This is a genomic window from Streptomyces sp. NPDC093018, assembly GCF_040684035.1.
In the GTDB taxonomy this organism is placed as follows: Bacteria; Actinomycetota; Actinomycetes; order Streptomycetales; family Streptomycetaceae; genus Streptomyces; species Streptomyces murinus.
Genome location: NZ_JBFBFF010000018.1, coordinates 115034 through 172032, shown reverse-complemented (window position 1 = coordinate 172032; position 56999 = coordinate 115034). Strand labels below are relative to the sequence as shown.

Here is a 56999-nt window from a genome sequence, read left to right as displayed (position 1 = left end):
GGCGACGGGCAGGGCCAGTCTGGTGCGCATGGCGAGGGGTTCCTTCGGAAATCGGGGTAATCGGGGAGATCAGAAGATCGGGGAGATCAGGAGATCGGCGAGGCCGGCCGAGGAGGTCGGCGCCGGGGTTCAGACGCCGTGGCAGGCGTGCTGGTGGCCGGGGACTCCGGGCGTGGCGGTGAGCGCGGGGGGCCGGGTACGGCAGCGGTGCCGCAGTTCCTCGTCGGCGAGGCGGTACAGCGGGCAGCGGTCGACGAAGACGCACCCCTCGGGCAGGCGGGCGGCGCTGGGCTGTTCGCCCTCCAGGACGACGCGTTCGCGGGCGCGTTCCCGCTCCGGGTCGGGTATCGGAATCGCCGACAGCAGTGCCCGGGTGTAGGGGTGCTTCGGGTCGGCGAAGATCGCCTCGGTGTCCCCGGTCTCCACGATGTGCCCCAGGTACATCACGGCGATGCGATCGGAGATGTACCGGATCACGGCCAGATCGTGGGCGACCACGAGGTAGGCGAGGCCGAGTTCCCGCTTGAGCCGGGCCAGCAGGTTGATCACTCCGGCCTGTACCGAGACGTCCAGCGCGGACAGCGGTTCGTCGAGCGCGAGCAGCCTGGGCTCCGTGGCCAACGCGCGGGCGATGCCGACCCGTTGGCGCTGGCCGCCGGAGAGCGCGGCCGGGAAGCGGTCGCCCACCGAGTCGTCCAGGCCCACCAGGGCCAGCAGTTCGCGGACGCGCGCCCGGATCGACTCGCGATCGCGGCCGATCGCCCGCAGGGGCTCGGCCAGCAGGTGGAAGACGGGCAGCCGGGGGTCCAGCGCGCCCAGCGGGTCCTGCATGACGATCTGTACGTCCTGCCGCAGCTCGCGTGCCCGCGCGCCGGAGGTGACCGTGCCGACGTCGATGCCGGAGACCTCGATCCGGCCGCCTTCGGGCCGGGTGAGCCGCAGTATCTCCATCAGCGTGGTGGTCTTGCCGCTGCCGGACTCGCCCACCAGGCCGAGCGTTTCACCGGCGCGCAGTTCGAAGCCGACCCCGTTGACGGCGCGCAGCGTGCCGACCCGGCGCTTGAGGAGGGCGCCCTTGGTGACCGGGAACGTCTTGACGAGGTCGGTCACACGGAGCACCACCTCGCCGGCTTCGGCGGGGCGCGCGGGCGCCGGTGGGTCGACGGGCACGGCATCGCCCGCCGGGTCAAGGGATCCGTCGGCGATCTCGGCGGCGCGCAGGCAGGCCACGTCCCCGTGCCCGGTGACATGGCTCAGCTCGGGTTCGCCGGAGCGGCACGCGTCGAGGGCGACGGCGCAGCGGGGCGCGAAGGGGCAGCCGTCCGGGAGGCCCACCAGGGCGGGCGGTTCGCCGCCGATCGGGACCAGGGGGCGCCGGGCGCCGCCGTCCACGGTCGGTACGGCGGCCAGCAGCCGGGCGGTGTACGGCATCGTCGGCCGGTGGAAGAGTTCCCGGACGCCCGCGTGTTCCACGAACCGGCCCGCGTACATGACGGCGACATCGTCCGCGTGGCCGGCGACGACTCCGAGATCGTGGGTGATCAGGACGAGTCCGGCGCCGGTCTCCCGCTGCGCGAGCCGCAGTACGTCGAGGATCTGGGCCTGCACGGTGACATCGAGCGCGGTGGTGGGTTCGTCGGCCACCAGCACGGCCGGGCGGTTGGCGATGGCCATGGCGATGACCACGCGCTGGCGCATGCCGCCGGAGAATTCGTGCGGGAAGGCGGTGGCCCGGCCGCGTGGGTCGGGGATTCCCACGAGGTCGAGCAGTTGTACGGCTTGTTCCCAGGCGTCCCGCTTCGTCAGGTCCTGGTGGACCCGCAGGGCGTCGGAGAGCAGCCTGCCCACCGAGAAGATCGGGGTGAGGGCGGACAGGGGGTCCTGGAAGACCATGCCGATGGAGTTGCCGCGGATCTTCGACAGGGCACGGTCGTCGAGTCCGATCAGGTCCTGTCCGCCGAGCAGCACCTGGCCGCGCAGGTCGGCGGTGGGCGGCAGCAGCCCCATGATGCCCATCGCGGTGGCGGACTTGCCCGAGCCGGACTCGCCGACGATGCACAGGGTGCGGCCGGGCAGCAGGTCGAAGTCCACCCCGCGCACCGCCTCGACGGTGCCCGCCTCGGAGGGGAAGGAGATCCGCAGATCCCGCACGGACAGGACGGGGTCCGGGCCGATGGCCGGGGCCGGGGTGGGCAGCGGGGTCGTGAGGGTCATCGTCGGCCTCCCGCCGAGGTCACCGACGTGGGGTCGAGGGCGTCGCGCAGGCCGTCGCCGATGAGGGTCATGGACACGGTGAGCAGCACGACCAGTCCGGCGGGGAAGGCGAAGAGCCAGGGGGCGCTGGTGATGGTGCTCGCGCCGTCCGCGAGCATCGTGCCGAGCGACACGTCCGGGGTCTGGACGCCGAACCCCAGGAACGAGAGGGCGGTTTCGCTGAGCACGGTGGCCACGACGCCGAGCGTCAGATTGACGATCAGCAGGGAGCCGAGGTTGGGGATGATGTGGCGCAGGATGATCCGCAGCGGCCCGACGCCCATGAACTCGGCCGCCTTCACATAGTCCCGTTCGCGCAGCGAGGTCGAGACGGACCAGATCACCCGCGCGGTGGACATCCAGCCGAACACGGTGAGCACGACGATCAGGACGCGCCAGTCGCCGGCCAGCCGGTGGGAGACCAGGGCGAGGATGAGGAACGAGGGGACGATCAGCAGGAAGTGGATGACGGCGAGGGTCACCCGCTCCACGCGGCCCCCGAAGTAGGCGGCGCCGGAGCCGATGATCGCGGCGAGGACGATGGTCAGTGCCGACACGCTCACGGCGATCGTCAGGGAGCGCTGGAGCCCGTGCACGGCGCAGGCGTAGATGTCGTTGCCGCCCTGGTTGGTGCCGAACCAGTGCAGGCCGCTCGGGGGCTGGGTGAGGGCGGTGAAGTCGGTGTCGGTGTACGTGTAGGAGGTGAGCCGGTCGCCGAGGGCCGCGAACAGCACCAGCAGGACGAGGATCACCACTCCGGCGACGGCGAGGCGGTTGCGCAGGAAGCGCCGCAGATAGAGCCGGCCGAGGCCGAGGTTCGGCTGCTTGCGCGCGGTGGCCGCCGGTTCGGGGCTCAGCTCCGCGGGCGGGTGGGCGGGTGTGTCGATGGTCATGTCAGCTCACCCGCACCCGCGGGTCGAGGAACACCGTGGCGATGTCCGCGAGGATCGCGCCGATCGCGGTGAGCGCGGCGGCGAAGGCGGCCGTCGCGACCGCGCCGTGTACGTCGTTCTTGCTGATGGTCTGGATGAAGTAGCGGCCCATGCCGTTCCAGCCGAAGATCGTCTCCGTGATGACGGCGCCGGTGAAGACGGCCGGGACGCTGAACGCCACGGAGGCCGCCGTCGGGATGAGCGCGGCCCGCAGGGCATGCCTGCGGATGGCCTGGGCACGGGTGAGCCCGGTGGCCTGGGCGGTGCGCACGAAGTCGGAGTTGAGCGTGTCGAGCAGCAGCGAACGCTGGGTCAGGTGGTAGCCGACATATCCCATCAGGGTGAGTGTCAGGGTCGGCAGGATCAGGTGCAGGAGGCGGTCGAGGATCGTGGGGAACAGCCCGTCGACGCCCGGGGAGTTCTCGCCGGCGACGTAGAGGAAGTGCAGTCCGGCGTGCTGGTTCAGCCAGATGGCGACGAAGACCACGGCGAGGGCGGCGACGGACGTGGGGATGTTGAACACCACGATGGACACCGCCTGCGAGACCCGGTCGGCCCAGCCGTACTGCCGTGCGGCGGTGTAGACGCCGAGTGCGACGCCGACCACCACGGAGAGCACGGTGGCGATGACGACCAACTCCGCGCTGACCAGGGCCCGGTAGCCCACTTCCCCGTTGACGGAGACGCCGGTGGGGGACTTTCCCCAGTCGAAGTGCAGGATCACCGAGGTCAGCCAGTCCCACCAGCGGTGCACCAGCGGCACCCGGGGGTCCAGGTCGTACGGCGCGAGGGCCCGGTCGATCTGCGCCTCGCTGCGCACGGGCCGCAGCTCCTTGAAGTTCGACCGCGGGTCCAGGAACCAACTGGCGAGGAAATAGGTGGCGTTGGTCGCCACCACGATCATCAGGAGCCAGCCGGCCGCCTTGCGCATCACATAGCGCACCATGTGCGGCACCTCCTCACCACACACGGAACGCGTGCTGCTGGAGCACCGGGGAGACAGGGCGAATGCATGCGTGGTGACGCTTTCTGGGGGCACGGATGGGGTGCGGGGATACGCACACGTCAGCTTGGTCCCGTGCGTCACCGTGGCACCAGGCTTTGGCCGTTGGTGCCATGAGGTCGACATGTTGCCGTTGCACACGGCACGCACCACGAAACAATTCCGCTGGTACGTCTCGGTTTTCGACGACCACGGCCCGGGTGCCGGAGGGACACCGGATCCGGGCACGAGGTCGGTCGCGGTCGGCCGGGGCCCGGTTCAGCAGCCGGAGTCGGCGATGACGAAGTAACCCGCGGGGGCCTCCTTCAGGGTGTGCGTGATGGCGACGTTGTAGAGGCCCATGTTCTGGTTCGAGCCGTTGGCGTAGGTGTAGCCGCCGCTCTGGTGGGCGCGTCCGGCCCGCACCTGGTTGTAGTTGTCGGCGGTGTAGCACTTGGGCGCGGACCCGGTCGTCGTGGCGGTGACCGAGGCGGCCGACGCGCCGGCGGCGCCCGAGGAGTCGATCGCGGCGACGGTGTAGTGGTAGGCGGTGGCGGGGCTCAGACCGGTGTCGGTGTACGTGGTGCCGGTCGTGGAGCCGGTCTTCGTGCCGTCGCGGTAGATGTCGTACGACGCGGCGCCGCTGACGGCGTTCCAGGTCAGCGAGGCGCTGGTGTCGGTGGTGCCGGTCACCGTGAGACCGGTCGGCGCGGGCAGCGAGCCGGTGCCGCCGCCCTGGCCCGCGCCGCCGTCCAGGCCCCAGAACGTGGCGGTGTAGTAGCTGGAGCAGATGGCGGCGAGGTAGTACGCGCCCGTGCTGCCGCACTGGTCGGCGCCGGAGCCGGGGTCCACGGCGAGGCCATGGGTCATGCCGGGGACGGAGAACAGGGCGACCGCGGGTTTGCCGGTGCCGTCGTCGTAGCGGCTCTCGGTGGTGCCCCCGGGCAGGCTCCGGGTGCTGGAGGCGGTCTGCCCGATGCCCCAGACGTCGGTCCACTGGTCGCGCAGCTCGGTGCCGTTGACCGGGGTGACGGTGGTGTCGGCGGTCCCCTGCCAGACGGCGACCCGGGGCCACGGCCCCGAGTGACCCGGAGCGGAATTGCGCACCTTGTCGCCCCACTGCTTCGGGGTGAGGTTCTGGCTCCCGTACTGGCACCCGGAGGCGGCGGTCAGGGTGGTGGCGCACTGCGCGGGCAGGCCGGAGTCCACGGAGCCGCCCGCGAACACGTCCGGATAGTCGGCGAGCAGATCCGCGGTCATGCCGCCGCCCGCGGACAGCCCGGTGACGAAGACACGGCCGCGGTCCGAGCCGTACTGCGCTACGGCGGTGTCGACCATCTGGACGACCGAGGCCGCCTCGCCCTTGCCCCGCGTGTCCTTGGTCGAGTCGAACCAACTGAAGCAGGACAGGCTGTTGTTGGCCGTGCCGGTCTGCGGGTAGACCACGGCGAAACCCCATTGGTCGGCGAACTTCTGCCAGCCGGAGTGCGTGTGGTAGTCGCTCGCCGACTGGCTGCACCCGTGCAGGGCCACGACCAGGGGGGCGCCCGCGGGCAGGCCGGACGGCGCGTACTCGTACATCGCCAGGTTGCCGGGGTTCGAGCCGAAGCCGGTGACCTGCTGGAGGGTGCCGGCGGCCGCCGCGCCGGCGGTGAGAGGGGTGAGGGCGGTCAGACCCGCGGCGAGCAGGCCCAGTACGGCGGCCTGTGCGGTGCGCCGGAAGAATCCTTGCCGGGTGGTGTGTGGCATGGTGCGACTCCGATGGCTGGTGGGCGGGGAGGCGGCGGCGCCGGGCGCGGCGCGCCGCCCGGCGGTCCCGTCTCGCCCGGCGTGCCCCGTGCCCGTGCCTTCGGCCGGCCGGGCGCGGACCGGACCCGCGTCCGGCGCGTCGTCGTACCGGATTGCTGGAAGCGGAACGTACGACCGCCGCTCCCGGCGCGCCATGTGGGGGGCAGCCAGGGCGGCGGCGCCCGGCGTGGTGCACGCGGCCATGGTGCGGGCGGGGGCGCCGTGCGACACGGCGGACCGCGCGGGGCCGTCCCGCGGACCCGCTCGGCGGCTTCCCAGAGGGTGCGCCCGCGGGTGGGCGGGCGGGGCTGTCCTCGCCGTCGTCCGGCCGTCGGCGCATGGTGGCGGCGCCCATCCCGAGGTGCGGAAATGTGTCGGTGATCCACGTGTCTCGCCCCGGGGTTCCTGCCTACGGTGTTCGACCATGGACAGTGCCAAGACGCCCCAGCATCCCGGGCCCGGTGCCGCCGTCGCGGCCGGACCGGCCTCGAACCGGTTCCTCGCCGGCCGCAAGGCCCTGGTCACCGGCGCGGCCAGCGGGATCGGCCGGGCCTGCGCGGAGGGCTTCGCCGCGGCCGGTGCCGAGGTCTATGTGGTGGACCGGGCCGCCGAGGCGGCCGAGGAGGTGGCCGGGGCGATCGGCGGCATCGCCGTGGTGGCCGACCTCTCCGAGGCCGAGGCCGTCGACGCGTTGCCAAACGACGCGGACATCGTGGTCAACAACGCGGGTCTGCAACACATTGCGCCGGTCCACGAGTTCCCCCCGGACCGCTTCACGCTGATCCAACGGGTCATGGTGGAGGCGCCGTTCCGCATCCTGCGCCGCACGCTGCCCCATATGTACGCGGGGGCGTGGGGCCGGGTGGTGAACATCTCCTCGGTGCACGGACTGCGGGCCAGCGCCTACAAATCGGCGTACGTCACGGCGAAGCACGCGCTGGAGGGGCTGAGCAAGGTGGTCGCCCTGGAGGGCGCCGCGCACGGTGTGACCAGCAACTGCCTCAACCCCGGATATGTCCGCACGCCCCTGGTGGAGCGGCAGATCGCCGACCAGGCGCGCGCCCACGGCATTGCGGCGGCGGACGTGCTGGACCAGGTGTTCCTGGAACGCACCGCGATCAAGCGGCTGATCGAGCCGGTGGAGGTCGCCGAGGCGGCCCTGTGGCTGTGCGCGGAGCGAAGCGCCCATCTGACCGGCAGCTCGATCCCCCTGGACGGCGGCTGGACCGCGCGCTGACGTCCGTCAACACCTCGGCGCCCTTCACCGGTTCAAGCCATTGGCCTGCCGGAACCGTGCAAGACGGACGTTCGGGGGTATCCGCAGCCGAGATCGGGACGCGGCACCGCGCTCGTCCCCCCGTCGGCGAAAGGAGACATGGCGCATGGCCACCGACGCGAACTCAGCGAGGATCACGGGGAAGGTCCAGGGCCGGGACATCACCCTGGAAGGGGGCCTGTCGAAGGACGAGATCAGGAGCCGGGTGTGGTGGTGGCGGACGTCCGGCTCCGGGACCGCCGGGCAACGGGACGACCATGGCCATGAGTACGACGACTCGCAGGCGGACGTGATCGCCACCCTGGGCGGCTACTACAGGGTCTCCGGCGATCCCCGCACGCATGAGGCCGAGGAACTGGTGGAGTTGGTGTACACGGAACTCAACCCCACTGACTGACATACCCGTTGAAGCCGGGCGGCTCGGGTGCATGGGCCGCGGCGGCGGGGGCAATCGGTGATCACGTCTCGACATGACGAGAAGGAGATCACCGTGAACAAGGGACAGTGGATCACAGGCGGCGCGCGCGAGGAGCTGGCCGACGCCTTCGCCGGGGAGTACCGGCAGGGGCGGTCGATCCGTGCCATCGCCGAGGCGCACGGCCGGTCGTACGGCTTCGTGCATCGCCTGCTCGGCGAGGCGGGCGTGCCGCTGCGCGCCCGGGGCGGCGATGTGCGCACGGAAGCCGGCCGAACGGCGCGATGACGTGCGGAAAGTCGCCGGAGCGGGGCATGTGGTGACACGGCGGGGGCAGCCGGGATGCCGGGGGAGGAAGGTCCCCTGTCCACCGTCAGGTCAGGAAGGACTCCGCCGTGCCGCTGCCCGCCGGGAAGGAAGTGCGCGCGCTGCTCGCCCGGTTCGCCGAGGCCCGCTTCCGCCCTGATCTCCAGCCCACCGGCCGTTCGAGCCGCGAGCTGGATACAAGCCCGAGAGCCGTAGAGCCGTAGAGCCGTGGAGCCGTGGAGCCGTCAGCGCTCCGGGGCATCCGTATGTCTTCGATCTTCGTTCCCTGCCCGAAAGAGAGCCACATGACCATACCGGTGCGCCCGCTGCGACCTGTCCGCCGAGACCGGCGGTTCGATCTGCGGACGACCACCTGGTTCTTCGTCCTGCTGGCGATCGTGCTCTGCCTGCTGGCGCTGGTGGTGCGCCTGGCGGCGGGTGTCGTCGAGCGTCGCCCGCTGTGGGCCGCCGTGCTGGCCGTGCTCGCCGTCGCCGGGGTCCTGCTCTGGCGGCCGGGTCGGGGGCGGCTGTCCGCCGGGAGGTACGCCCGGCGGGCCGCCCGCGCGCTGGAGGCGGGGGCCGAGACGGCGTCCGGCAGTCTCCACCTCACACCGGTGGACATCGCCGTGCCCGGCGCGGACGGTGAGGAGCCCACACTTCTGCTCGACTCCCCCGACGCCTATGCCGAGTTGGACCCCGACGGATTCGAGCAGGCCATCGCCGAGCTGTGCGTCCGGGAGGGCTGCGGCGAGGTGGAGGTGGTGGGCGGGGCCGGCGATCTGGGGGCGGACGTCGTCGCGGTCACGTCGGAGGGGCTGCGCGTGGTCATCCAGTGCAAGCAGTACGGCGACACCAACAAGGTGGGCTCGCAGGACATGCAGCGCTTCGGCGGCACCTGCTTCACCATTCACCGGGCCGATGTCGCTGCGCTCGTCACCACCAGCGAGTTCACCACACCCGCCCTCGACTACGCGCGGCAGTGCGGCATCGTCTGCGTGGACGGAGTGGAACTGGAGGCGTGGCGCGAGGGAACGGGCCCGAGCCCCTGGGATCCGCGCCGATAGGACGGGATTTGGTGCCGACGGCCCGCCAACTCCTCAGCCGAGCAGGTGCCGTTGCAGCCAGTCGGCGGCGGCGCGGCGGAAGAGCCGGCGGTTGTCGGCGCGGAGGAAATCGTGTCCTTCCTCGCGCAGGGTGAGGAGTTCGGCGGGCACTCCGCGCTCGCGTGCCGCTCGTACGAACTGCTCCGACTCCCTGGGCGGCACATTGGTGTCGTGCTCCCCGTGCACCGCGAACACCGGTGCCCGCAGCGCGTCGATACGGGTCATCGGGGACAGCTCCCGCAGCAGTTCCCGATCGCGTTCGGGATGGCCGTACTTGTGGGCCGCCGACTGGGCGATCCAGGGCTCGGTGCCCTCGAAGAACGTCGCCAGGTCCGACATCCCGCACACCGCGACGCCGGTGCGGAAGAGGTCCGGATGCCAGACCAGGGAGGCGAAGGTGAGGTAGCCGCCGTACGAACGGCCCATCACCGCGAGCCGGGACGGGTCGGCCGGACCTGCCAGTACGGCGTGTGCGGTGCAGTCCGCCACGTCGTCGAGGGCGGCGAACCGGCCCCTTCCCAGGTCGGCGTCGACGAACGACCGGCCGTAGCCGGAGGAGCCGCGCACATCGGGCGCGAAGATGTCCAGTCCCCGTCCGAGGATCTCGTGGTACAGCGGGTCGAGGACGGGGCGTTCCTGGTCCTCGGGGCCGCCGTGCAGATGGATGACGCAGGGCGCCGGTTCGCCGGGCGCGCGCCCCGGTGCGCGGTAGTACCAGCCGTTCAACGCCAGCCCGTCCCGGGCGGTGGGGCGCAGCGGAACCGGTCGTACGGGCGGGCGGCCGGGCGGGACGGCGTCCTCGTCCCGGGAGGACCAGGGGGTGCGGACCGGGGTGGCGCCGTCGGGCAGCCACCAGATGCCGGGGCGACGGCGGGATCCCGAAAGGGCCAGCGCGAGACGGGAGTCGGCGTCCGTGACACGGGTGACGACCTCGTGGGGCAGGGAGACGTGCCGGGACGCGGAGCCGGACCCCTCTTCCCGCCGGGCCTCCGTGTCCGTGTCCGTACCCGTGTCCAGGATCTCCACGTCGCTCATGCCCCGGACGTTCCAGGCGAGCACGGCGGTGGCGCCGTCGCGGGTGTACCGCAGCAGTTCCAGGTCGCTGCCCTCGCGTGCGGCGACGGTCGACCAGCCGAGCGGTCGGCCGTCCGGGTCGAGTTCGGCCGTGAGCAGGACCGCGAACTCCCGGTGGGCGTTGCTGCGCAGCCGCAGGGCGTCCGCTCGGGGGGAGAAGCTGCCGATCCAGGGGTCCCCGTCGGCCACCGGCATCACACAGGTCGTCACATGGTCGGCGGTGCGCAGCACGACCGCCTCGCGCCGGCCGCGCGGTCCCCGGCGCAGCAGCGCGAGCGCCCCGTCGCGGCTGAGGTCGCACACGCGCAGTGTCGCCGCGTCCTGCACGGCGGCGATCAGGACGGGGGCGGCGACCGCGTCGGGGTCGACCAGATACGCCGACAGCCCGTCGCCGAAGCCGGTGCCGCCCGGGAGGGCGCCACCCGGGGCGCCGATGGGCGTCGTCCCCAGTGTGACGGCGGGCGACGGCAGGGCCGCCGGGCCGCGGTCCGTGTGGGGGGCCGGGCCGAGGAGTTCCGTCTCGCCCGTCCGGCCCCGCCAGTGGTCCGGCAGACGGCCGTCGAAGAGGCCGGAGCCGAGGTCGATGTCGAGGCCGAAGCCACGACCGGTGCCGGTGCCGGGGCCGGACGGGCCGTCGCCGGCCGTGGTGTCCGCACCGGGCGGGGACGGCGGGGCGGGCGGCCCGGTGGGGACCGCGACGGTGACCGTGACCGCCGATCCGTCGTGCGCCCAGCAGCCCAGGTGGGCGGAGCTGCCCGGTTCGGCTCCGGCCAGGATCTGCCGGTCGCTGCCGTCGGGGCGGACGCACAGCACCCGGGTGTGCTCACCGCCGCCGGGCGCCGTGGTGTAGGCGATCCAGCGGCCGTCGGGCGACCAGGACACCTCCCGTACGGGGTCCGGGCCGTCGTCGAGCAGTCGTACCGGCTCCCCGTCGGCGGGGCCCGTCCACAGCTGCGGTACGCCGCCCCGGTCGCAGATGAAGGCGAGCCGGGTGCCGGCCGGGTCGGCCGAGGGGTACCAGCAGCCGTGCGCGATGAGCCGCGTCGGCGCGTCGCGGGGCCCGGCGGCGTCCGGCAGCGGGATGCGGGCGGGCGCGGCGAAGGCTGCGGTCAGGCCGTCGGAGCCCGCCGGGGGCGGGCCGCCGGTGCCGTCCGGGCGCTCGGCGGGGCGCTCCTGCGGGCCTGCGGTGGCAGGCCGTCCGGCGTCGGCCGTGCCGCTGCCGCGCGGGCGCTCCGCGACGGGCTCCGCGGCCGGATCCGGTGCGGTCGCGTCCCCTGCGGTCAGATTCCGTGCGTTTGAAGCCATATCTCCAGCAAAGCCACTTGCCACAGCGCGTTCGCTCCGCGCTTGGTGCGGTGGCGGTCGGGGGCGGCGAGGAGTGCGGTGACGTAGGAGTCCTGGAAGACGCCGCGCCGCTTCGCCTCGGGGGCGCTCAGCGCGTCGCGCACCTTTTCCAGCACGGGTCCGGCCATATGGGTGATCGCCGGGACGGGGAAGTAGCCCTTGGGGCGGTCGACCACCTCGGGCGGCAGGAGTTTGCGGCCGGCCTCCTTCAGAACACCCTTGCCGCCGTCGGCCAGCTTCAGCTCCGGGGGGCACGCGGCCGCCAGTTCCACCAGTTCGTGATCGAGGAACGGCACCCGGGCCTCCAGGCCCCAGTCCATGGTCATGTTGTCGACCCGCTTGACCGGGTCGTCGGCCAGCATGACGTGGGTGTCCAGGCGCAGGGCGGCGTCGAGTGCCGTCTCGGCCCCGGGCACCGCCATGTGCTCCCGCACGAACCGGCCGGACACGTCGTCCTCGGTCAGCATGTCCGGGCGCAGGATGGCGGAGAGGTCCTGGTGCGGCCGGTCGAAGTAGGTCTCGGCGTACCGCTGCGGCTCCTCCTCGCGGGCCGCGTCGGCCAGGCGCGGGTACCAGTGGTAGCCGGCGAAGACCTCGTCGGCGCCCTGCCCGCTCTGGACGACCTTGACGCTTCGCGAGACCTGCTCGGACAGCAGATGGAAGGCGACCACGTCATGGCTCATCATGGGCTCGCTCATCGCCGCGACCGCCCCGTCCAGGGCCGTCGACACGCGTCGCGAGGGGATCAGCAGCTGATGGTGATCGGTGGCGAACTCCCGGGCCACCAGGTCGGAGTACCAGAACTCGTCCCCCTCGTCACCTGCCTCCGCCTCGAAGCCCACGCTGAACGTCGCCAGGTCCCGCTGCCCCTCGTCGGCCAGCAGGGCCACGATCAGGCTGGAGTCCAGTCCGCCGGACAGCAGGACGCCGACCGGGACGTCCGCGACCATGCGCCGCTGGACGGCGGTGCGCAGCGCGTCCAGTACCGCGTCCCGCCACTCGGCGGCGTCCATGCCGAGGTGCTCGGGGCGGCGGGTGTACGACGGCTGCCAGTAGCGGTGGTCTTGGTGGGTGCCGTCCGGCTCGACGACCCGCACGGTGGCCGGGGGGAGCTTGCGCACCCCCGCCAGCACGGTGCGGGGCGCGGCCACGGTCGCGTGCCAGCTGAGGTACTGGTGCAGGGCGGCCGGGTCCAGCGAGGTGTCGACGTCGCCGGCCGCGAGCAGCGCGGGCAGCGAGGAGGCGAAGCGCAGCCGCCCGGCGGTCCGCGCCAGGTAGAGGGGCTTGATGCCGAGCCGGTCGCGGATCAGGATCAGGCGGCCGGTCCGGTGTTCGACCAGGGCGATGGCGAACATGCCGTGGAAGTGGTCGACGCAGGCGGTGCCCCACTGCCGGTACGCCGCGAGGACGACCTCGGTGTCGGAGGTGGACCGGAACCGGTGCCCGAGGGCGACCAGCTCCGCCCGCAGCTCCCGGTAGTTGTAGATGCAACCGTTGAAGACGCCGGTGACCTCTCCTGCGATGTCGGTCAGGGGCTGGGCCCCGCGCTCGGAGAGGTCGATGATCTTCAGCCGGCGGTGCCCCAGGGCCACGGCGTCCCGCGTCCAGACCCCCTGCCCGTCGGGGCCGCGGGGGGCGAGCCGGTCACTCATCCGCTCCACGGCCGCCAGATCGGGCCGGGTGCCGTCGAAGCGCATCTCCCCGCTCAGGCCGCACATCCGCGACCACCTCCCCGGTGCGCGTACGGATCGCGCGGGGAGCGCGGCGGATGCGGCGGGTACGGCAAGTGCGGCGGTGAGGTGCGCGGGAGGCCGCGCACCGGCATGTGGCCGGGACGGGTCGACACGGGGATGCTTCTCCTTCGCGACGGGGGGCGGCTACGCGGCGGCCTGCCCCGGGGAGGCGACGCGGCGGGCGGGGGCGGTGCGCCGTGGGCGCGGGCGCTCCTCGCCCCGGGTCTCCGCGATCGCCAGATCCGTGCAGGCCAGCAGGTCGTCGTGGTGGGCCGTACGGCGGATGCGGTGGGCGGCGCTGCCGTCCGCGAGCGCGCGTTCGGCCAGGCCCCGGACCGTGGGCCAGTCCCCGGCGGCCTCCAGTGCCGGGCGCACCCGCCCCAGCAGACCCCGGACGACCTGGGCCGCGGGTGCCTCGCGCCGGGTCGCGGGGTCGATCAGGGCGCCCTCCAGGCCCGACCGCGCGGCCCGCCAGGCGGCGGCGCGCAGCCATTCGTGCGGGCCCGGACAGGTGGGCGGCTCGGCCGCCGCCAGTCGCGCACGGGCGTCGGTCACCAGGGCGCGGAAGAGCCCGGCGATCAGTACGACCGTCTCGGCGCGGGGACAGGCGTCGCAGATGCGCAGTTCCAGGGTCTGCTGATGGGCGGAGGGCCGGATGTCGTAGTAGATCATTCCCACGTCGCTGATGACGCCGGAACGGACCAGGCCCTGCACCACCGCGTCGTACTCGGCGGCATTGGCGAAACAGCCGGGCGGACCCGCGGTGGGCCAGCGCTGCCAGACCATGGTCCGCCAGCTGGCGTACCCGGTGTCGGCGTTCGCCCAGAAGGGGGAACTGGCGGAGAGGGCCAGCAGCGCGTGCAGCCACGGGGACACCTCGCACATGACGCGTACGGCCAGGTCCCGGTCGGGGACGTCGACGTGCACATGGGTCCCGCAGATCAGCTGCTCGTCGGCGACCAGGCGGTAGTCGTCGACCATACGGCGATATCGGCGCCCGGGGGTGGGGCGGGTGTCGTCGGCGCGGGCCAGCGGCACGGTACCGGAGGCCACGACGGCCAGTCCGTGTGCGTTCGCCGCGGCATCGAGCCGGCGCCTGGCGCCGGTCACATCGTCGTACAGGTCGGCGAGAGTCTCATGCACACCACTGTTCGTCTCCACGGCCGCCTGCTGCAACTCGGTCGTGAAGGTGTGTTCGGGGAGACCCTTCAGCACGGCATCGGCCCGCGGGGCGAGTCGGCCCGTCTCCACCTCGACGATGTGGAATTCCTCTTCCACTCCGATACGAACGGTCACGCGCACTCCTAGGTGACGGCCGAACGCCGGCAACCGCGCCCGGAAACCGCCCCGCCCCATCAGTTTCCCGGAGGCGAGTTGTGCCCCCCGACTTCCCACGAGGCCCATTGCTAAGCGTCCGGCCCGGCGGCGGGCGCCGCAGCGGCGGTCCGACGCCCGCCGGGTTGCCCGTACGGGCCGCTCATACTGCCCCTTCGTACCTGGCGCCGACGCTCTCGAACACGTATCCAGAAAGAAGTTGATCAACACATTCTGGAGGAGAGACCCCTTGCGTGATCACGAGGACGCCAAAGCCACCGGGATCGGCAGGGACCGTACCTCTTCCCGCAGAGCGGACCCCGCCCCGGCCGCGCAGCCGGCCGGGCTGCTCGGGCTCCAGGCCGCGGTCGGCAACGCGGCGGTCGTACAGATGCTCCGGCGGGCCGGTGGGGCCGAGGCCGAGGTGCAGAGGTCCGCCGTCCACGACGTGCTGCGCGCCGGGGGCCGGCCGCTGGACGAGGGCGTGCGGACCGACATGGAGGCGCGGCTGGGCGCGGACTTCTCCGACGTCCGCGTGCACAGTGACGCCCGGGCCCGGGCGTCCGCGGCGGCCATCGGGGCGCGTGCCTACACCTCGGGCAACCACATCGTGATCGGCGACGGCGGCGGGGACCGCCACACCCTCGCGCACGAGCTGACCCATGTCATCCAGCAGCGTCGGGGGCCGGTCGCGGGCACGGAGACGGGCGACGGGCTGCGGGTGTCCGATCCCTCGGACCGCTTCGAACGGGAGGCGGAGGCGACCGCGCACCGGGTCCTGCGCGGCTCACCGGCCGGCGCGGCGGCGCAGGCACCGGCGGACGCGTCCGGGGCGACCCCGGCGGGTCGGCCGTCGGTCCAGCGGCTGCTGGTCCTCGGGCAGAAGGGCGAGGCGAAGGCGGCCGAGCCCGCGTACGCGGAGATACGGGCGGAGCTCACGGACCCGGAGCTGATCGGCGCCTGGGAGGACACGAAGAACAAGCCGGCGATCATGAAGGTGCTCGACGAGTGGATCACGGCGCCGAAGCAGTCCACGCCCCAGGCCACCGCGAAGAGCAGGCGCGGCCCCCGGGACGCGCTCGCGCGCTCCTACGCGACGATGGACGAGGCGGCCTCCGCCGTGCTGGACCGGGTCAACGCCCTGCCGGTCGCCGAGGTGGAGAAGGCGATCTCCGATGACGTGGCCGTCGACGCGAAGATCAAGGAGGTACTGGCCCAATTCGTGGCGAACGCCCTGCGGCCGTGGCTCGCAGAGCAGCGGACGCAGGTGACGAAACTGGAGGACATGCTCTCGAAGACCGTGGCGGAACTGGCGTCGGTGCGTCGGCTCTATCTGCCGTACATCGAGTTCGGCGAGAAGACGCTGGACGGGATCCTCGGCGACCCCGAGGCGCAGGGCTTCGCCACGCTCATCAGTGCCATCCATGACATCGCCGAGATCCTCTACGACATCAAGGAACTCGAACAGCATGTCACGGTCTCCGAGGAGCAGTTCAAGGGATATGTGCTCAAGGACGGGGCGAAGCTCGCGGGCCCGCGCAACTCGCCCGCCTGGGCGCTCGGTGACGGGGCGGGCGGGAGCGTCGACGATCTGGAGCGGACGCCCGTCCCCAACACGTTCCGGGGGGCGATGGCGACCCCGAACCAGCGCAACGACCAGGTGCGGACCGCCGGGCACCTCGGCTACCCGGTGTCGCTCGGGCCCTCGCGGACGACGGGCAAGCTGATGAAGCTGGCCGACACGACCGGTGCCGACCCGGCGGTCAAGGAGGCCATCGCCTACTCGCTGCTGGCCCTGTGGTACACGGACTACCGGCGCGATCTCACGGACATCCACCGCTATCACTTCGTGATGGACATGGCCGCCAACTTCGGTGTCGCCTACGACCCTTACAAGGCGCCGCGCAATCCGGCGACGGGCCAGGACTACTCCCAGCTGATCGCCGACACGCTCGACAGGTTCCGCAAGAACCACGAGGAGGAGTCGGCGCGGTACTGGAAGAAGGACGAGGAGCTGAAGCTCGCTCCGCCCGCGGTCCCCGGTCCGGTCAACGGGCCGTCGGCGGGTGAGCAGTCCGCCCAGGCGGTGGAGGAGGCGGCACCCGCGTGGAAGACCGACCCGGTCGCACGGGCCGTGATGGCGGCCCTCAAGGCCGCGCCCAAGTTCCGGATCCCGGGCGAGAAGCAGGACGCGGTCAGCCGGCTCCAGCTCACCGAGGAGCAGTTCGACGCGGCGTTCATCCTCCTGACCGCGAAGGACCATGTGGGGAACAAGCCGCTGGTACAGATCGACCGCATGGGGCTGGTGCTCACCAACCCCGGTAAGACGGCGGCCAAGAAGGCGACGGATCTGTGATCTCGGGGACGTCCCACGAGGCGGCCGGCGGCCGGTGAACGGACCGGCCGCCGGGCGCCTTCGCGCCTTACGCGGACGGGCCGTCCGCCAGTGTCAGGAATTTGTCGAAGACACCCGGGTCGAACAGGAGCCCGTTGGACTCGACCGGGATCTGATACCCGTTCACCACGGCCGTCGGTGTGCCCGGCCCGGCATGCCCGTTGCCGTGGCCGGCGGCGGCGTAGGCGCTCTCGGCGGAGTTCACGAAGCCCCGGTACTTCATCGACCTCACCGCGGCGTCGAAGGAGGGGCTCCGCAACCCCTTGACCTTGCCCGCCAGTTGCAGCAGGCGCGCGTCGGTGAAACCGTCCACCTCCTCGGCGGGCTGGTTCTGGTAGAGGACGGCGTGGTACTCGGCGAACTTCCCCCTCTCCAGTGCCGCGCGCAGCGCGTTGACCGCCTTCTTCGACCCGTCTCCGCCCAGCCGCGGGTCCAGGAACGACGCCATCGTGTACTCGACCTTGGCCTTGTGCCGCAGCACCCACTTGGCCAGGACCGGGCCCCCGCCCGCGGTTTCGAACTCCTTGCAGACCGGGCAACGCGGGTCCTCGTAGAGGCGCACGGTCATCCTCGCCCCGGGGTCGCCCACCAGAACGGTCGAGCCGTCCGGCTCCACCTTCTCGGGCACCTCGGCAAGCCCCGGGTACGCGGCCTCGGTCCGGCTCGTCGAACCGCCGCCGCCACTCCCCTGCCGCGGCCCGCCACCGTCCGCGGCTCCCTGGTGTCCCGGCCCGCAACTCACCACGGCCGCACCGAGCAAACCGCTCACCACGACCGCCGTCAGCCCTCTGTGCGCACGCTTCATCCGCATCATGCCCCCCTGTGATTCTGGAAAAGGGGAGGGTAAGCCATCCGCGGCCGGTCGCCGCGGCCGGGGTCCGGCATCGAGGGCCGAGGAAGTTTCCTCCGGTAACTCGGTGGTCTGTTACGGGCTTTGGGGGGCATCCGGACAGCAGGAAGGAGGGGTGCCGGATGTCGACCGACCTCACGCGGCCGCCCCGACGGATGCCCGGCTGGGCGAAGGTGGTGGCCGCCTTCGTGCTGGTGCTCGTGGTGCTGTTCGCCGGGATCAGGCTGGCCGTGCTCCCGGGCGTCAAGGATCTGCTCGGCACCGAGACACACGACCGCTCGGGGCCCGCTCTCCTCAAGTCCATCAACGACATGAGCCGTTACGACGCGGCCTCGGGCAACTTCCAGGTGGTCGTCGACCTGGAGAAGGACGCCAAGTACCTGCCGGACGCCCTGCACGGCACCCGCACGCTGTACGTCGGCGCCGGCACCGTGGAGGCGTACGTGGACCTCGGCCAGGTCGGCGACAAGGACGTGACGGTCAACAAGGACCGTACGTCGGCCACCTTGCGGCTCCCCCACGCGCGACTGGGCAAGCCCGCCCTGGACGCCGACCACTCCTACGCCGTCTCCAAGCAGCGCGGACTGCTCGACCGCCTGGGCGACCTGTTCTCGGACAACCCCGACAGCGAGCACGCCGTACAGAAGCTCGCCGTGTCGCACATCGGCGAGGCGGCCAAGGGCAGCGGACTGACCGCGCGGGCCGAGAGCAACACGACGGACATGCTGGAGGGTCTGCTGCACTCCCTCGGCTTCAAGGACGTGCACGTCTCCTACGGGTGAACCGCCTTCCGTTTCAGGGTCGTTGACGACTGGAGGACCGATGGCCCGCACCGCTCTGTTCTCACGCACTGCTCTGTTCTCACGCACCGCCTCGTCCGGCCGCGCGCCTCGGACAAGTCGCCTCGCGAAGGCGCGAGCGCGCTGGAGTGGCGGCGCGTTCCGGCGCGCGAAGGCGGGCAACGCCCGTGACACCGCGGGGCAGGAGCCCGCCGTGGAGGCGGCGCCGGTCCGCCGTCGGCACGTCCTGCCCCTGCCGGTCCGGTTGCTGGCGATGCTGTGCGCCTTCGTCCTCATGGTGGCCTTCGCCGTCGTACTGGCCAAGATCACCCTGTCGCCGTCCCCGGCCTCGGTCTCCCTGGCGCACAGCAATCTGCATCCCGGCCGCTCCATCAGGGCCTATCTGGAGCAGCCCGGACTACGGGACGCCGTCAAGCAGATCGGCGGCAACATCCTGCTGGGCGTGCCGTTCGGGGTACTGGTGCCGGTGCTCGCGCCGGGCGCCCGGGGCATCTGGCGCATACTGCTGCTGACCGCGACCGTGATGCTGCTGGTGGAGATGGCCCAGGGCGCCGTGGTCACCGGACGCGCCTTCGACGTGGACGACGTCATCCTCAACACGTCCGGCGCGCTGCTCGGTTACCTGCTGGTGGGCCGCAGGCTGGGGCGGGTGCACGACCGCCGGGCGCACGATCGCCGGATGCACGATCACCGGGCGCACGACCGCCGGGTGCGTGATCGTCGCGGGCGCGCCTGACCGGGGCCGCTCACCGCCCGTACGCCCAGGACGCCCACAGCCGGGCGTAGGCGCCGCCCGCGGCCCGCAGTTCGCCGGGCCGCCCCTGTTCGACCACCCGGCCGTTCTCCATCACCACCACGACATCGGCCGTTTCCGCCTGGGAGAGCCGGTGCGCCACCACGACCGCGGTCCGGCCCTCGGTCACCGCCAGGGCGGCCCGGTCGAGGGACTGGGCCATGTCGCTGCCCGCCTCGGCCGTCGCCTCGTCCAGCACGACCACCTCGGGATCGAGCAACAGGACGCGGGCGAGGGCGAGTTGCTGTACCTGACGAGCCGTCAAACGGGTACCGCCCCGGCCGACGGCGGTGTCGAGGCCGTCCGGCAGCGCGGTGGTCCAGTCCGCCGCGTCCACGACGGCGAGCGCGGCCGCGAGCTCCTCGTCCGACGCCTCCCGGCACGCGAGGCGGAGGTTGTCGGCCACCGACCCGGGGAACAGGTGGTGCTCCTGGGTGACCAGTACGATCCTGCGCCTCCCCGGCGCGTCCGGGCGGGCGAGGTCGACGGCGGGGACGCCGTCCAGCGTGACACCGCCCGCGTACGGCGCGCGCAGCCCGGCGATCAGCGTCGCCAGCGTGGACTTGCCCGAGCCGGTCGCGCCGACGACGGCCAGCCGCTGCCCGGGGCGGATGTCGAGGTCGATGCCGTGCAGGATGTCGGGGCCGTCCCCGTACCGGTGGCGGACGCCGCGCACCGCGATCCCCTCCGCCGGCCGGCCGGGCGGCGGCTCGGGGTGCCGTTCGGCCACCGGCGCGCCCAGGGTGACGCCGACGACCCGGGCGAGCGCGGCGGTCGCCTGCTGCACGGTGTCGAACGTGCCGAGCAGGGTGTTGACCGGGTCGAACAACCCGACGAAGAAGAGGGCCGCCGTGGTCGCGGCCCCCACGTCGGCGCGTCCGGTGCGGACCAGGGCCCAGGCCACGAGGAGGACCGCGCTCAGACCGGTGAACTCGGCGATGTTGAGGCGCCCGTAGAAGCGGGTGGCCGCGCGGGTCGCCCGGAACTCGTACGACATCGCCGCCGCGGATGCCTCGTCCACGCGGGCGTACCGGCCGGGTCCGAGGCGCAGGGCGCGCAGGGTGGGCAGGGCGGTGAACGCGCCGAGCAGTGCCGAGGCGCGGCGGCCCTCGGCGGTGCGGCCGGCCGCGTAGAGCGGCTGGGAGGTGCGCAGGTACCAGCGCAGAGTGTGTGCCTGGAGGGGCACCGCGAGGAGACCGGCGACGGCGAACCGCCAGTCCAGCGCGGCCAGTCCGGCGAGCGCGGCGAGGATCGCGAGCGCCGCCGCGGCGAAGTCGCCGAGCGCGCCGGAGGCGGCGTCCGAGACCCGTTCCGTGTCGCCGGAGACCCGGGCGACCAGGTCGCCGGTGCCGCCCGCCTCCACCGTGTCCACGGGCACGGCGAGCGCCGCGGTGACGGCGTCCTCGCGCAGCCGGCCCGTCACCGTCAGGACGACCCTGGCCAGCAGCACGGTGGCGGCCCACGCGGTGAGCGCGCCGGCCACGGCGGCAGCGGTCAGCAGCAGGACGGGCCCGACCAGCGCGCTCGGACCACGATGGTCGGCGACGGCCTGGGTGATCCGGCCGATCGCCACCGGGCCCGCCAGGGTCAGGGCGCTGTCCAGGACGAGCGCGGCGAGGGCCGCCCACAGTGCCGGCCGCCGGTCGCGCAGGGCGTCGCGCAGCCTGGCGCGGGTCTGCCGCGCGGTGGCGACGGGGAGCAGCGTCGTCGCGGTCTCGGGGGTCGTCACGGCGTCACCACCCGGTCCGCCGCGGGCACCTGGACGACCCGGTCGCAGCGCGCGAGCCAGGCCGGGCTGGTCGTGATGACCAGGGTGGTACGGCGTTCCCGTACCCGCCGGACCCGGTCGGCGATGGCGTCCTCCGTGGCCGCGTCCACGGCGGTGGTGGGGTCGTGCAGCACCAGCACGGGTGGCCGGGCGGCGAGGGCGCGTCCCAGGGCGATGCGCTGGCGCTGGCCGCCGGAGAGGGTCTCGCCGCGGTCGCCGACCGCCGTGTGCGCGCCGCGCGGCAGGGCGCGTACGACCTCGTCGGCGAAGGAGGCCCGAGTGGCTTCGGTCACGGCGGTGGGGTCCTCGGTGAGGGCGGCCAGGTTGTCGGCGACGGTGCCGGGCAGCAGCACCGGCTCATGGTGGCTGACCAGCACGGTGGCTCTGAGCGCGGCCAGCCGGAGCGCCGTCAGATCGGTGCCGTCCAGCAGGACGCGGCCGCCCCCGGGGTCCTCCTCGCGGGCCAGCAGCAGGGCGATCGCGTCGGCGTCGGCGGGGTCGGCGCACACGAGGCCGGTCATCTCACCGGCGGGGACGGACCACTCGGCCCGGCTCCCGCCCGGCAGCGGTACGCCGCGGAAGTCGAGGGTGCCGGGCGCCTTGTCCGCAGACGCCCGGGCTCCGGTGTCCGGCGGGGTCGGTGTCAGGCGGTCCGCGACGGGGTCCGCCGGTTTCCCGTGCGGCGGCAGCGGGGACCGGGCCGCCGCCGGTTCCGGTACGGCCGGTGGCGCGTCGAGCACCTCGTGGACGCGCGCGGCCGAGGCGAGGGCGCGGACGTAGCGTGCGTGGGCGGCGCCGACGACCCGCATCGGGCCGTTCACGAACTGGGCGAGGCCGAGCACCGCGATCAGCCGGCCCAGGCCGATCCGGCCCTCCAGGGCGAGCCCGCCGCCGACCGCGGCGACGGCGGTCAGACAGAGCCCGGTGAGCAGGACGCCCACCGACACCAGCGCGCCCTCGGCGGACACCGCGCGCCGCGCGGCGCGTACCGCTTCCCGGCTGCCCCGGGCGTAGTCGGCGGCGACCGCGCGTTCGGCGCCGATGCCCTTGAGCACCCGCAGCCCCCGGACGAGTTCCTCGGCCAGAGCGGTGGCCCGCGCCTGCCGGTCCTGCTCGGTGCCGCTGGTGCGGCGCAGGAGGTGGGAGAGACGGTTCTGCGCGAGCAGAACCCCGGCGGTGCCCGCCACGACGAGCGCGCCCAGTCCGAGGGAGATGCGCAGCAGCAGCACCGTGGAGCCGAGCAGGACGACCACCGCGGCCACCGTACCGGCGAGGGCACCGGCGAAGGCACCCACCCGCTCGGCGTCGCCGGACGCGCGGCTGAGCAGGTCGCCCGGCACCAGCCGTACCCCGCCGGCCGGGCGCAGCACGCGTTCCGCGAGCGCCATGCGGAGCCGGTGCTCGGTGTGCTGCCGGGCGCGCGCCGAGGCCCGCGCGCCGAAGCGGTACGACAGGGACAGCAGCAGGAAGTCCAGCGCCAGCAGGCCGAGCCAGCGGACCGTCGACGCGGGGGTGGCCGACCGGACGGCCTCGCCGACCGTGGCGCCGACGAGCACCGGCACCAGCGCCTCGCCCAGTTGGTGGGTGCTGAAGAGCGCCGACGCCAGCAGCAGGTCCCGTCGGCGGTTGCCCAGGGACCACCACAGCAGCGCACCGGGGGAGGCGGCCGGGGCGGGTGCGGCGGCGGAACGGGGAGCCGGGACGGCGGGGCGGCGGGGAGGGGCGGCGGCGGGAACGGTCACCCGGCCACGTTAGGGTCACCTTACTTTTGTCGTAAACGCAGCAGGGCGCCACCGTATGTCGTGCATCGGCCATGGACAGCGGGCGGGAGCACATGAGCAGGAGCGGGAACGCCGGGCATGGCACACGAGCAGACCATCGATCTCGAACGGTTCGAGATGGTCCGGGGGCAGACCTTCCGGCATCACGTCCATGACGAGCACCAACTCGCCTGGGCCAGCACCGGTGTGGTCATGGTCGACATCCAGGACCGCTGCTGGGTGCTGCCCCCGCATCTGGCGCTGTGGATCCCGGGCGGCGTCCGGCACGCCACCGGGGCGCTGCGCGAGACGGTGCTCCAGGGCGTCTACCTGGACCCGGCGACCTGTCCACTGGCCTGGACCCGGCCGACCGTGCTCGCGGTCCCGCCGCTCGCCCGGCATCTGATCGGGTACCTGGCCGGCGAACTGCCGGCCGCGGGGCGCGCGCACGCCGAGGCCGTGCTCCTGGATGTGCTGCGCCCGGCGGAGGCCACCGTGTTCGAGCTGCCGCTGCCCTTTGATCCGCGGGCCAGACAGGCCGCCGCGCTGCTGCTGGACGATCCCGCGGACCGGCGCGGGCTGGGCGAGCTGGGGCGTGCGGTCGGCGCCAGCGAGCGCACCCTGCTGCGGCTCTTCCTGGCCGAGACGGGGATGACGTTCACTCAGTGGCGGACCCGTGCCCGGCTCCAGGCCGCGCTCGTCCACCTCGCCGAGGGCCGGACCGTCGGACGGGTGGCCGAGCGGGTGGGCTATGCGACGCCCAGCGCGTTCGTCGCCGCGTTCCGCCGGGTGGCCGGAGCCACGCCCGCCGCCTATTTCGCCCGGTCGAGGGGGCCGGAGGGGGAGACGAGCTGATCGGCGAGTCGCGGGGGGAGTCACGGGTGGCGCATCGGCGAGTCGCGGGTGGCGGATCGGCGACATGAGGTGGCGTCCGACCGGCTTGCCGCGTCCTCGGCGACACCTCTACCTTTTTAGGTAAGGCTAAGCTAAGTTCCCCCGCCGGTTCCTTGTATCGGCAGGTATGTCGATGTCGCCGAGGAGCACGATGGGCACCACCACGATCAGCACCACCGATACGGTGCCAGGAGCCGAGGGCACGGACCGAAGACCGCGCACGGCCGTGCTCGCCGTACGGCTGCTCGGTCTCCTCCTCGCCTGCGCGCTGCTGGTCCTGGTCACCGTGGTGAGCGTCGCCGTCGGTGCCAAGGCCATCCCGCCCGGCGACGTGCTGCGCGCGCTGTTCCACGGCCCGGCCTCGGTGGACGGCGCGGTCGTCCTCGACCTGCGGCTGCCGCGGACGCTGCTCGGCATCACCGTCGGCGCCGCGCTGGGCCTCGCGGGCGTGCTGATGCAGGCGCTGACCCGTAACCCGCTCGCCGACCCCGGCATCCTCGGCGTCAACATGGGCGCCTCGGCGGCCGTGGTCGTCGCCATCGCGCTGTGGCGCACCACCGATCCTTCCTTCCGTATCTGGTTCGCGTTCGCCGGGGCAGGACTGGCCGCCGCGCTGGTCCAGTTGCTCGGCTCACGCGGCCGGACCGGTCCGGCGCCGGTACGGCTCGCGCTCGCCGGTACAGCGGTCAGCGCCGTGCTCAGCGCGCTGATCTCCGTCGTCACCCTGCTGCGCCCTGACGTGTTCGACCAGTTCCGTTTCTGGGGCGTGGGCTCCCTGGCCGGGCAGCCGATGTCCGTCCTCACCGGGATACTGCCGTTCCTCGGCGCGGGCGCGCTGCTGGCCCTCGGCCTGTCCGGTTCGCTCAACGCGCTCGCCCTCGGCGACGACACGGCCCGTGCGCTCGGTACGGCCGTGCTGCGCACCCGCGTCCTCGGGATGCTCGCCGTCACCCTCCTGTGCGGAGCGGCGACGGCCGCGGTCGGTCCGATCGCCTTCGTCGGCCTGGCGGTTCCCCATCTGGCCAGGGCGTTCACCGGGCCGGACCACCGCTGGCTGATGCCGTACTCCATGGTCCTCGGAGCGAGCCTGCTGCTCGGCTCCGACATCCTCGGCCGGGTGGTCGCCCGGCCCGGCGAGATCCAGGCCGGGATCGTGACGGCCTTCGCCGGAGCGCCCGTCTTCATCGCCCTCGTCCGCCGCCGCAGGATCGCCGAACTGTGACCACCGAGACCTCTTCCCGACCCGCCGCCCCCGGCGGGGCCCGCCACGGCACCGTGCTGCGCGGCCGGGTGCTGCGCCTGAACGGCGGGCGGACATCGCTGCGCTGGCAGCCGCGCACCGTCGTGGTCTGCCTGCTGCTGACCGCCGCCTGCCTCACGATGGGCGTGCTCGGTCTGACCACCGGCACGTACCGCGTCCCGCTGTCGGACGTGCTCGCCTGTCTGCTGGGCCACGGCTCCGGGGCCGATTCCTTCATCGTCGTCGGGCTGCGGCTGCCGCGGCTGGTGTGCGCCCTGCTGGCCGGTGGCGCGCTCGGGATGAGCGGCGCGGTGTTCCAGAGCATGTCCCGCAATCCGCTGGGCAGTCCCGATGTCATCGGCTTCACCAGCGGCGCGGCGAGCGGTGCCGTGGTGCAGATCGTGCTCTTCCACGGCGGACCGTTCGCCACCGCCGTCGCCTCGGTCGGCGGCGGCCTGGCCACGGCGCTGCTCGTCGGTCTCATCGCGGCGGGCCGCGGTCCGGCCATCGGCTACCGGATCGTGCTGATCGGGATCGGCATCAGCGCCATGCTGACCTCACTGACCGCGTATCTGCTGACCCGGGCCAGTCTGTACGAGGCACAGGACGCGCAGATCTGGCTGATCGGCAGCCTCAACTCGGCGAGCTGGTCCGTCGTCACGCCCCTGGCCGTGGCCCTGGTGGTGCTGGTACCGGTCACCGTCGTCGCCTCGCGCGCCCTGCACTGGCTGGAACTCGGCGAGGACACCGCCCGGGGCCTCGGGGTGCCGGTGGGGCGCGCCCGGATCGTGCTGGCGGTGGCCGCCACGGCCCTCGCCGCGGCCACCACCGCCGCGGTCGGCCCCATCACCTTCGTCGCGCTGGCCGCCCCGCATCTGTGCCGCCGGCTGGTCCGCTCCCCCGGCGCGCCGGTGGTGCCCGCCGCCTTCATGGGCGCCCTGCTGCTCACCGCGAGCGACTTCGCCGCCCAACGGGTGCTGCCCGGCACCGAGTTGCCGGTCGGCGCGCTGACCGGGGTGCTCGGCGGGCTCTATCTGTGCCGGGTACTGGTCACCCGGCACCGGGCGGGCAGGGCATGACCGGCGCCCGCGCCACCGGGCGCCCGCGGCCACTCCCCGCGCCGCCCCGCGAACAGTTACCCCAGACGGGTCCGTGAACCCCCGCACCCCCGTCCCTCTTTATCCGCTCATCCGTCACCCCCACCCCCCTCCTCGCCCTCCGGAGCCCGCCCGCGCGCGCACGGCCCGGGCGGCACGCTCTCCCCTCCGCGGCCCGGCGAGCCGCACCCTCACCTCAAGGACACACCCATGCCCAGCGCAACCCTCCAGCGTTCCCACGACACCCGGCACCTGACGGCCGCCGCCCCCGGCACCCGCCCGACCCGGCGCGGCCTGCTCGCCGGCGGCCTGGGAACCGCCGCTCTCCTCGGTCTCTCCGCGTGCGGCACCGGCAACTCCACCTCGGCCGACGGCGGCTCCGGCAGCACCGCGTGGTCCTTCACCGACGACCGGGGCCATGCCGTACGACTGCCCCGGCGGCCGAAGCGGATCGCGTTCCTCACCGATTCCGTCGGCGCCGCGCTGTGGGCGGCCGGACTGCACCCGGTCGCCGCCACGGACTCCGGGCAGGGCATCGTCCCGGCCGTCGAGCCGGACTGGTCCGGTGTCACCAAGATCTACTCGGCGGACAAGGGCGTACGGCTCGAAGCGCTCGCCCAGGCCCGCCCGGACCTCCTGATCGACGCCGTCCAGCCGGACGGCACCCTCCAGGTCGCGTCCCAGCTCCCGGAGGTCGCCAAGATCGCCCCGGTCGTCGGGCTGAGCACGTACCGGTCGATCGAGCAGATCGTGGGCACCGCCGACCGGCTGACCCGGAGCCTCGGCACCACGCTCACGGACGGCGCCGCGAAGGCCCGCTACCAGGAAGCGGGCACCCGGCTGCGCAAGGCGATCGCCGCCAACCGTGACCTGCGGGTCGGCTTCGTCTTCGGTATCGACAAGAACACCCTCGGCGTGATGAACCCCAAGACCTGGGCCGTGCTGAAGACGGTGAGCGCGCTGGGGATGAACCTGATACCGGTGCCCGGCGGCGCCGACAACACCTACAGCCAGGCCGTGAGTTGGGAGAACGTCCCGTCCCTCCCGGCCGACCTGCTGGTGTGGGCGGTGTCCGACCCGCTGCCGGACAACCCGCTGTGGAAGCGCACGCCCGCCGTCCGCGCCGGACAGCTGTGGAAGCCCGAGCTGGCCTCCTGGTACGCCTACAGCTGGGAGAACTTCACCGTCCTGCTCGACGGCCTGGCCACCCATGTCCACTCCGCCCGCGCGGGCATCGGACCGCACTCCGCCTCCTGAACCCCCTTCACCTCCCCGGCCACACGCTCCGGCTTCCCACACCTGGATCCACCATGACCGCCGTACCCTCCCCCGCCCGCACGTCCGCGCAGCGCCCCGCGTCCGCCTCCCGGCACCCCAGGCGTCCGCGTCTGCTGCGCCCGGTCGTCGCCGCGGCCGCGCTGGCGCTGGTCCTCACCGCCTGCGACTCGTCCTCGTCCGCCTCCGGCGGTTCGGACGGCAAGGCCGCCGCGACCCGGGTGGTCAGCACCGCACACGGCAAGGTGACCGTGCCCGCGCATCCGCTGCGGATCGTCTCCGTGCACTCCTGGTCCACCGAGTCGCTGTTCGACCTGGGCATCAAGCCCGTCGGCGTGGAGAACAGCGGCGCCAACTACGTCCCGCCGCGCTATCTGAAGCGCTGGAAGGCCGCGGCGAAGGTGACGACGGGCGCCGACATCGACTACGAGAAGATCGCCGAGCTCAAGCCGGACCTGATCGTCGGCGTCGACGTGCCCTACCTCTCCAAGGCGTACAAGAGGCTCTCGGCCATCGCGCCGACCGCCTTCGCCTCCTTCAGCGAGTCGTCCTCCTGGTCCGCGTACCCGCAGGACACGGCCGAGTTCGTCAACGGCACGGCGCAACTCGCCCGGCTCAAGCAGAAGTACGACGACCGGATCGCCACGGCGCGCAAGACCCTCGGCTCCAAGCTGACCGGCAGCAGCTGGGACGTGATCCAGGGCGGCTTCGACAGCGGCAACTACTGGATCTACAGCTCCGCCTCGCCCGTCGGGGACATCCTCTCCCGGCTGGGGGTGCGCTTCGCCTCCGCCACCGCCTCGGTCGGCAAGGGCGACACCAAGTCCGTGTCGTACGAGCGGGCGGACCTGCTGAAGGACGCCGGTTACATCGTCTACTACACGAACAACGACGGCACCCCCGCCAACGACATCCAGAAGCTGTTCGCGCTGCGGACGTTCAAGGAGCTGCCGGCCGCGAAGAAGAACCGGGTGGTCGGCACCCCCGACTTCCTGCCCGGCTCGTACAGCGACGCCATGGGCGTGGTCGACAGCATCGAGAAGGCGCTGGGGGGACAGACCGGCTGAGCCGGGGGGCCGCCCGGCCCGGACGTTTCACGCCTTGCGCTGCATGGAACTCCGTGCCGGGTTGCCCTGTTCGGCGGCCTTGGGATCCTTCTCGTCCGCCTTGGCCCGGACGCCGTCGGCGATGCGCTTGCCGATGGTCTCGTCGATGTGGGACCAGTACGCGAAGGCACGTTCGAGGACAGGTTCGGTCACCCCGTTGAGGAGGTGTCCGACCACGTTGTCGACCAGCCGGTCGCGGGCGGCATCGTCCATGACCTCGCGCACCAGGGTTCCCGGCTGCCCCCAGTCGTCGTCCTCGGGATGGGAGACGTAGGCCGCGCGGGTGATCTCACCGTCGGCCGTCCAGCTGGGCGGGGACCCGTAACGCTCGGTGTCCGCCGCGGGGCCGCCCTTGGAGTTCGGTGCGTAGACGGGGTCGGTCGTGTTCCGGTACGCCATCGCGCCGTCCTTGGAGTAGGAGTGGACGTCGACGACGGGGGCGTTCACCGGCAGCTGCTGGTAGTTGGCGCCGATGCGGTGGCGGTGCGCGTCCGCGTAGGAGAACAGCCGGGCCAGCAGCATGCGGTCCGGGCTCGGGCCGATGCCGGGGACGAAGTTGTTGGGCTGGAAGGCGGCCTGTTCGATCTGGGCGTGGTTGTCCGTGGGGTTGCGGTCGAGCGTCATACGGCCGACCGGGATGAGCGGGTAGTCACCGTGCGGCCACACCTTGGTGAGGTCGAACGGGTTGAACCGGTAGCCCGCCGCCTCGTCGTACGGCATCACCTGCACGTACAGACTCCAGCTGGGGAAGTCACCGTCCCGGATGTGCTCGAAGAGGTCCCGCGTGTGGTAATCCGTGTCGGCCGCGGCCATCTGGTCGGCCTCGTGCTGGGTGAAGAACTCGATCCCCTGATCGGTCTTGAAGTGGTACTTCACCCAGAACCGCTCACCGGCGGCGTTGATCCACATGTAGGCGTGGGAGGTGTACCCGTTCATGTGGCGCCAGCTCCGCGGGATGCCCCGGTCCCCCATCAGCCAGGTCACCTGGTGGGCCGACTCCGGGGAGAGCGTCCAGAAGTCCCACTGCATGTCGTGATCGCGCAGGTTGTTGTCGGCGCGGCGCTTCTGGGAGCGGATGAAGTGCTGGAACTTCATCGGGTCCTTCACGAAGAACACCGGCGTGTTGTTGCCGACCATGTCGTAGTTGCCCTCGCTGGTGTAGAACTTCACCGCGAAGCCGCGCGGGTCCCGCCAGGTGTCCGGGCTGCCGCGCTCACCGGCGACGGTCGAGAAGCGGATGACCAGGTCGGTACGGGTGCCGGGCTGGAACAGGGCCGCCTTCGTGTACGCGCTGACATCACCGGTCACCTCGAAGTGACCGAAGGCGCCGCTCCCCTTGGCATGCGGCTGGCGCTCGGGGATCCGCTCCCGGTTGAACTGTGCCATCTGCTCGATCAGATAGGCGTCCTGCAACAGGATCGGTCCCCCGGGGCCCACGGTGAGCGAGTGCTCATCGCTCTCGACCGGTGCGCCGGAATCACTGGTGGTGGCGGGTCGGATCTCCGTCATGGGCTCTGCCTTTCGTGTACGACATCCCATTCCCACAGGCCGCGTGTCCAGGAGAGGGCGGGGTAAACACGGGGGCGTCGGGCGGGACGCGCCGTCGGCGGCGGAGCTGCCCGAGAGTGAACCACCGTTACAGGGAGTGACCATCGCAGGCCCGGCCGGTGGGGAGACGGATGCCGTCAAGGGTGTGGTGGGGACGCCGCGCCTACGCCGCCCCCACCCAACCCCGCTCCTACCAGGACGACTTCGTCACCCCGGGCAGATGTCCGGCATGCGCCTGCGCCCGCGTGTTCACCCGGGAGAGGCCGAACTTGCGCAGGTGGCCGCGGGGGCGGCCGTCCAGGCTGTCGCGGTTGCGGACCCGGGTCGCGCTCGCGTCCCGGGGCTGGCGGGCGAGTTCCGCCCGCGCGGCGGCCCGCTCGTCGGCCGTGGCGTGCGGGGACACCAGGACGGCCTTCAGTTCGGCGCGGCGCCGGGCGTAACGCGCCACGATCCGCTTGCGCTGCTCGTTCTTCGCGATCTTGCTCTTCTTCGCCATCAGACACGCTCCCCGCGGGCCCGGATCCGGGCGACGGCGGCCTCGATGCCGATGGCGTCCACGACCTTGACGGCCCGCGCGCTCAGCCGCAGGCGGACGTGCCGCCCCTCACCGGGCAGCCAGTAGCGCTTGTTCTGGATGTTGGGGTCGAACCGGCGGGAGGTGCGCCGGTGCGAGTGGGAGATCTTCTTGCCGAAGGCCGGCTGGGCGCCGGTCAGTTGACAGTGGGCGGACATACGTGGCTCTGCCTTTCTCTTCGTCCATGACCGACGCTTATCGGTAATGGAAATCATTGTCGTATGCTACCCCTCATGGCCCGCAACGAGGTACGCCCGATCGTCAAGCTCCGCTCCACCGCCGGTACCGGCTACACGTACGTGACCCGCAAGAACCGCCGGAACGACCCGGACCGGCTGGTGCTGCGCAAGTTCGACCCCGTGGCCGGACGCCATGTCGAGTTCCGCGAGGAACGCTGACCGCTCCGGCCGCCGCCCGCCCGCCTTCACCCCGAACCAGGGAAGAGACACCATGAAGCCCGGAATCCACCCCGCCTACCGCCCGGTCGTCTTCCGCGACAGGGCCGGTGACTTCGCCTTCCTCACCCGCTCGACGATGACCAGCGACAGGACCGTCGAGTGGGAGGACGGCCGCACCTACCCGGTGGTCGACGTCGAGATCTCCTCGGCGAGCCACCCCTTCTACACCGGCACCGCCCGCGTGCTGGACACCGCCGGCCGCGTGGAGCGCTTCGAGCGCCGCTACGGGCGGGAGGGGAGCCGCCGATGAGCGCCGAAGGACCGATGCCGGTGGTGATCGTCGGCGGACTGCACGCCGACGCCCGGCGCGAGACCGTCGAGCGGCTGCTGCGCGAGGTGCCGGGCAGCGTGGCCCTGCACCACGACCTGTCCGCGGGTACGGCGGGCACCGTGCGCCGTACCGTCCGCGACGCCACGGGCGAGACCGCCTGGGGCGAGACACCCCTGGTCAACGACTGCGCCTGCTGCGCCCTGCGCGAGGACCTCGTCCCCGAACTGGAGCGGCTGGCCGACGGCGGGCTGACCCGTCTCGCGGTCGTGGAGCTGTGGGACTCGGTGGAACCCCAGGGCATGGCGGAGGTCATCGCCGCCCATGGCGGCGGCGCCTTCCGGCTCACCAATGTGCTGACCGCCGTGGACCCCGCCCTCGTGCTGCCCGCCCTGTCCAACGGCGACGACCTCGCGGAGGCCGGGCTCGCCGCGGCCCGGGCGGACCGGCGCACCGTGGGCGACACATTCGCACGGCAGTTGGAGTACGCCCCCGTCCTCGCCGTGGCCGAGGGTCCCGCCATCGGACTCGACGACCTGGCGCTCCTGCGGCAGTTGCACCCCTCGGCGCGGCAGATCCCCGTCGCCTCGGGGCAGTTGGGCGCGGCCGCGGTCGCCGGGTTCGATGTGGCAGCGGCGGCGGCCGCGCAGCATCCGGCCTGTGCCCGGCTCCCCCACGAGTGTGACGAGGCGGGCATCAGCACGCTCGTCTGGCAGCGCCGCCGCCCCTTCCACGCCGACCGGCTCTTCGCGGCGCTGGAGGATCTGTGCTGCGCCGCGGCCCGCAGCCGGGGCAGGTTCTGGCTGGCGGACCGGCCCGACAGCCTGCTCGCCTGGGAGGCCGCCGGTGGGGCGCTGTGCGTGGCGAACGCCGGGCCGTGGATGGCCGCACTGCCGGACGCCGCCTGGGAGTTGATGCCGGCCGAGCGCCGTACGGCCGCCGCGCTGGACTGGCACCCCGAGCACGGCGACCGCGGCCAGCACCTCGTCTTCACCTCCCCGGACCTCGACCGGGCGGGGCTGCTCTCGCTGCTCGACTCCTGTCTGCTCACCGACGACGAGCTCGCGTCCGGCCCCGCCGCCTGGCCCCGGCCCACCGGCTTCGACCAGCTGCTCGACCCCGCTTTCTGACCCGTCCCGCCCCTGTACCGAGGAGGACCCGATGGCCCGCTCCAGCAAGCCCGCGCCCGCCCGCAAGAACCGTCCCAACCCGCTCGACGCGGCCGGGATCACGTACATCGACTACAAGGACACCGACCTGCTGCGGAAGTTCGTCTCCGACCGCGGCAAGATCCGCGGCCGCCGGGTCACCCGGGTCGGCCGGCAGCAGCAGCGGCAGCTCGCCGCGGCGATCAAGAACGCCCGGGAGATGGCCCTGCTCCCCTACTCCAGCCGCTGATCTCCGGGGCATCCGCCCCTTCGACGAAAGGACCGTCATGGCCGTACCCAAGCGCAGGATGTCCCGCAGCAACACCCGTCACCGCCGCGCCCGGTGGCGGGCGTCCGCCCCGGCGCTCGTCCCCGTCACCGTCGACGGCAGCACCCAGCTGGTGCCCCAGCACCTCAGGAGGGCGTACGAGCGCGGCCTCCTCCGCCCGGAGGGCTGAGGAGGTATCCCGGACGACCGCCCGGCCGCCGCCGACCGTCCTGTCCGGCGCCGGCCGGTCGCCCGCGCGGCACCCCGGCCCGACGGGCATCCCCGCCCTGAGGTGCAGCTCGGGGCGGGGACCTGCGCGTTCCCGGCCGGGTGCGCATCCCGGATCCTTATTGCACGCTATTTGCAACAACACTAGATGTGCAGAAAGGGTCCGAGATGGGTTCTCCGATCGTGCTCGGCATCGAGTCGTCCTGCGACGAGACGGGCGCCGGCCTGGTCCGCGAGGGGCGGCTGCTGGGGCATGCGGTGGCATCGAGCATGGCGGAGCACGCCCGGTTCGGCGGGGTGGTGCCGGAGATCGCCTCCCGGGCCCATCTGCACGCGCTTCGTCCGGCGCTCCGGCAGGCGCTGGACGGGGCGGGGCTGCGGCTCTCCGACATCGGCGCGGTCGCCGTCACCACCGGGCCGGGCCTGTCGGGCGCGCTCCAGGTCGGACTGGCCGGGGCGAAGGGGATCGCCTACGCGCTGGGCGTACCGCTGTACGGCGTCCACCACCTGGCCGGCCATGTCGCCGCGGACACCCTCGCCCACGACCCGCTGCCCGACCCCTGCGTGGTGCTGATCATCTCCGGCGGCCACACCTCGCTCCTCCTCGTCCGCGACCTGGCCCGTGACCCGATCCGCCACCTCGGCGACACCCTCGACGACGCCGCCGGGGAGTGCTTCGACAAGGTCGCGCGGGTCTTCGGGCTGCCGTACCCCGGCGGCCCGGCCATCGACCGCACGGCGCGTACGGGGAATCCGCGCGCCGTCTCCTTCCCGCGTCCGCTGCCGGGGTCGTACGACTTCTCCTTCTCCGGTCTGAAGACGGCCGCCGCACGCTGGGCCGAGGGCCACGCGGACCGGGAGCTGCCGGTGGCCGACGGCGCGGCCGCGCTCCAGGAGGCGGTGGCCGACGTACTCAGCCGCAAGGCGGTCGCGGCCTGCGCCGAGCACGGCGTGGGGACGCTGGTCGTGGTCGGCGGCGTCGCCGCGAACTCACGGGTGCGGGCGCTCACCGAGGAGCGCTGCCGGGCCGCTGGCATCGAACTGCGCGTGCCACCCATGGAGTTGTGCACGGACAACGGGGCGATGATCGCGGCCGTCGGCGACCTCCTGGTCCGGGCCGGAGCCGAACCCGCCCCGCTGGACGTGTCGATCGACCCGTCGGCGCCGCTGGAGTACGCGGCGCTGCATCCGGTCACGGCCCGGACGGTGGCGGCGTGAGCGGGGCCCACGTCCACACCGGGATCCGTGTCCACAAGGACGCTCAACTCCTCGCACACATCGAGGACTTGCACGCCGTCTACGTCGACGCCTTCTGTGCCCCGCCGTGGGACGAGGACGAGGAGCGGGCCGCCGATTTCGTCAAGCGGCTGCGGGTGGACGTCGACCGGCCGGGCTTCACCGCCGCGGCAGCGGTACGGGACGGAAAGCTGCTGGGCTTCGCCACGGCCTGGACCACCCTCGCCCCCTTCCCCGACGACCGCTGCCACGCGCAGGCCGCCGCCGGACTCGGTCCCGACCACACCGCCGACTGGCTCGTCGGCGCCCGCGAGTTGGACGAACTCGCCGTCCGCCGCGCCGCCCGGGGCACCGGCGTCGCGGCCCGCCTCCTCGAGACGGTCACCGCGGACGCCCCGGGGGGCCGCTGCTGGCTGGTGACCTCCCTGCGGTCGGGCCGGGCCATGTCCTTCTACCGCCACCAGGGTTGGACGCAGGCCACCCATCCCTGCCCCGACGGCCGGGGCGTCGTCGTCTTCCTCGGCCCCCGCCATCCGGCCCGCGCCCTGGCGCCCCAGCCCCTGTGACACTTCGCAAAAGGAGAAGCACGATGACGACCGTCACCGCGACCATCGACACGACCCGCCCCGTGGCCACACTCATCAACGTCTTCACCGTCACCCCGGACCGCCAGGACGAACTCATCGCCCTGCTCGCCCGCGCCACCGAGGAGACGATGAAGCACCAACCCGGCTTCATCTGCGCCGACTTCCACGCCTCCGAGGACGGTGAACGCGTCATCAACTACGCCCAGTGGGAGTCCGAGGACCATTACCGGGCGATGCTCGCCAGCCCCGAGGCACGCGTCCACATGGACCAGGCGGCGGCGTTCGCGACCGACGTCCAGCCACGGCTGTTCCGGGTCCGCTCGACGCACGGCACGGGTCGGCCCACGGCGCGCTAGAAGCCGCGCACGCTCCGCGACCGGCCGTCCGGCACGGCGCCGGGCCACGCCCCCTCGGCGGCCGGAACAGGTGGTCGCAACAGGTGACGACCACCCTGTGTCCGGCCGGTCAGAGCAGGGGCCGGAGCACGTCGTAGGCCCAGGACGCCAGTGTGGTGGGGGTGGTGGTGCGCAGGGTGCGGGGCTGTTCCGGTACGAAGCCGTCCCGCAGCCCGGTCGACATGCCGATGACCGCTTCGACCAGGCCGTCGGTCATGCCGGACGCGCGCAGCAGCCGCCGCATCGTGTCGTCGCCGACGCGTTCGGCGCGCAGGGGGCGGCCGATGGCGGCGGACACGATCCGCGCGGCCCGGGGCCAGGTGAGATCGGCCGGGCCATGGACCGCCTGGACATGGCGGCCGTACCAGTGGGTCGTCAGCAGCCGCGCCACGGCGACCTCGGCGATGTCGCGCGGCGCGACCCAGGCGAGGGGCTGGTCCAGCGGCAGGATCACCGGGATCGTGCCCGCCCGGACGGCGTCGAGGAGGGACTCCAGATTGCTGAAGAAGTAGCCGCAGCGCAGGTGCGTGACCGTGGCGCCGAGCGCGTCGAGGGCGGTCTCGGTGCCGGCGAGGCCGTCGATCTCACCGGCTCCGTGGCGCAGTTCGGCGCCGACGCTGCTCTGGAAGACGGTGCGTTCGATGCCGTTGGCCCGTACGGCGCTCACCACGCTCGCCGTGGCCGCCGCGTAGTCGCCGAGCGGGTCCGCGCCGGTGGTCGGGGGGTCGACCCAGAAGAGGGCGTCGACCCCGGCGGTGGCCGCGACGACCGCCTGCGGGTCCCGCAGGTCGACCGCGACGGCGGTCACCTCGCGGCGCACCGCGGGATCGAGGCGGCCGGGGTCACGGGCGAGGACCAACGGCCGAAGCCCGGCCCGGATCAGCAGGGCGACGACATGACGTCCGACGTTGCCGGTGGGTGTGGTGACCGCGATACGCATGGCCTGGTGTCCTTTCGCCGGTCGGCAACGCGACACTAGAAGCCAACCCGGACACCTGTTGTCTTCTTTTGGTTGTCTTCTTTTGGTCGGAGGTCCGGGCGAGGTGGGCGGCGCGTGTGCCGCCCGTCGAGATCCGCCGCGCAGGGCCGCACGCGTCTCCCCCGGGGACAATATCTGTGGTCACGACGTAAGAAATGGCCGCAGCGCACGGTGACTATTCCTGCGACCGCAGTCGGCGCGGAATTATCCGCCCAGCAGGGCGGGCATCGACGTGCTACTGTCGTTACCAGTTGCAGGTGTGGTTGCCAGAAGGTTTTTCCGACGGCTGATCATCTCGGCGACACGGATTACGCACAGGGCGTATTCCTGAAACCGTCTCCGAAGGAGAAACAAAATGGCTACCGGTACCGTGAAGTGGTTCAACGCGGAAAAGGGCTTCGGCTTCATCGAGCAGGACGGCGGCGGCCCCGACGTCTTCGCCCACTACTCGAACATCGCCACCCAGGGCTTCCGCGAGCTCCTGGAAGGCCAGAAGGTCTCGTTCGACATCGCGCAGGGCCAGAAGGGCCCGACGGCCGAGAACATCGTTCCCGCCTGACGCGGCGACGCTGACGCATACTTCGTAGCTGGGGCCCGCACCTTGGGGTGCGGGCCCCAGCTCGCTTTATTTTCAGGGTTATTCGAACCCGCTGTTTTCGGCCCGTATTCGCGATTCTCTGCGCCACTCATTCCGCTGCGGAAATTCCTTGATACGCGCCCGCATCGAGGAAGGTTCCGCATGAACCCCACGCGCCCCACTCGCGCACGCACCACTCGCACATACGACCGCTCCGGTGGAAGTTCCGCCACGGATCGCTCCCGCGTTCCGCGCCGGTCCACCGGTCACGGAAAACGGCAGCCGGTGCGAGGAGAGTTCGCGCTGCCGAGGACGGACACGCCCGCGTTGCCCGCTGTCGAGTCGTTCGCCGATCTCGCCATGCCGGCGCCGCTGCTGGCCACGCTCGGCCACGAGGGTGTGACCGTGCCGTTCCCGATCCAGGCGGCGACCCTGCCGAACTCCCTGGCCGGCCGCGACGTACTCGGTCGCGGGCGCACCGGATCGGGCAAGACCCTGGCCTTCGGCCTCGCCGTACTGGCCCGTACGGCCGGCCGGCGCGCCGAGTCCCGCCGGCCGCTGGCCCTGGTCCTCGTCCCCACCCGTGAGCTGGCCCAGCAGGTCACCGACGCGCTCACTCCCTACGCCCGTTCCGTGCGGCTGCGGATCGCCACCGTCGTCGGCGGCATGTCCATCGGCAGGCAGGCCGGTGCCCTGCGCGGCGGCGCGGAGGTCGTGGTCGCGACGCCCGGCCGGCTCAGGGACCTCGTCGACCGGGGCGACTGCCGGCTCGACGACGTCGGCATCACGGTTCTCGACGAGGCCGACCAGATGACCGACATGGGCTTCATGCCCCAGGTCACCGCCCTGCTCGACCTGGTGCGCCCGGAGGGCCAGCGCATGCTGTTCTCGGCCACCCTGGACCGCAACGTCGACCTGCTGGTCCGCCGCTACCTCACCGACCCGGTGGTCCACTCCGTCGACCCGTCGGCCGGTGCCGTCACCACGATGGAACACCACGTGCTCCATGTGCACGACGCCGACAAGCACCGCACGACCACCGAGATCGCGGCCCGGGACGGCCGGGTCATCATGTTCCTGGACACCAAGCACGCCGTGGACCGGCTGACCAAGCACCTGCTGGACAGCGGTGTCCGCGCCGCGGCCCTGCACGGTGGCAGGTCGCAGCCGCAGCGCACCCGCACCCTGGCGCAGTTCAAGGACGGACACGTCACCGTCCTGGTGGCCACCAATGTCGCGGCCCGCGGTATCCACGTCGACCACCTCGACCTCGTCGTCAACGTGGACCCGCCCACCGACCACAAGGACTACCTGCACCGTGGCGGCCGCACCGCGCGCGCCGGTGAGACCGGCAGCGTCGTCACCCTCGTGACCCCCGCGCAGCGCCGCGGCGTCACCCGGCTGATGGCATCGGCCGGCATCACCCCGTGCGTCACCCCGGTCCGCTCCGGCGAGGCGGAGCTGAGCCGCATCACGGGCGCGCAGGCGCCCCCCGGTGTCCCGGTGGTCATCACCGCACCGGCCGCGGAGCGCCCCCGTCGTACGTCTTCCACGTCCCGGGACCGCCGGCGCCGCACCGGCCAGGGCCGGCCCGTGGGCGCTCAGGTGCGCCGCAGGGCCCGGCCGGAGCCCGGCGACAACTCGGCCGCTTAGAGCGGCGGCCTCGGCCCCCGGCAGCCCCGCGGCCCACGGCCTCCGGGCAGGCGCACTGCCATCGAAGCGACCAGCCGATCCCGACCGAAGGAGAAGTCCTTGACACCTGCACGGACGCAGCACCGCGGTCCGGACCCCGCCCCCCTCGTCGCGCTCGACGACATCGCAGGACACGGCCCTCGGGTATGCGACGACATGACCGTCGAGGTGGCTCTGGCCGTCATGGCGGGTGCCCGGGTCGAACATCTGACGGTGTGTGACGGGGACGACGAGAGCACGGGCTCGGTCACCCGGGTCCGGCTCGCCGTCCTCCGTGACAGTTCCACGTACACGGACCGCATGCGTCTGCGGGATGTCCTCACCAAGGACGGGCACCGGCTTCGCTGAAGGACGCGAGGCCCGAGCTCGTCACGGATGGGTCCGCGGCCCTCGGGCCCGGTGGGGGCCCTGTCGACACGCGTCGGCAGGGCCCCCACCGCTGGGTCACCGTCCGCTCGGGAAACGCCGGCCGGACGAGGGGTCCGGGCGGCGCCTCACTGGTCGAAGTAGCTGAGATCGCCCACGGTCCACGCGCTGACGTCCTTGATCGCGACCCGGTACATCCCACCCGTCTCCGGGATCCCGAGGCTGCCCTGGAGGATCCGGGCGAGATGGAAGTGCAGATGCGTCGGCATCTCGCCGCGGCCGGGCCGGTATCCCCGCGGGCCGCGGGCGAAGACGTCGGAGAACGGGCCGAGCCGGTCCGAGTCCTTCAGGACCTCCGCCACCCGTTCCCTCCATACCGCCTCGGGGGCCAGCCGGCCGGTGATGACGGCGCCGCCGACGACCACGGTCAGCGACATCTGATTGCTTCGCTCGGACTCCACCGCGGCGGAGATGGCGACGAGCAGCTCATCAGGGTTCGACATGACAGCAGAGTTTATGCGCCCACGCGCCCGGCTCGTCCACCACCCGTCCCCGAACCGCCCGCGGAGCGTGCAGCGGCCGCGCGCGAAGGGGCGGGCGACGGGGCGGGCGGCTCCCGACCCGGACGGAAGGAGCCGCTGGCAGGAAGGTTCTTCTGCCGCCTGAAGAGTGAAATCTACAGTTGCCAGTAGACATTTTTTCTCTGGCGTGGGTAGGCTTCATTTCGTAGAGATGGTCGGACGACACCTGCCAGACATGAACTGGCGGTTGGCTGAACACAAGAGAAGGTCGGCGGAGCAGTAGGGCCGACAGATGGTGTTGAATTTCCTTCGGGGCCCTGGTGCCGTACGGCACCAGGGCCCCTCGACGCGTTGCATTGCACAGCGAGGTGACATGACATCGGACAACCCACTGCACGATCGTCTCGACGACGACTACCCCGCGTACACGATGGGGCGGGCAGCCGAGATGCTCGGCACCACCCCGGCCTTCCTCCGGGCCATCGGTGAAGCCCGGTTGATCACTCCCCTCCGCTCGGAGGGCGGGCATCGCCGGTACTCCCGCTACCAACTGCGGATCGCCGCTCGCGCTCGCGAACTCGTGGACAAGGGGACCCCGATCGAGGCCGCATGCCGCATCGTCATCCTTGAGGACCAGCTTGAGGAGGCGCAGCGCATCAACGCCGAGTACCGGCGTGCCGCCGACGAGTCAGCGGGTGGTTCCGGCTCCGGTACCGGCTGAGAACGCGGGCGCGGCCCGGCGGCGGCAGGAGGCGTACGGCCCGGAGGATCACCGGGTGGGGCGAGCGCTCGGGTCGGTTTCGTCAACGGCACGGGACCAGGCTCGGAGCGAACCGGCGCACCCCGCCACCCCGTCACCCCGCCACTCCGTCACTCAGTCGCTCCTGAGGAATGCGGAACTCGAATTCGGAGCGGTCCCACGGCACGGCGGGCGGGTTCGCGAGCGCGGTCCCGGTCCGGACCGCGCCGACGCGGTGGTAGAAGTCCTCGGCGGGACGATGCGACACGACCTTGACACGGTCGAGCCCGGCGGCCCGCGCCTCGGACCGCATGTGCTCGACGAGCAGGCGCCCGATACCCCGCCCCTGCGCCTCGTCGGCGACGAACAGCAGGTCCAGCTCCGGTGGAGCGAGGACGAGCGAGTAGAACCCGAGGACCCGGCCGCCGTCCTCCTCGCCGCCGACGGCCACGAAACTGCGGTGGGCCTCGATGTAATCAGGACCGACCCGGTAGCCCTTGACAGCCGACGCGTACATACCCGCGTAGGCGCCCGAGCCGCGCACGAGCCGCGTGAGCCGTTTGGCGTCCCGGGGGACGGCCCGCCGTATCGCGATCTGCCGGGCGACCGGGGAAGTGCGTGAGCTCATCCGAAGAGTATTCCGCACCGGAGAGGCCCTTCGTGCGCCGGGTCGGGCGGGCTCCCCTCCGCCGCCGGGCATGGTGATCGCCCTCACAGCCGCCCCACGAACTAGGTCGCCCCGCCACATGCGCACCCGACGTACGCCTTCCTACGGTGTGCCGACACGTCCCCCTCCCCACCGCACACCAGGAATACGACCTGCGGCTTTCCCATCATTGACCCCTCAAAGTCAGCACCGAACCAGCACCGGGAGGTTTCGTGCGCACCCGATCGGGCCGTCTCGCCCACGGAAGGTGGGGGAGACGGCCCCTGACCGTTCTGTCGCGGTTGCCTGTCTGGCGCCGTCGGCCAAGCGGCGGGGAGCTCAAGGGCCTTCGCCTCGGTGGCGTGGGGCGGGGTGTGTTTCACAGGACACGCACGGCTCGGTCCTTGCCGCAGGTCGCCGTTGTCCAAGCCCGGCGGCCGGCCGGGACTGCGGGGTGCACGGTGGTCAGTGCCGGGTGGCGGCCTGCTTCTTGCGCGTGCCGGCCCCGTAGCCGTAGCCGTAGCCGCAGTCGTAGCCGGGCTTGTCGCAGTCCTCGCCCTTGCCGACCTTGATGGTGACGGTGCAGGCCCGGGTGGTGGTGCAGCTGCCGCCGGGTGCGGTGGGGACCGCGTTGTTGACCAGGCTGCGGTCGCCGGCGTCGGGGGTGTCGACCGTGACCTTGTAGGTGACGGTGGCGGTGGCGCCGGGTGCCAGGGTGCCGGTCCAGGTCAGCGTGTTCCCGGTGACGGTCGCGGTGCCGGTGGTGGAGGTGACCGAGCCAGGGACGAGGGTGGCGTCGTCCAGGACATTGCTGAGGTCGTCGGTGAAGTCCCCGCTCGCGGCGGTGGTGCCGGTGTTCTTGACGGTGACCTGATAGGTGACGGTGTCGCCCTCGTTGACGTTGCCGGTCGGCGTTGCCTTCTTGGCGATGGTGTAGGCGGGGGCGGCACAGGTGCCGGAGTCCTGGGTGGAGGTGGCGCCGTAGAAGCCGCGGCCGGTGGCCTCGATGGTCGTCACCGGCAGCGCCGCGGTGGACGCGGTGGTGGGCAGGCTGTTGAGCAGGTTGATGTCGCCGTTGGAGGCGAAGGCGTAGACCTGCCCGGCGGACTTGGCCGCGCCGAAGGTCTGGGGGACGGTGCCGATCTGGATGACGGTGTTGTCGGGGCGGATCCTGAACACCGGGGACGGGCTGGTGGCATCCGGCGTGCCGAAGGCGAGGATGTCGCCGTCGTCCAGGGTGATGAAGTCGCCGGCCGAGACGATGCCGGCCGGGAAGGAGGCGGGGAACAGTGTGGAGACGCCCGTGGCGGGGTCGATCAGGAAGATCTGGCTGCTGTCGAACGAGCCCGCGATCAGCATCCCGTCCGCTCGGGAGGTCAGGCCGTTGACAGCGGTCGTCGGGGGAACGGCCGCCAGCGGGCCGGTGATCGGTGTGGCCGCCGTCTCCGCCCCGGTGACCGGGTCGATCGTGTAGAGCGTGGCCGAGCCCGCGGTGCCGGGGAAGTCGACCCCGTACAGCGTCGATCCGTTCGGGCTGAAGGCGATGTCGCCGTAGTCGCGGACCAGGGGGGCGGTGCTGAGGGTGTTGCCCGTGTCGTCGTACTGGATGAGCTCCCGGTCGCTGCCGCCGGTGTTCGCCCACAGCGGCGTGGGCGGGCAGACCGCGCGTGCCTGCGAGACATCTGAACCTGCCGTGGTCGCGCTCGCGTGCGCGAGCCCCGCAGGGCCCGTGACGGCCAGGACGAGGCCGATCGCCGCGCTCGTCAGCACCCGCGGCAGGGCGGGTCGGCGGTAGTTCAGCATGTGGTTCCTCACTTGTTCCGCCTCCCGCGGGAGCGCGGATCGTGCCGTGCCGCTGGCCCGGAGATCAGCGGCGGCCGTCCGGGTCACCAGGCCCGGTCTGGACGCCTGTCAAGATGCCCTCGCGGCCCGGGAGCCACCGTGCGCCGCATCCGCAATCCCTCCGTCCGGACCATGGCCGCCACCCGGACGGACCGGTCGGCGCCCCGTCCATGGCCCGCCCGAGACGGTGGTACGCGCTGCGCGGCTCTGCTGTCTTCTTCGTGGCCGGTGGGCTCGGCTCCGTCCCGTACGTGGCGACTGCCTGTCGTCGGGATGGGATGCCATGGGGCGGGTTGCTGCCCGCGGCTCAGGGCGATCGTGTGCGTGACGCTCAGCTCCCTGTTCCCGGGGCGGCGGCGACGCCGAGTCTCCTTGTCCGCTCGAACGAAGCCGTCAAGCTACGGCGGGAAGCCGTGAGTCGGCATGGTGGCTGGACGCACAGCCGACCCGATAACTATGTCGCCCCGCCACATGTGCACCCGACGTACGCCTTCCTACGGTGTGCCGACACGTCCCCCTCCCCACCGCACACCAGGAAGTGGCGCACATGGCCGCAGGAAACACCGCTCCCCCGCCCTCCACCGGGCTCGGCAGGATCGTCGCCGCCAGTCTCATCGGCACCACCATCGAGTGGTACGACTACTTTCTCTACGGCTCCGCCGCCGCGCTCGTGTTCGGGCGGGTGTTCTTCCCGGAGTCGGATCCGCTGACCGGGACGCTGCTGTCGTTCCTCACGTACGCGATCGGGTTCGTGGCCCGGCCCGTCGGTGCGGTGGTCTTTGGGCACTACGGTGACCGGCTCGGGCGCAAGAAGCTCCTGGTGATCAGTCTGCTGATGATGGGGCTGTCCACCGCGCTGATCGGCTGTGTGCCCGGATATCACACGATCGGGGTCGCGGCTCCCCTGTTGTTGACCACTCTGCGGCTGATCCAGGGCTTCGCGCTCGGCGGTGAGTGGGGCGGGGCGGTGCTGCTGGTGTCCGAGCACGGGGACGCGAGGCGGCGCGGGTTCTGGGCGTCCTGGCCGCAGGGCGGTGCGCCGGCCGGCAATCTGGTCGCCGTCGGGGTGCTGTCCCTGATGACCACCGTGCTCAGCGACGACGCGTTCGACTCCTGGGGCTGGCGGGTGCCGTTCCTGCTCTCCGCCGTACTGGTCATGATCGGCCTGTGGATCCGGCTGTCCGTCGATGAATCCCCGCTGTTCAAGGAGGCGTTGGCCGCGGCCGAGCGGCGCAAGGCCGAGCAGCGGGCCGAACGGCCGCCGCTGGTCGCCGTGGTGCGCGACCACTGGCGGGACATCCTGGTCGCGATGGGCGCCCGGATGGCCGAGAACATCTCCTACTACGTGATCACCGCCTTCGTCCTCACGTACTGCGTCGAGCACCTCAAGGTGGACAAGCAGACGTCCCTGAACGCGGTACTGATCGGCTCCGCCGTGCAGTTCTGTCTGATCCCGCTGTTCGGCGCCCTCTCCGACCGGGTCGGGCGCAAGCCCGTCTACCTGGTGGGCGCGGTCGGTGTGGGCCTGTGGTCCTGGGCCTTCTTCGCGCTGCTCGACACCAGGTCGTTCCCCGCGCTGGTGCTGGCCGTGACCGTCGGGCTGATCTTCCACAGCGCCATGTACGCACCCCAAGCCGCTTTCTTCTCCGAGCTGTTCGCGACCCGGATGCGTTATACTGGCGCGTCCATCGGGGCCCAGCTCTCCTCGGTGGCGGCCGGTGCTCCCGCCCCGCTGATCGCCACCGCGCTGCTCGGTTCCTACGGGAACTCCACTCCGATCTCGGTGTACGTCGGCCTGGCCGCGCTGATCACTGTCGTCGCCGTCCTCGCCGCCCGCGAGACGCGCGGCAGGGATCTGGCCGCGATCGCACCGGAGGACGGGGCCGCGGCACGGACCGCCGCGGACCGGCGGACGGCCGCCTCCACCTGAGCACCACCGGTCCGCCCAAGGGCGCGGCCCGTCCGTCCGACGGCCGCGTCCGCCCCGAAACGGCCCGGCACCGCTCCCGGGCCGTCCGAGCCCGCTCGCCGTCCGCCCCTCACGTGCCCCCGACTTCCCCACGGTTGCCCCATGTCGCACAGACCCGCCTCCGCCGCCCCGCATCTGCGTCGGCTGTTCGAACTCCTCGCCGCGGGCGCCCCGGCCGAAGAACTCGGCGCCGTCGTCGCCGAGGCGCGCCGCGCCGGTGTCGACGCCGAGGACCTCGCGGAGGTGGCAGGGGCGACCGAGGCGGCGTTGCGGGTGCGGAACACGCTGCGGCAGCACCGGCGCCGGGAGACGGAGCTGACCGCGCTCTTCGACACCGCGGGCGACCTGGCGGCGCTGCGCGACCTCGACGCCGTACTGCGCTCCATCGTGCGCCGGGCCAGGATGCTCCTGGGCACCGACACGGCGTACCTCACGCTGGCCGACGAGGAGGCCGGGGACACTTACATGCGGGTCACCGACGGCTCGGTGTCGGAGCTGTTCCAGAATCTGCGCCTGCAACTGGGCGAGGGGCTCGGCGGGTTGGTCGCGCAGACCGCCCGCCCTTACGCTTCCCCGGACTACCGCGCGGACGGCCGCTTCCTGCACACCGGCAGCATCGACGCCGGGGTCCTCGACGAGGGCCTGGTGGCGATCCTCGGGGTGCCGCTGCTGCTGGGGTCGGGCAGCGGCGGTCAGGTCATCGGGGCGCTCTTCGCCGCGGACCGTACGCCCCGGACCTTCGCCCCCGAGGAGGTCGCCCTACTGTGCTCGCTGGCCGACCACGCCGCCATCGCCATCGACACCGCCCGGACGATGGCCGACGCACGGCTCGCGCTGGCCGAACTGGCCGAGGCCAACGCCGTGATCCGGGAGCACTCCGCCGCCATGCAGCGGGCCGCGGAGTCCCATGACCGGCTCACCGATCTGGTGCTGCGCGGCGGAGACGTGTCGGACGTGGCCGCCGCCGTGGCCGGTCTGCTGAAGGGCGAGGTCGCGGTCCACGACGGCGCCGGGTGGCCGCTCACCGCGACCGGCGGGCACGGCGGCGGATGCACGGACGGTACGCAGGACCCGGCCGGTGCCGAGAAGGCGGCCGGTGGCCAGGAGGCGGCCGGAGCCGGGGAGGCGGCCGATGCCAAGGAGACGGCCGGTGCCGAGGAGGCGGCCGGTGCCGAGGAGGCGGCCGCGCTGGTCGCGGCGGCGGAGAGCTCGCGCGCGACGGCCCACGCGGTCTTCCGGGACGGGCGCTGGGTCTGCGCCGTACTGGCGGGGCAGGAACTGCTGGGCTGTCTCGTCCTGTACGGGCGGCCGGAGCTCGACGACCCCGACCGGCGGCTGTTCGAGCGGAGCAGCGTCGTCACCTCGCTGCTGCTCCTGCTGCGGCGTTCGGTCGCGGAGACCGAGAACCGGGTCCGCGGCGATCTCATCACCGATCTGCTTACCGCGCCCGACCGCGATTCGGCCGGCCTGGTGGCGCGCGGCCGGCGGCTCGGCATCGACCTCGATCGTCCGCACTTCCTGCTGGTCGCCCACGCCGGTGACGCGGCCCGGGAGCGGCTCGCCGACGCGGCGGTGCAGTACCTGTTCGGGTGCGGCGGCGTCAGCGCGGTCCACGAGGGCGCGGCCGTACTGCTGCTGCCTTGCGACGGCACCGGTCCCGGTGCGGCGGCCCGTGCCGCCGCCGGGCAGCTCGGACGGCTGGCCGGGGTGCCGGTCACGGTTGCCGGTGCCGGTCCTGCGGCCGGGCCGCGGGCGATCGCCGACGCGCATGCCGAGGGCGCCCGCTGTCTGCGGGCCATGCATGTGCTCGGCCGGGACGGGGGCGGCGCCTGCGCCGCCGAACTCGGCTTCGTGGGCGTGCTGTTGGGCGACGACCACGACGTGGACGGTTTCGTCGCCGCCACCCTGGGGCCCCTGCTGGAGTACGACGCCCGGCGCGGCACCCAGCTGGTCCGCACCCTGCGCGCCTACTTCGGCAGCGGCGGCAGCCTCACCCGGGCGAAGGAGGAACTGCACGTCCATGTGAACACGGTCGTGCAGCGCCTGGACCGCATCCACGCCCTTCTCGGCCCCGGCTGGAACACCCCCGAGCAGACCCTGGAACTCCAACTCGCCCTGCGTCTGCATCTGTTGTCCGGCGGGTGACCGGCCCGTTCGCCGAGGCGCTGGTCGGCCCAGGTGTAAAGGATGCCGCCGAGCGCGGCCAGGGTGCCGGCCAGGACGAAGGCGATCAGCATGAAGCCGTACGGGCGCCCGCTCTGAAGCCCTGCTCGTACTCCTACGAGGCGAGCGGGGGCGCCGACGGCGACGGCGGGGGTGAGTGCGCGAAGGGATCTGCTGCGGAAGGTGTCGGGGACGCCGGAAGGCATGACGGGCCGCTCCTGACGGGGTGTCGCCCGTCCGCCGCGCGGGTCCCGCCGCGCCGGTGCGGGGCGGCGGCCGCGTGCGCGGGGACGGGAGCGCGGTGCCTGGTTGCCGGAACCCCAGGAGCGGCGGGCGGCGGGCGGCATGTCGCCGGACACCGCTCTTCGGGGCGCGGTCATGGCAGGGGCACACATGCCGGTCCGCCCCGGGGGCGAGCGCGGCGGCGTGGGGGCCGTCCGTGTGCATACAGTGTGGGCAGGTGCTTCGGCCGGCAGGCACCACGGTGTTGTCACTCATTCGGGATGCGACCGCCTCGCGCGGGTCGCGTCGGACAAGGAGGCCGGCCGGTGACCGCGGACCAGCAAACGCCCGTCGAACACGGGGAAGCCGTACCCGGCGGCGCGGCGGAGAACCGACCGGACGACCTGGACGGCCTTCTCGATGAGCGGAACCAGCGGCTGGCGCACGCCGGTGTCGCGCGCGCCGAGGATCTCCTCCTCTCCCGCTACCGGCTCTCGTCCCGGGAGGACGCCTTCGATCTGCTGCGCCGTACCTCCCAGCGGTTCAACGTCAAGCTGCACACGCTCGCCGATGTCGCGGTCCACGCGCCGGCCCCGGCGCGCAACGCCCCTGGCTGGATGCCGCGTCGGCCGCGCGGCGCCGCGCCCGCGCTGCCCGCCCTGCGCGGCGAGGGGCAGCCGGTGGGCCAGGGTGCGGTCCTCACGGCCGCCCTGCACCGTGCCCTGCACATCACCGGCGCCGAGATGGGCAATGTGCAGCTGGTGGAGAACGGGATGCTGCGGATGGAGAAGCACACCGGGCTCAACAAGCGGTTCACCGACTACTTCACCTTCGTCGAGGACTCGACCACCTCGTGCGCGCGGGCCGCCGAGGAGATGCGCCAGGTGACGGTCAAGGACGTCGCCGCCTGCGACACCTTCGACGAGGGTTCCCGGCAGGCGATCCTGCAGACCGGCAGCCGCGCCTGCCACAGTGTTCCGCTGGTCAGTCCGAAGGGGGCCGTGGTCGGCATGATCTCCTCCCACCACGAGGGGACTCTCGGCGGCCTCACCGACGCCCAGTTGAACGCCCTGCACGAGCTCGGCGGCCAGGTCGCGCGCTGGCTGATCTGGCACCGGGGCACCGTCGCCGGCGCCCTCGACCATCTCCACGCCCTCGCCACCAGCCGCCGCTGACCGGTCGCCGAGGTGTCGGACGGGGTCCCCGGGGCATCGGCGGAATATGGATGCACGGTCATGGGCCCGGTCGTGGGCCCGTTCATGGGCGCCGAGGGGGCGCGGCGAGGTGCGCCGGGCCGCGGACGGTACGGCGATGGCGGTGGCGGCCCGGTCCGGCTTCGCCGCTCGTGGGCTGATCCACGTCCTGGTGGGCGTCATCGCGCTGCGGATCGCCTTCGGTGGCGACGGCGGCCGGCAGCAGGCCGACCGGGGCGGCGCGCTGGAGGAGCTGGCCGATCGGCCGCTCGGGGTGGCGATGCTGTGGGCCGTCGGTGCCGCGCTCGCCGGTATGGCGCTGTGGCGGCTGTCGGAGGTGGTGTTCGGCGGGGCGGGGCCGGGGGCGGGCAAGCCGTCGAAGCGGATAGGGGCGGCGGCCCAGTGCGTCTTCTACGTCTTCCTTTCGTTCTCGGTGCTGGCCTACGCGGTCGGCTCCCGGGGCAGCGGCAGCGGCTCCTCCGACCGGAGCACGCGGGATGTCACCGCGACGGCCCTGCGGTGGCCGGGCGGGCAGTGGCTCGTGGGCATCGGCGGCGCCGCCGTGGTGGTCATCGGTGTGTGGATGTCGGTCCGGGCGCTGCGCAAGGAGTTCCGCAAGGACCTGCGGATCGACGCCATGTCGACCGTGGCGAGGCGGATCACGGACTTCTTCGGTGTGGTCGGCGGCACGGCGCAGGGTGTCGTCTTCGCGGTGGCGGGCGGGTTCGCCGTCGTCGCGGCCGCCCGGCACCGGCCCGGTGAGGCGAAGGGCGTGGACGACACACTGCGTTCCTTCCGCGATCTACCGGCCGGACCCTGGCTGCTCGCCCTCGTCGCGCTGGGCCTGGCGGCGTTCGGGGTCTTCTCCTGGTGCAGCGCGCGGTGGCAGCGGCTGTGACCGGGCGGCGGGCCCGGCCGTGGCGGGCGGCTCAGTCGGCGGTCACGGACGTGCGGGTCTCCACAGAAGTGCGGGCCGCTGCGGAAGCGGGCGTCTGCGGGCGGTTGTCGGCGCGTTGGCGGCACCGCGGTGCGGGGCGCCGGGTCCGCGCGCACGGCCGGTCCGCTCCCTCTCCCCCTCCGATGTCCCCGCTGACCCCGCTGACCCCGCTGTCCGCGAGGGCGAGCCGGACGGTGATCCGCTTGCCCGGTGGCTCGGCCCGCATCTCGAACGACTCGGCGACGGCCAGGACGATCTCCAGCCCGTGCTGCCCCACCCGGCGGGGTTCGGCGGTCCGGACCACCGGAGGAAGGGGAACGGTGTCCAGCACCGAGACCTCGATCCGGGGGTCTTCCGTCCGGGCACCGGTGATCCGCAGCTCCATGCGGATCGGACCCGGGGCGTACTTGCACGCGTTGGTGACCATTTCGCTGACGACGAGCCGCGTGAGGTCGAGGGCGCGCGCGGAGACGGCGACGCCGTGTTCGGTCCGGGCGCGGGTCAGGAACCGTGCCGCCCGGTGCCGTGCCGCGGCGATGCATCCGAGGTCTCCGTCGAACTCCGCGACGGCGGCCATCGGTTCGGCGGGCACGGGCCGTCGGCCGCCGGTACGGGACCGGGGCGCCGTGCGGATCGTTGGCGCTGCGTTCACGTGGCCGCCCATACCCCGAGCCCCGCACTCCATGCCTCGCAGATCCTGCGGTGTTTCTCACGTGGTGGCCCGGAGCCCCCGCGGGCTCAGTTCCTTCGGCGGGCCAGCGCGATGCCACCGGCGCCGATCGCACAGGCGATGCCCGCCACCAGGTACGCCAGGTGGTAGCCGCTGAGCCGGTCGCCGCTGGTCGCGGCGAGGAGGACCAGGGCGGCGACGCCCGCACTGGAGCCGATCTGCTGGGCGACGACGTTCACCGCACCGGCGACCGCGTGCTGCTTCGGGGGGACGTCGGAGAGGCCGGCGGTGGTCATGGCGGGGAAGTTCAGACCCTGGCCGAACCCGCTGATCACCAGGCCGGGCAGTACATGCAGCAGATAGGAGCCGTGCGCCGGGGTGGTGATCCACAGGGCCGTGCCGGCACCGATCAGGAGCAGGCCGGTGACCATCAGGGCGCGCGGGCCGTACCTGGCCAGCAGACGTCCGGTGGCGAAGTTGGCCGTGAGGAAGACGGTCAGGGACATCGGGACCAGGGAGAGGCCGGATTCGACCGGTGAGTAGCCCAGCATGCCCTGGAGATACAGCGGCGCGAAGAAGACGATCGCGACCGACGCCGTGTACTGGAGGAACGCCGCCGCGGTGGCCAGCCGTACCGAGGACATCCGGAAGAGGGACAGCGGCAACAGCGGGTCGGGGGTGCGGAGTTCGTGTACGGCGAAGAGCACCAGGAAGACGACCGCCGCGGCGATGAGCGCCCAGGCCCACACCCCGCCGAGGCTCACGCCGATGACGAGCAGCGCGAGCCCGAGGGTGCCGGATATCGCGCCCGCCATGTCCAGCGGGACCCTGGTGCCCGCCCCGTCGGGCAGTCCGGACCGGGTGATCGCGAGCACGATCGCGCCGAGGGCCACCGAGAACCACAGCACCGACCGCCAGCCGAGGAACTCGGTCAGTACGCCGCCCAGCAGCATCCCGCCGCTGAAGCTGGCCGCGCCGACCGCCGCGTACACGCCGAGCGCCCGGCCCCGGCTCGGGCCCTCCGGGAACACCTCGGTCAGCAGGGCGAGCGCCGCCGGTCCTGACAGGGCCGCGCCGATGCCCTGGACCGCCCGCGCGCCGAGCAGCACCGCGCCGTCCGGCGCCAGCGCCCCGACCAGCGCGGCCAGTGTGAACAGCGCGACGCCGGCCTCGAAGACCCGGCGCCTGCCGAACACATCGGCCAACCGCCCGCCCACCAGCAGGAATCCGGCGAAGGTGACGGAGTAGGCCGTCATGACCCACTGGAGCGTGGTGTCGCGCAGATCGAAGCGCGCTCCGACGGAGGGCAGGGCCGCGTTCAGTACGGCCATGCCGCTGAGATCCAGCGCGAGTGCCCCGGCCAGCACCCCGAGCGCGAGGCCCGGCCGCTGCGACAAGGCCCGCCCCTGTGCTGATGTGTTGAGCATCGCGGTGCTGCTTCCTCTCCCCGGGACACGAACCCCCTAAGACGATCACCGCGCCCCACCCAGGTCAATCGCCCGTATTCCAAGTGGCTTGAAACAAGGCTCAGTTCATACGGTCCGGCCCTCGCGCAAGTCGGCGAACCAGCCACCCGGGAGTGAAATCTTGCCAGTGCGGGTTCCGGCCAGCAGGCACTCTTGCCCCACCAATCACCGGATGGCAGGCTGACATTCGCCGATCGGGGTGAGCACCTCGTCAAGCGGTCCGTCCGGGGTAAAGCGGACCGTGACTCCCGTCGGCGGTGGCCGTGCGGGCGAGGGGTTTCGCGTGTGCGTCGCCACAGTCAACGCAACTGACCGTGAGCTGATTCTGTCGGGATGACTCAACGAGGGCGGTTCAGTGCAGTCATGGTTCAGTGCAGTCATTCGGGTATTCGGCGGCACCGCCTTTGTCCAGGGGGCCGCACGATCCGTCGAGCGTGAGCCGGTAGCCGTCCGCTGACCACGGACGCTCGATCGCTCGGACATTCCTCCAACTCCTTCTTCATCAGCACCTCTTGGTTGCTTTCGCGTGTGTGGTGACGCGCCGGAGTACCCGGCGCGGCCGAACGAACCTCTGTGTCCGTAAACCATCTCCCGCTTTCGGGCCGGCGACCGGCCCATTCCATCCGCCTTGCCGAGGAGGCGAAATGCCCCAAGAGCGCGGGGCGCGCGATGTGCGCGCCGTCACAGATTTTCTGCTTTCTCGCTTCGTCGAGCTGCTGGACGTTTCCAGGGACGCGGTGGATCGCTGGGCGCCGATGCACCAGTACGGTCTGGATTCGGCCAAGGCGGCCACGCTCGCCGCCGCGTTGTCCGCATTCCTCGGCCGACCGGTTCCGGTCACCTGGATGTGGCAATATCCGACCGTCGACGAGCTGTCCCGGGCACTGGTCGAGGGCCCGCCCGCCACGCCGGAGGCGGCCGCCCCCGGCCGGGACCGCCGTGGGCCCTCGTACGAGCCCGTCGCGATCGTGGGCATCGGCTGCCGGTTCCCCGGTGGTCCCGATCCCGCCGCGTTCTGGCGGCTGCTGGCCGAGGGGCGCGATGCCGTGGGGCCGGTACCGGCCGCGCGGCGCGAGCTGCTGGGCGACTCGGTGCGCTGGGGCGGTTTCATCGACGGCATCGACCGGTTCGACCCGCTGTTCTTCGGCATCTCGCCCAGGGAAGCCGTCCAGATGGACCCGCAGCAGCGGCTGATCCTGGAACTGGCCTGGGAGGCGCTGGAGGACGCGGGTGTGCCGCCGCTCGGCCTGGTCGGCAGCGACACCGGTGTGTTCATGGCGTCCTGCTGGGGCGACTACGCGGCACTCGCGCACTACCGGGGCCCCGACAGCCGGATCACCCCGCACACCGCGACCGGAATGCACGACGGCATCATCGCCAACCGCGTCTCCTACGTCCTCGGTCTCCAGGGCCCGAGCATGGCCATCGACGCCGCCTGTGCCGGATCGCTGGTCTCGGTGCATCTGGGCTGCCAGTCGATCTGGATGGGCGAGAGCGAGCTGGTGCTCGCCGGTGGCGTGAATCTGAGCTTCGTCTCCGACTACTACACGGCGATGGACCAGATGGGCGCGCTCGCCCCGGACGGCCGCTGCAAGAGCTTCGACGCGCGCGCCGACGGCTATGTCCGCGGCGAGGGCGCCGGGGTCGTCGTACTGGCCCCGCTCAGTGTGGCGCTGGAGCGCGAGCTGCCGGTGTACTGCGTGATCAAGGGCAGTTCGGCCAATAACGACGGGCTGAGCAACGGCATGACGGCGCCCAATCCGCAGGCGCAGGAGCTGATGCTGCGCACCGCGTACCGGCGGGCCGGGATCGCACCGTCCCTCGTGGACTACATCGAGTGCCATGGCTCCGCGACGCCGCTCGGCGACCCGATCGAGGCCAATGCCATCGGCGCGGTCCTGGGCGGTGACCGGCCGGCGCCGCTGCGGCTCGGGTCCGTCAAGTCCAATGTCGGACATCTGGAGGCGGCGGCCGGGATCGTTGGCCTGGTCAAACTGGCGCTGTCGATCCGCAACGGGGTGCTGCCTGCGAGCCTGCACTACACCGCGCCGAACCCGCAGATCCTCTTCGACGAGTACGGGCTCACCGTGCAGGACCGGCTGACCGCGTGGCCGCGCCGCTCCGACGCGCGCCGCGGGGGCGTCAGCTCGTTCGGGTTCGGCGGCGCGATCTGCCATGTCGCCGTCGAGGAACTGCCGCGCCCCGAGGGCAGACTCCTGCTGCTGGCCGAGGACTCCCCCGAGGCGCTGGCGGAGCGGGCCCGGACTCTGCGGGACGAGCATGATCTGCGGGAGGTCTGCGGGCGGGCGCCCGGCGAGGGAAGGTTCCGGCTCGCGGCCGCCGCCCGTGACATGGGTGAACTCCGCTCCCAGCTGGACGCGTTCGCGGCCGGTACGACGGCCTCGGGGCTCAGCGCCGGGGAGGCGGGCGGACGCAGGCCGCGGGTGGCGTTCCTGTTCTCCGGCAACGGCTCCCAATGGGTGGGCATGGGAAGGCAGTTGCTCGCCGGGATGCCCGTGTTCCGGCGGTCCATGATGCGCTCCGACCGGCGGCTGCGGGAGCTGCTTGGCTTCTCCCCGGTCGATCAACTCCTCGCGCCCGACGGCCGCCTGGACGACATGGACGTCTTCCAGCCGCTGCTGTTCTGCCTCCAGGTCGCGCTGGCCGACGCCTGGCACTCGCTGGGGGTGGCGCCGGATGTCGTCGTGGGCCAGAGCGTCGGCGAGTTCGCCGCCTCGCACATCGCCGGGGCGCTCGACTTCGAGGACGCCGCGCGGCTGGCCGCCTGCCACGGCCGGCTGCTCCAGCAGCTGGCCGTCGGCCGCGGCGAAGGGATCGTGGTCACGACCGACGCGGCCGCCGTCCAGCCGTATCTGACCGGGCAGCTCACCGTGTCCGGCCACAACGGCCCGGACTCCACGCTGGTCACCGGCACCCCGCAGGAGATCGACACGCTCGTCCAGCGGCTGACCGAGGAGGGGATCACGACCCATCGGGTACGGATGGGCCACGCACCCCACTCGCCCCTGGTCGACCACGTCCTCGCCCCGCTGCGGGCCGAACTCGACGGCATCAGGCCCCGCACGACCCGCGTCCCGATGATCTCGACGGTCACCGGCGAACGCGTCGACGGCGCGGAACTCGGGCCCGGCTACTGGGCGGACAACCTGCGCCACGAGATCCAGGTGGTCAAGGCCCTGACGGCGCTGCGCGAGTACGACATCGACGCGGTGGTCGAGCTGTCCCCGCACCCGCTCCTGCTCAAGGCCGCCTCGCAGCTCCTGGACGCCCCCACCCTGCCCTCGCTGCGGCGCGGCGCCGACGAGGCCCAGACCCTGCTGGGTTCGCTCGGCGCGCTGTACACCGCAGGACACCCGGTGACGGCGTCCCCGTTCCTCACGGGTGACAGGGGACGCCACGTCGGACCGGGTCAGGGCGCCGCCGCGGAGGACGAGGCCCTGCGTCTCGTGCCGGTGTCCGCGCACTCGGCGGCCGCGCTGGCCGACACCTGCCGTGCGCTGTCCAACCATGTCGAACGCGACGCGGGCCTGCGGGTGTCCGACCTCGCCTACACCCTCTCGACCCGGCGCACCCATCAGAACCACCGGGTGGCGCTGCTCGCCCGCAGCCGCCAGGACGTGCTGGACGGGCTCGCCCGGGTCGCCGCCGGGCGACCGCACCCCGGGGTCGTCACCGGCACGGTCTCCGGCAACGCCGACCGGCGGGTGGCACTGGTCTTCTCCGGTGGGGGCACCCAATGGGTCGGCATGGGGCGGGAGTTGCTGCGCACGCACACCGGGTTCCGCACCTGGATGCACGCCTGCGACACCGCGGTGCGCGCGGCCGGTGGCTGCTCGGTGCTCGAACAGCTCGACGCCCCGCAGGGCGAGGCCCGGTTCGAGGAGATGGACTTCCAGCAGCCGGTCCTGTTCGCCCTCCAGGTGTCGCTGGCGCGGGTCTGGCTGGGGCTCGGCATCCGCCCGGCCGCCGTCGTCGGGCACAGCCTGGGCGAGGTCGCGGCCGCGTGTGTCGCGGGGGCGCTGTCGCTGGAGGACGCCGCGCGTGTCGTCGTGGCGCGATCGCATCTGCTCGAACGCGAGGCGGCCCCCGGCGCCATGATCTCGGTGGACCTGCCGGAGCAGGAGCTGGTGCCATGGCTCGCGCCGTACGCCGAGCACGCGGCCGTCGCCGTGGTCAACAGCCCCACCAGTACGGCGGTTTCGGGCTCGCCGCAGGCGGTGCGCGCCCTGGAGGCGGATCTGCGGGCGGCCGGGATCTCGACCAGGAACATCCGGGTCGAGCGGCCGGTGCACAGCCCCGGCATGGATCCGCTGACCGGGCCGCTGCGTGAACGCATCGACGGCATCAGCCCGTTGACCGGGAGCATCGACTTCCACTCCACGGCGCTTGCCGGGGCGGTGAACCCGGTCGTGGACGTCGGCTACTGGGTGCACAACCTGCGCGATCAGGTCCGGTTCGCCGAGACGATCGGCGCGCTGGTCGAGGACGGCATCGGCACCTTCGTGGAGATCGGCCCGCACGAGACGCTGCGCGGCGCGGTCGAGGAGATCGCGCTGACCCGGGGCGCCCGGGTGCATGCGGTCAACTCCCTGCGACGCGGCGAGAGCGACCTGCGCTGTCTGCTGGAGGCGGCCGCGTCGCTGCACGTCAGGGGCGTGCCCTTGACCTTCGACACGCTGTTCGCGGATGACGTCGAGGTCGTGGAGACCCCGCTGGTGCAGTGGCAGAAGGAGCGCTACTGGCTGGATGCGGCGCCGCGCGTCGACGGCACCTTGGCGTCCACGGTCGTGCAGGCCCCGCCGACTGTGCCGTCCGCGTCGGCTGTGCCGTCCGCGTCGGCCACGTCGTCCGTGGCGGTGGCGGAGGCCGTGGCCGAGCCGGTGGGTGCGGCCGTCGCGGGCAGGTCGGTGCAAGAGCTGGTCCTCGCTGAGATCGCCGATGTGCTGGGCGTGCCGGAGGACCGGTTCGACGCGGGGTCGAGCCTGCGGGACTTCGGGCTCGACTCGATGCTGGCGATCCGGCTGGTCAACCGGGTGCAGTCGCTGTTCGGGCAGCGGGTGTCGCCCGTGGTGTTCCTGGACGGGCGGACCGTCTCCGAGATCGTCGGCCATCTCGGTGAGGTGGTCGGCGGGGAGAGCGCGGGGACGGGCGGGAGTGCGGCGGCCGGGGCGGCGCCGGTCGCCCTGGAGCCGTCCGCGCGGGCCCCGCACGCAGCGGCCCCGCCCGCGCCGGCCTCCCCCACCCAGGCCCCGCCCGCCACCCCACTGCCCGCACCCGCCTCACCCTCACCCGTCTCCACCCCCGCCCCCGCCCCCGTCGCCTCCTCGAACCCACCCCACCGCACCCCTCTCGACGCCCTCTGCGAACTGGACGCCGAGGAACTCCTGGACGAGCTCGCCGCCCGCGGTCTGCTCGACCCCACCGACGCCCCCGCTCTTGATCAACTCCGCGCCGAGGGGCTCGGGTTCGAGCTGGCCCCGGCGTCGCACGGCCAGGCCTCGCTGTGGTTCATGCAGCAGATCGACCCGGACGCCGTGCCGTACAACTTCATGGTGGCCGCCCGGGTCCGGGCCGAGGTCGACGCACCGGCCCTGGAGCGTGCCGTGGCGGCCGTGCTGCGGCGGCATCCCGCGCTGCGCACGATCTTCGTGGAGGCGGGCGGCAGCCCGTACCAGGTCATCCTCGACGAACCGGAGTACGAGTTCCTGGTCACGGACAGCACCCACCTGGACGACGAGCAGGCCCGCGAGGAACTCGCCGTGTACGGCCATCTGCCGCTGGACCTGGA

At 72.6% G+C, this 56999-nt stretch carries 49 protein-coding genes (2 of these 49 running past the window's edge); 29 read left to right on the top strand and 20 right to left on the bottom strand.

The window, feature by feature from the left end:
• The 5 genes from AB0N90_RS31330 to AB0N90_RS31310 all read right to left on the bottom strand — a co-directional run.
• Positions 1 to 30: the 5' end (the start) of an ABC transporter family substrate-binding protein gene (locus AB0N90_RS31330; RefSeq protein ID WP_365202311.1), read on the bottom strand. 1650 nt of this gene lie to the left of the window's left edge; only the first 30 of its 1680 coding nucleotides appear in the window; the start codon lies at positions 28 to 30; its stop codon lies beyond the left edge, outside the window.
• Positions 31 to 129: 99 nt separating this feature from the next.
• Positions 130 to 2214 (bottom strand): ABC transporter ATP-binding protein, encoded by a 2085-nt coding sequence (locus AB0N90_RS31325; protein WP_365202309.1) that lies wholly within the window; start codon positions 2212 to 2214, stop codon positions 130 to 132.
• On the bottom strand, positions 2211 to 3146 hold the full coding sequence (locus AB0N90_RS31320) for an ABC transporter permease (protein ID WP_365202307.1): 936 nt from the start codon (positions 3144 to 3146) through the stop codon (positions 2211 to 2213). The genes AB0N90_RS31325 and AB0N90_RS31320 overlap by 4 nt, the downstream gene beginning before the upstream one ends.
• A gap of 1 nt (position 3147) precedes the next feature.
• Positions 3148 to 4131 carry an ABC transporter permease gene (locus AB0N90_RS31315; protein WP_361673433.1) on the bottom strand — a complete coding sequence of 328 codons (984 nt, stop codon included), beginning with the start codon at positions 4129 to 4131 and terminating at the stop codon, positions 3148 to 3150.
• Positions 4132 to 4446: 315 nt separating this feature from the next.
• A complete protein-coding gene (locus AB0N90_RS31310) occupies positions 4447 to 5916 on the bottom strand; it encodes a PHB depolymerase family esterase (protein WP_365202304.1) in 1470 nt (489 codons plus the stop codon).
• A gap of 463 nt (positions 5917 to 6379) precedes the next feature.
• Here AB0N90_RS31310 and AB0N90_RS31305 point away from each other — a divergent pair, with 463 nt between their 5' ends.
• From AB0N90_RS31305 to AB0N90_RS31290, 4 genes are all read left to right on the top strand, one after another.
• Positions 6380 to 7192, top strand: a complete 813-nt coding sequence (locus AB0N90_RS31305; RefSeq protein ID WP_365202303.1) for a 3-hydroxybutyrate dehydrogenase — start codon at positions 6380 to 6382, stop codon at positions 7190 to 7192.
• A gap of 145 nt (positions 7193 to 7337) precedes the next feature.
• Positions 7338 to 7628 (top strand): hypothetical protein, encoded by a 291-nt coding sequence (locus AB0N90_RS31300; protein ID WP_365202301.1) that lies wholly within the window; start codon positions 7338 to 7340, stop codon positions 7626 to 7628.
• A 93-nt stretch (positions 7629 to 7721) separates the two neighbouring features.
• Positions 7722 to 7934: a helix-turn-helix domain-containing protein gene (locus tag AB0N90_RS31295; RefSeq protein WP_361673441.1), complete on the top strand. Its 213-nt coding sequence runs from the start codon at positions 7722 to 7724 to the stop codon at positions 7932 to 7934.
• A 323-nt stretch (positions 7935 to 8257) separates the two neighbouring features.
• Positions 8258 to 9016 carry a restriction endonuclease gene (locus AB0N90_RS31290; protein ID WP_365202298.1) on the top strand — a complete coding sequence of 253 codons (759 nt, stop codon included), beginning with the start codon at positions 8258 to 8260 and terminating at the stop codon, positions 9014 to 9016.
• Positions 9017 to 9049: 33 nt separating this feature from the next.
• Here the strand turns inward: AB0N90_RS31290 and AB0N90_RS31285 are convergent, their stop codons facing one another.
• The 3 genes from AB0N90_RS31285 to AB0N90_RS31275 form a co-directional block, all read right to left on the bottom strand.
• Positions 9050 to 11434 carry a prolyl oligopeptidase family serine peptidase gene (locus tag AB0N90_RS31285; protein WP_365202296.1) on the bottom strand — a complete coding sequence of 795 codons (2385 nt, stop codon included), beginning with the start codon at positions 11432 to 11434 and terminating at the stop codon, positions 9050 to 9052.
• Positions 11410 to 13191 carry an N-acetylglutaminylglutamine amidotransferase gene (locus AB0N90_RS31280; RefSeq protein ID WP_365202295.1) on the bottom strand — a complete coding sequence of 594 codons (1782 nt, stop codon included), beginning with the start codon at positions 13189 to 13191 and terminating at the stop codon, positions 11410 to 11412. Before AB0N90_RS31280 ends, AB0N90_RS31285 begins: the two co-directional genes overlap by 25 nt.
• Positions 13192 to 13350: 159 nt before the next feature.
• The gene (locus AB0N90_RS31275; RefSeq protein WP_365202294.1) at positions 13351 to 14502 is read right to left on the bottom strand and encodes a glutamate--cysteine ligase; all 1152 of its coding nucleotides are present in this window, start codon (positions 14500 to 14502) and stop codon (positions 13351 to 13353) included.
• Positions 14503 to 14911: 409 nt separating this feature from the next.
• Between AB0N90_RS31275 and AB0N90_RS31270 the strand changes: the two genes are divergently transcribed.
• On the top strand, positions 14912 to 16876 hold the full coding sequence (locus tag AB0N90_RS31270) for a DUF4157 domain-containing protein (protein ID WP_365202332.1): 1965 nt from the start codon (positions 14912 to 14914) through the stop codon (positions 16874 to 16876).
• Between the two features lie 67 nt (positions 16877 to 16943).
• On the opposite strand, the gene AB0N90_RS31265 is transcribed toward AB0N90_RS31270, so the two are convergent.
• Positions 16944 to 17543, bottom strand: a complete 600-nt coding sequence (locus AB0N90_RS31265) for a thioredoxin domain-containing protein (RefSeq protein WP_365202292.1) — start codon at positions 17541 to 17543, stop codon at positions 16944 to 16946.
• A 344-nt stretch (positions 17544 to 17887) separates the two neighbouring features.
• Between AB0N90_RS31265 and AB0N90_RS31260 the strand changes: the two genes are divergently transcribed.
• Positions 17888 to 18547: a DUF4230 domain-containing protein gene (locus AB0N90_RS31260; protein WP_365202290.1), complete on the top strand. Its 660-nt coding sequence runs from the start codon at positions 17888 to 17890 to the stop codon at positions 18545 to 18547.
• Positions 18548 to 18818: 271 nt separating this feature from the next.
• Positions 18819 to 19301: a VanZ family protein gene (locus AB0N90_RS31255; protein WP_365202330.1), complete on the top strand. Its 483-nt coding sequence runs from the start codon at positions 18819 to 18821 to the stop codon at positions 19299 to 19301.
• Positions 19302 to 19311: 10 nt separating this feature from the next.
• On the opposite strand, the gene AB0N90_RS31250 is transcribed toward AB0N90_RS31255, so the two are convergent.
• Both AB0N90_RS31250 and AB0N90_RS31245 read right to left on the bottom strand, forming a co-directional pair.
• The gene (locus tag AB0N90_RS31250; protein WP_365202288.1) at positions 19312 to 21087 is read right to left on the bottom strand and encodes an ABC transporter ATP-binding protein; all 1776 of its coding nucleotides are present in this window, start codon (positions 21085 to 21087) and stop codon (positions 19312 to 19314) included.
• Positions 21084 to 22868: an ABC transporter ATP-binding protein gene (locus AB0N90_RS31245; protein ID WP_365202287.1), complete on the bottom strand. Its 1785-nt coding sequence runs from the start codon at positions 22866 to 22868 to the stop codon at positions 21084 to 21086. The genes AB0N90_RS31250 and AB0N90_RS31245 overlap by 4 nt, the downstream gene beginning before the upstream one ends.
• Before the next feature lie 117 nt (positions 22869 to 22985).
• On the opposite strand from AB0N90_RS31245, the gene AB0N90_RS31240 reads away from it, so the two are divergent.
• The 5 genes from AB0N90_RS31240 to AB0N90_RS31220 all read left to right on the top strand — a co-directional run bounded on the left by AB0N90_RS31240 (position 22986) and on the right by AB0N90_RS31220 (position 28459).
• Positions 22986 to 23741, top strand: a complete 756-nt coding sequence (locus AB0N90_RS31240) for a helix-turn-helix transcriptional regulator (protein WP_365202285.1) — start codon at positions 22986 to 22988, stop codon at positions 23739 to 23741.
• A 190-nt stretch (positions 23742 to 23931) separates the two neighbouring features.
• Positions 23932 to 25002: an iron chelate uptake ABC transporter family permease subunit gene (locus AB0N90_RS31235; protein ID WP_365202284.1), complete on the top strand. Its 1071-nt coding sequence runs from the start codon at positions 23932 to 23934 to the stop codon at positions 25000 to 25002.
• A complete protein-coding gene (locus AB0N90_RS31230; RefSeq protein WP_365202282.1) occupies positions 24999 to 26099 on the top strand; it encodes an iron chelate uptake ABC transporter family permease subunit in 1101 nt (366 codons plus the stop codon). Before AB0N90_RS31235 ends, AB0N90_RS31230 begins: the two co-directional genes overlap by 4 nt.
• A gap of 228 nt (positions 26100 to 26327) precedes the next feature.
• On the top strand, positions 26328 to 27374 hold the full coding sequence (locus AB0N90_RS31225) for an ABC transporter substrate-binding protein (protein ID WP_365202280.1): 1047 nt from the start codon (positions 26328 to 26330) through the stop codon (positions 27372 to 27374).
• 53 nt (positions 27375 to 27427) lie between these two features.
• Complete coding sequence (locus tag AB0N90_RS31220) at positions 27428 to 28459, top strand: ABC transporter substrate-binding protein (protein ID WP_365202278.1); 1032 nt, start codon at positions 27428 to 27430, stop codon at positions 28457 to 28459.
• Positions 28460 to 28486: 27 nt separating this feature from the next.
• Here the strand turns inward: AB0N90_RS31220 and AB0N90_RS31215 are convergent, their stop codons facing one another.
• From AB0N90_RS31215 to rpmB, 3 genes are all read right to left on the bottom strand, one after another.
• The gene (locus AB0N90_RS31215) at positions 28487 to 30007 is read right to left on the bottom strand and encodes a catalase (protein WP_361673478.1); all 1521 of its coding nucleotides are present in this window, start codon (positions 30005 to 30007) and stop codon (positions 28487 to 28489) included.
• A 229-nt stretch (positions 30008 to 30236) separates the two neighbouring features.
• Positions 30237 to 30542, bottom strand: coding sequence for a 30S ribosomal protein S14 (gene rpsN, locus AB0N90_RS31210; protein WP_365202276.1), 306 nt, complete (start codon positions 30540 to 30542; stop codon positions 30237 to 30239).
• Positions 30542 to 30778 (bottom strand): 50S ribosomal protein L28, encoded by a 237-nt coding sequence (rpmB, locus tag AB0N90_RS31205; protein WP_361673500.1) that lies wholly within the window; start codon positions 30776 to 30778, stop codon positions 30542 to 30544. Before rpmB ends, rpsN begins: the two co-directional genes overlap by 1 nt.
• A 75-nt stretch (positions 30779 to 30853) precedes the next feature.
• On the opposite strand from rpmB, the gene rpmG reads away from it, so the two are divergent.
• The 8 genes from rpmG to AB0N90_RS31165 all read left to right on the top strand — a co-directional run bounded on the left by rpmG (position 30854) and on the right by AB0N90_RS31165 (position 35169).
• Positions 30854 to 31018: a 50S ribosomal protein L33 gene (rpmG, locus tag AB0N90_RS31200; protein ID WP_085567822.1), complete on the top strand. Its 165-nt coding sequence runs from the start codon at positions 30854 to 30856 to the stop codon at positions 31016 to 31018.
• A gap of 52 nt (positions 31019 to 31070) precedes the next feature.
• The gene (locus tag AB0N90_RS31195) at positions 31071 to 31328 is read left to right on the top strand and encodes a type B 50S ribosomal protein L31 (RefSeq protein ID WP_085567821.1); all 258 of its coding nucleotides are present in this window, start codon (positions 31071 to 31073) and stop codon (positions 31326 to 31328) included.
• Complete coding sequence (locus tag AB0N90_RS31190) at positions 31325 to 32476, top strand: GTP-binding protein (protein WP_365202273.1); 1152 nt, start codon at positions 31325 to 31327, stop codon at positions 32474 to 32476. The genes AB0N90_RS31195 and AB0N90_RS31190 overlap by 4 nt, the downstream gene beginning before the upstream one ends.
• A gap of 31 nt (positions 32477 to 32507) precedes the next feature.
• Positions 32508 to 32744 carry a 30S ribosomal protein S18 gene (gene rpsR / locus AB0N90_RS31185; protein ID WP_361673508.1) on the top strand — a complete coding sequence of 79 codons (237 nt, stop codon included), beginning with the start codon at positions 32508 to 32510 and terminating at the stop codon, positions 32742 to 32744.
• 37 nt (positions 32745 to 32781) lie between these two features.
• A complete protein-coding gene (gene rpmF, locus AB0N90_RS31180) occupies positions 32782 to 32952 on the top strand; it encodes a 50S ribosomal protein L32 (protein ID WP_361673511.1) in 171 nt (56 codons plus the stop codon).
• Between the two features lie 206 nt (positions 32953 to 33158).
• Positions 33159 to 34208: a tRNA (adenosine(37)-N6)-threonylcarbamoyltransferase complex transferase subunit TsaD gene (tsaD, locus tag AB0N90_RS31175; RefSeq protein ID WP_365202271.1), complete on the top strand. Its 1050-nt coding sequence runs from the start codon at positions 33159 to 33161 to the stop codon at positions 34206 to 34208.
• Positions 34205 to 34792: a GNAT family N-acetyltransferase gene (locus tag AB0N90_RS31170; protein ID WP_365202269.1), complete on the top strand. Its 588-nt coding sequence runs from the start codon at positions 34205 to 34207 to the stop codon at positions 34790 to 34792. The genes tsaD and AB0N90_RS31170 overlap by 4 nt, the downstream gene beginning before the upstream one ends.
• Positions 34793 to 34815: 23 nt before the next feature.
• On the top strand, positions 34816 to 35169 hold the full coding sequence (locus AB0N90_RS31165; protein ID WP_365202267.1) for an antibiotic biosynthesis monooxygenase family protein: 354 nt from the start codon (positions 34816 to 34818) through the stop codon (positions 35167 to 35169).
• A gap of 109 nt (positions 35170 to 35278) precedes the next feature.
• On the opposite strand, the gene AB0N90_RS31160 is transcribed toward AB0N90_RS31165, so the two are convergent.
• Positions 35279 to 36148 (bottom strand): NAD(P)H-binding protein, encoded by an 870-nt coding sequence (locus AB0N90_RS31160; RefSeq protein WP_365202265.1) that lies wholly within the window; start codon positions 36146 to 36148, stop codon positions 35279 to 35281.
• Between the two features lie 394 nt (positions 36149 to 36542).
• On the opposite strand from AB0N90_RS31160, the gene AB0N90_RS31155 reads away from it, so the two are divergent.
• The 3 genes from AB0N90_RS31155 (at position 36543) to AB0N90_RS31145 (ending at position 38804) form a co-directional block, all read left to right on the top strand.
• The gene (locus AB0N90_RS31155) at positions 36543 to 36746 is read left to right on the top strand and encodes a cold-shock protein (RefSeq protein ID WP_030648194.1); all 204 of its coding nucleotides are present in this window, start codon (positions 36543 to 36545) and stop codon (positions 36744 to 36746) included.
• 180 nt (positions 36747 to 36926) lie between these two features.
• Positions 36927 to 38417, top strand: coding sequence for a DEAD/DEAH box helicase (locus tag AB0N90_RS31150; protein ID WP_365202263.1), 1491 nt, complete (start codon positions 36927 to 36929; stop codon positions 38415 to 38417).
• Positions 38418 to 38612: 195 nt separating this feature from the next.
• Positions 38613 to 38804, top strand: a complete 192-nt coding sequence (locus AB0N90_RS31145) for a CBS domain-containing protein (protein WP_365202328.1) — start codon at positions 38613 to 38615, stop codon at positions 38802 to 38804.
• Between the two features lie 146 nt (positions 38805 to 38950).
• On the opposite strand, the gene AB0N90_RS31140 is transcribed toward AB0N90_RS31145, so the two are convergent.
• Positions 38951 to 39325 carry a hypothetical protein gene (locus AB0N90_RS31140; RefSeq protein ID WP_128792850.1) on the bottom strand — a complete coding sequence of 125 codons (375 nt, stop codon included), beginning with the start codon at positions 39323 to 39325 and terminating at the stop codon, positions 38951 to 38953.
• 391 nt (positions 39326 to 39716) lie between these two features.
• Between AB0N90_RS31140 and AB0N90_RS31135 the strand changes: the two genes are divergently transcribed.
• Positions 39717 to 40064 carry a MerR family transcriptional regulator gene (locus AB0N90_RS31135; RefSeq protein ID WP_365202262.1) on the top strand — a complete coding sequence of 116 codons (348 nt, stop codon included), beginning with the start codon at positions 39717 to 39719 and terminating at the stop codon, positions 40062 to 40064.
• Between the two features lie 133 nt (positions 40065 to 40197).
• Here the strand turns inward: AB0N90_RS31135 and AB0N90_RS31130 are convergent, their stop codons facing one another.
• A complete protein-coding gene (locus AB0N90_RS31130; RefSeq protein WP_365202260.1) occupies positions 40198 to 40710 on the bottom strand; it encodes a GNAT family N-acetyltransferase in 513 nt (170 codons plus the stop codon).
• Positions 40711 to 41193: 483 nt separating this feature from the next.
• Positions 41194 to 42531: an isopeptide-forming domain-containing fimbrial protein gene (locus AB0N90_RS31125; RefSeq protein WP_365202258.1), complete on the bottom strand. Its 1338-nt coding sequence runs from the start codon at positions 42529 to 42531 to the stop codon at positions 41194 to 41196.
• Positions 42532 to 43117: 586 nt separating this feature from the next.
• On the opposite strand from AB0N90_RS31125, the gene AB0N90_RS31120 reads away from it, so the two are divergent.
• The 4 genes from AB0N90_RS31120 to AB0N90_RS31105 all read left to right on the top strand — a co-directional run bounded on the left by AB0N90_RS31120 (position 43118) and on the right by AB0N90_RS31105 (position 49015).
• Entirely contained in the window at positions 43118 to 44500 is a 1383-nt protein-coding gene (locus AB0N90_RS31120) for an MFS transporter (RefSeq protein WP_365202256.1), read from the top strand.
• A gap of 141 nt (positions 44501 to 44641) precedes the next feature.
• Positions 44642 to 46684 (top strand): GAF domain-containing protein, encoded by a 2043-nt coding sequence (locus AB0N90_RS31115; protein ID WP_365202254.1) that lies wholly within the window; start codon positions 44642 to 44644, stop codon positions 46682 to 46684.
• A gap of 566 nt (positions 46685 to 47250) precedes the next feature.
• Positions 47251 to 48099: an ANTAR domain-containing protein gene (locus tag AB0N90_RS31110; protein WP_365202252.1), complete on the top strand. Its 849-nt coding sequence runs from the start codon at positions 47251 to 47253 to the stop codon at positions 48097 to 48099.
• 136 nt (positions 48100 to 48235) lie between these two features.
• Positions 48236 to 49015 carry a DUF1206 domain-containing protein gene (locus tag AB0N90_RS31105; protein ID WP_365202250.1) on the top strand — a complete coding sequence of 260 codons (780 nt, stop codon included), beginning with the start codon at positions 48236 to 48238 and terminating at the stop codon, positions 49013 to 49015.
• A 31-nt stretch (positions 49016 to 49046) separates the two neighbouring features.
• Here AB0N90_RS31105 and AB0N90_RS31100 read toward each other — a convergent pair whose 3' ends face one another.
• A complete protein-coding gene (locus AB0N90_RS31100) occupies positions 49047 to 49706 on the bottom strand; it encodes an ATP-binding protein (protein ID WP_365202248.1) in 660 nt (219 codons plus the stop codon).
• Positions 49707 to 49792: 86 nt separating this feature from the next.
• Positions 49793 to 51151, bottom strand: a complete 1359-nt coding sequence (locus tag AB0N90_RS31095) for an MFS transporter (RefSeq protein ID WP_365202247.1) — start codon at positions 51149 to 51151, stop codon at positions 49793 to 49795.
• Positions 51152 to 51834: 683 nt separating this feature from the next.
• On the opposite strand from AB0N90_RS31095, the gene AB0N90_RS31090 reads away from it, so the two are divergent.
• Positions 51835 to 56999 carry the 5' portion of an acyltransferase domain-containing protein gene (locus AB0N90_RS31090; protein ID WP_365202245.1) on the top strand. The gene runs 1033 nt beyond the window's last position, so the window shows 5165 of its 6198 coding nt (coding positions 1–5165); it begins with the start codon at positions 51835 to 51837; the stop codon falls past the right edge of the window.

Coding starts and splice junctions, on each gene's coding strand:
- AB0N90_RS31325 (WP_365202309.1), bottom strand. CDS start 2,214: ATGACCCTCACGACCCCGCTGCCCACCCCGGCCCCGGCCATCGGCCCG.
- AB0N90_RS31320 (WP_365202307.1), bottom strand. CDS start 3,146: ATGACCATCGACACACCCGCCCACCCGCCCGCGGAGCTGAGCCCCGAA.
- AB0N90_RS31315 (WP_361673433.1), bottom strand. CDS start 4,131: ATGGTGCGCTATGTGATGCGCAAGGCGGCCGGCTGGCTCCTGATGATC.
- AB0N90_RS31310 (WP_365202304.1), bottom strand. CDS start 5,916: ATGCCACACACCACCCGGCAAGGATTCTTCCGGCGCACCGCACAGGCC.
- AB0N90_RS31305 (WP_365202303.1), top strand. CDS start 6,380: ATGGACAGTGCCAAGACGCCCCAGCATCCCGGGCCCGGTGCCGCCGTC.
- AB0N90_RS31300 (WP_365202301.1), top strand. CDS start 7,338: ATGGCCACCGACGCGAACTCAGCGAGGATCACGGGGAAGGTCCAGGGC.
- AB0N90_RS31290 (WP_365202298.1), top strand. CDS start 8,258: ATGACCATACCGGTGCGCCCGCTGCGACCTGTCCGCCGAGACCGGCGG.
- AB0N90_RS31285 (WP_365202296.1), bottom strand. CDS start 11,434: ATGGCTTCAAACGCACGGAATCTGACCGCAGGGGACGCGACCGCACCG.
- AB0N90_RS31280 (WP_365202295.1), bottom strand. CDS start 13,191: ATGTGCGGCCTGAGCGGGGAGATGCGCTTCGACGGCACCCGGCCCGAT.
- AB0N90_RS31270 (WP_365202332.1), top strand. CDS start 14,912: ATGCTCCGGCGGGCCGGTGGGGCCGAGGCCGAGGTGCAGAGGTCCGCC.
- AB0N90_RS31260 (WP_365202290.1), top strand. CDS start 17,888: ATGTCGACCGACCTCACGCGGCCGCCCCGACGGATGCCCGGCTGGGCG.
- AB0N90_RS31255 (WP_365202330.1), top strand. CDS start 18,819: ATGCTGTGCGCCTTCGTCCTCATGGTGGCCTTCGCCGTCGTACTGGCC.
- AB0N90_RS31240 (WP_365202285.1), top strand. CDS start 22,986: ATGGCACACGAGCAGACCATCGATCTCGAACGGTTCGAGATGGTCCGG.
- AB0N90_RS31235 (WP_365202284.1), top strand. CDS start 23,932: ATGGGCACCACCACGATCAGCACCACCGATACGGTGCCAGGAGCCGAG.
- AB0N90_RS31225 (WP_365202280.1), top strand. CDS start 26,328: ATGCCCAGCGCAACCCTCCAGCGTTCCCACGACACCCGGCACCTGACG.
- AB0N90_RS31220 (WP_365202278.1), top strand. CDS start 27,428: ATGACCGCCGTACCCTCCCCCGCCCGCACGTCCGCGCAGCGCCCCGCG.
- AB0N90_RS31215 (WP_361673478.1), bottom strand. CDS start 30,007: ATGACGGAGATCCGACCCGCCACCACCAGTGATTCCGGCGCACCGGTC.
- rpsN (WP_365202276.1), bottom strand. CDS start 30,542: ATGGCGAAGAAGAGCAAGATCGCGAAGAACGAGCAGCGCAAGCGGATC.
- rpmB (WP_361673500.1), bottom strand. CDS start 30,778: ATGTCCGCCCACTGTCAACTGACCGGCGCCCAGCCGGCCTTCGGCAAG.
- rpmG (WP_085567822.1), top strand. CDS start 30,854: ATGGCCCGCAACGAGGTACGCCCGATCGTCAAGCTCCGCTCCACCGCC.
- AB0N90_RS31195 (WP_085567821.1), top strand. CDS start 31,071: ATGAAGCCCGGAATCCACCCCGCCTACCGCCCGGTCGTCTTCCGCGAC.
- AB0N90_RS31190 (WP_365202273.1), top strand. CDS start 31,325: ATGAGCGCCGAAGGACCGATGCCGGTGGTGATCGTCGGCGGACTGCAC.
- rpsR (WP_361673508.1), top strand. CDS start 32,508: ATGGCCCGCTCCAGCAAGCCCGCGCCCGCCCGCAAGAACCGTCCCAAC.
- rpmF (WP_361673511.1), top strand. CDS start 32,782: ATGGCCGTACCCAAGCGCAGGATGTCCCGCAGCAACACCCGTCACCGC.
- tsaD (WP_365202271.1), top strand. CDS start 33,159: ATGGGTTCTCCGATCGTGCTCGGCATCGAGTCGTCCTGCGACGAGACG.
- AB0N90_RS31165 (WP_365202267.1), top strand. CDS start 34,816: ATGACGACCGTCACCGCGACCATCGACACGACCCGCCCCGTGGCCACA.
- AB0N90_RS31160 (WP_365202265.1), bottom strand. CDS start 36,148: ATGCGTATCGCGGTCACCACACCCACCGGCAACGTCGGACGTCATGTC.
- AB0N90_RS31155 (WP_030648194.1), top strand. CDS start 36,543: ATGGCTACCGGTACCGTGAAGTGGTTCAACGCGGAAAAGGGCTTCGGC.
- AB0N90_RS31150 (WP_365202263.1), top strand. CDS start 36,927: ATGAACCCCACGCGCCCCACTCGCGCACGCACCACTCGCACATACGAC.
- AB0N90_RS31145 (WP_365202328.1), top strand. CDS start 38,613: ATGACCGTCGAGGTGGCTCTGGCCGTCATGGCGGGTGCCCGGGTCGAA.
- AB0N90_RS31140 (WP_128792850.1), bottom strand. CDS start 39,325: ATGTCGAACCCTGATGAGCTGCTCGTCGCCATCTCCGCCGCGGTGGAG.
- AB0N90_RS31135 (WP_365202262.1), top strand. CDS start 39,717: ATGACATCGGACAACCCACTGCACGATCGTCTCGACGACGACTACCCC.
- AB0N90_RS31130 (WP_365202260.1), bottom strand. CDS start 40,710: ATGAGCTCACGCACTTCCCCGGTCGCCCGGCAGATCGCGATACGGCGG.
- AB0N90_RS31125 (WP_365202258.1), bottom strand. CDS start 42,531: ATGCTGAACTACCGCCGACCCGCCCTGCCGCGGGTGCTGACGAGCGCG.
- AB0N90_RS31120 (WP_365202256.1), top strand. CDS start 43,118: ATGGCCGCAGGAAACACCGCTCCCCCGCCCTCCACCGGGCTCGGCAGG.
- AB0N90_RS31115 (WP_365202254.1), top strand. CDS start 44,642: ATGTCGCACAGACCCGCCTCCGCCGCCCCGCATCTGCGTCGGCTGTTC.
- AB0N90_RS31105 (WP_365202250.1), top strand. CDS start 48,236: ATGGCGGTGGCGGCCCGGTCCGGCTTCGCCGCTCGTGGGCTGATCCAC.
- AB0N90_RS31095 (WP_365202247.1), bottom strand. CDS start 51,151: ATGCTCAACACATCAGCACAGGGGCGGGCCTTGTCGCAGCGGCCGGGC.